At 35.8% G+C, this 41,411-nt stretch carries 60 protein-coding genes; 56 read left to right on the top strand and 4 right to left on the bottom strand.

The features are described from left to right. Positions 1-179 precede the first annotated feature (179 nt). Genes ABH902_RS15050 through ABH902_RS15040 form a run of 3 tightly spaced genes read right to left on the bottom strand, consistent with a single transcriptional unit; the run spans position 180 to position 2,383 of the window. Entirely contained in the window at positions 180-1,322 is a 1,143-nt protein-coding gene (locus ABH902_RS15050) for a tyrosine-type recombinase/integrase (RefSeq protein WP_404592112.1), read from the bottom strand. Positions 1,323-1,336: 14 nt separating this feature from the next. After that, on the bottom strand, positions 1,337-2,011 hold the full coding sequence (locus ABH902_RS15045) for an ImmA/IrrE family metallo-endopeptidase (RefSeq protein WP_404592110.1): 675 nt from the start codon (positions 2,009-2,011) through the stop codon (positions 1,337-1,339). Between the two features lie 12 nt (positions 2,012-2,023). Next, a complete protein-coding gene (locus tag ABH902_RS15040; protein ID WP_404592108.1) occupies positions 2,024-2,383 on the bottom strand; it encodes a helix-turn-helix domain-containing protein in 360 nt (119 codons plus the stop codon). Between the two features lie 291 nt (positions 2,384-2,674). Here ABH902_RS15040 and ABH902_RS15035 point away from each other — a divergent pair, with 291 nt between their 5' ends. The 56 genes from ABH902_RS15035 (at position 2,675) to ABH902_RS14760 (ending at position 40,540) form a co-directional block, all read left to right on the top strand. Further along, the gene (locus ABH902_RS15035; RefSeq protein ID WP_404592106.1) at positions 2,675-2,878 is read left to right on the top strand and encodes a hypothetical protein; all 204 of its coding nucleotides are present in this window, start codon (positions 2,675-2,677) and stop codon (positions 2,876-2,878) included. An 18-nt stretch (positions 2,879-2,896) separates the two neighbouring features. Beyond that, a complete protein-coding gene (locus ABH902_RS15030; RefSeq protein ID WP_404592105.1) occupies positions 2,897-3,196 on the top strand; it encodes a hypothetical protein in 300 nt (99 codons plus the stop codon). 3 nt (positions 3,197-3,199) lie between these two features. Continuing rightward, positions 3,200-3,364, top strand: a complete 165-nt coding sequence (locus tag ABH902_RS15025) for a hypothetical protein (protein ID WP_404592103.1) — start codon at positions 3,200-3,202, stop codon at positions 3,362-3,364. After that, entirely contained in the window at positions 3,361-3,720 is a 360-nt protein-coding gene (locus ABH902_RS15020; RefSeq protein WP_404592101.1) for a hypothetical protein, read from the top strand. Before ABH902_RS15025 ends, ABH902_RS15020 begins: the two co-directional genes overlap by 4 nt. Continuing rightward, the gene (locus ABH902_RS15015; RefSeq protein ID WP_404592099.1) at positions 3,717-3,920 is read left to right on the top strand and encodes a hypothetical protein; all 204 of its coding nucleotides are present in this window, start codon (positions 3,717-3,719) and stop codon (positions 3,918-3,920) included. The genes ABH902_RS15020 and ABH902_RS15015 overlap by 4 nt, the downstream gene beginning before the upstream one ends. A 15-nt stretch (positions 3,921-3,935) precedes the next feature. After that, positions 3,936-4,127, top strand: coding sequence for a hypothetical protein (locus ABH902_RS15010; RefSeq protein ID WP_404592097.1), 192 nt, complete (start codon positions 3,936-3,938; stop codon positions 4,125-4,127). Continuing rightward, positions 4,128-4,499 (top strand): hypothetical protein, encoded by a 372-nt coding sequence (locus ABH902_RS15005; protein ID WP_404592095.1) that lies wholly within the window; start codon positions 4,128-4,130, stop codon positions 4,497-4,499. An 18-nt stretch (positions 4,500-4,517) separates the two neighbouring features. Further along, on the top strand, positions 4,518-4,973 hold the full coding sequence (locus ABH902_RS15000; RefSeq protein ID WP_404592093.1) for a hypothetical protein: 456 nt from the start codon (positions 4,518-4,520) through the stop codon (positions 4,971-4,973). Positions 4,974-5,131: 158 nt separating this feature from the next. Further along, positions 5,132-5,302 carry a hypothetical protein gene (locus ABH902_RS14995; protein ID WP_404592091.1) on the top strand — a complete coding sequence of 57 codons (171 nt, stop codon included), beginning with the start codon at positions 5,132-5,134 and terminating at the stop codon, positions 5,300-5,302. Next, a complete protein-coding gene (locus ABH902_RS14990; RefSeq protein WP_404592089.1) occupies positions 5,303-5,662 on the top strand; it encodes a hypothetical protein in 360 nt (119 codons plus the stop codon). It abuts the gene before it with no gap. 49 nt (positions 5,663-5,711) lie between these two features. Beyond that, positions 5,712-6,521: an SPFH domain-containing protein gene (locus tag ABH902_RS14985; protein ID WP_404592087.1), complete on the top strand. Its 810-nt coding sequence runs from the start codon at positions 5,712-5,714 to the stop codon at positions 6,519-6,521. Positions 6,522-6,673: 152 nt separating this feature from the next. Next, positions 6,674-6,970, top strand: coding sequence for a VRR-NUC domain-containing protein (locus ABH902_RS14980; RefSeq protein ID WP_404592085.1), 297 nt, complete (start codon positions 6,674-6,676; stop codon positions 6,968-6,970). Continuing rightward, positions 6,960-8,147 carry an SNF2-related protein gene (locus ABH902_RS14975; RefSeq protein WP_404592113.1) on the top strand — a complete coding sequence of 396 codons (1,188 nt, stop codon included), beginning with the start codon at positions 6,960-6,962 and terminating at the stop codon, positions 8,145-8,147. Before ABH902_RS14980 ends, ABH902_RS14975 begins: the two co-directional genes overlap by 11 nt. Before the next feature lie 11 nt (positions 8,148-8,158). Next, the gene (locus ABH902_RS14970; RefSeq protein WP_404592084.1) at positions 8,159-8,338 is read left to right on the top strand and encodes a hypothetical protein; all 180 of its coding nucleotides are present in this window, start codon (positions 8,159-8,161) and stop codon (positions 8,336-8,338) included. 19 nt (positions 8,339-8,357) lie between these two features. Then, positions 8,358-9,263 (top strand): lambda-exonuclease family protein, encoded by a 906-nt coding sequence (locus ABH902_RS14965; protein WP_404592082.1) that lies wholly within the window; start codon positions 8,358-8,360, stop codon positions 9,261-9,263. A gap of 1 nt (position 9,264) precedes the next feature. Next, positions 9,265-9,720, top strand: coding sequence for a hypothetical protein (locus ABH902_RS14960; protein WP_404592080.1), 456 nt, complete (start codon positions 9,265-9,267; stop codon positions 9,718-9,720). Next, positions 9,713-9,925 carry a hypothetical protein gene (locus tag ABH902_RS14955; RefSeq protein WP_010765184.1) on the top strand — a complete coding sequence of 71 codons (213 nt, stop codon included), beginning with the start codon at positions 9,713-9,715 and terminating at the stop codon, positions 9,923-9,925. The genes ABH902_RS14960 and ABH902_RS14955 overlap by 8 nt, the downstream gene beginning before the upstream one ends. Before the next feature lie 4 nt (positions 9,926-9,929). After that, entirely contained in the window at positions 9,930-10,853 is a 924-nt protein-coding gene (locus tag ABH902_RS14950) for an AAA family ATPase (RefSeq protein ID WP_404592078.1), read from the top strand. 35 nt (positions 10,854-10,888) lie between these two features. Continuing rightward, on the top strand, positions 10,889-11,410 hold the full coding sequence (locus ABH902_RS14945) for a DUF669 domain-containing protein (RefSeq protein ID WP_404592076.1): 522 nt from the start codon (positions 10,889-10,891) through the stop codon (positions 11,408-11,410). 13 nt (positions 11,411-11,423) lie between these two features. Further along, positions 11,424-11,612, top strand: a complete 189-nt coding sequence (locus ABH902_RS14940) for a hypothetical protein (RefSeq protein ID WP_404592074.1) — start codon at positions 11,424-11,426, stop codon at positions 11,610-11,612. A gap of 5 nt (positions 11,613-11,617) precedes the next feature. After that, positions 11,618-13,180: a hypothetical protein gene (locus ABH902_RS14935; protein ID WP_404592072.1), complete on the top strand. Its 1,563-nt coding sequence runs from the start codon at positions 11,618-11,620 to the stop codon at positions 13,178-13,180. 17 nt (positions 13,181-13,197) lie between these two features. Beyond that, on the top strand, positions 13,198-13,833 hold the full coding sequence (locus ABH902_RS14930) for a DUF3850 domain-containing protein (RefSeq protein WP_404592070.1): 636 nt from the start codon (positions 13,198-13,200) through the stop codon (positions 13,831-13,833). Next, positions 13,830-14,003, top strand: a complete 174-nt coding sequence (locus tag ABH902_RS14925) for a hypothetical protein (protein ID WP_404592068.1) — start codon at positions 13,830-13,832, stop codon at positions 14,001-14,003. The genes ABH902_RS14930 and ABH902_RS14925 overlap by 4 nt, the downstream gene beginning before the upstream one ends. After that, positions 14,000-14,590, top strand: a complete 591-nt coding sequence (locus tag ABH902_RS14920) for a hypothetical protein (protein ID WP_404592066.1) — start codon at positions 14,000-14,002, stop codon at positions 14,588-14,590. The genes ABH902_RS14925 and ABH902_RS14920 overlap by 4 nt, the downstream gene beginning before the upstream one ends. Beyond that, positions 14,587-14,823: a hypothetical protein gene (locus ABH902_RS14915; RefSeq protein WP_404592065.1), complete on the top strand. Its 237-nt coding sequence runs from the start codon at positions 14,587-14,589 to the stop codon at positions 14,821-14,823. The genes ABH902_RS14920 and ABH902_RS14915 overlap by 4 nt, the downstream gene beginning before the upstream one ends. A 39-nt stretch (positions 14,824-14,862) precedes the next feature. Continuing rightward, the gene (locus ABH902_RS14910; protein WP_404592063.1) at positions 14,863-16,716 is read left to right on the top strand and encodes a phage/plasmid primase, P4 family; all 1,854 of its coding nucleotides are present in this window, start codon (positions 14,863-14,865) and stop codon (positions 16,714-16,716) included. A 386-nt stretch (positions 16,717-17,102) separates the two neighbouring features. Next, complete coding sequence (locus tag ABH902_RS14905; RefSeq protein ID WP_404592061.1) at positions 17,103-17,438, top strand: sigma factor-like helix-turn-helix DNA-binding protein; 336 nt, start codon at positions 17,103-17,105, stop codon at positions 17,436-17,438. A 242-nt stretch (positions 17,439-17,680) separates the two neighbouring features. Then, the gene (locus ABH902_RS14900) at positions 17,681-17,920 is read left to right on the top strand and encodes a hypothetical protein (protein ID WP_404592059.1); all 240 of its coding nucleotides are present in this window, start codon (positions 17,681-17,683) and stop codon (positions 17,918-17,920) included. Next, on the top strand, positions 17,921-18,121 hold the full coding sequence (locus tag ABH902_RS14895) for a hypothetical protein (RefSeq protein WP_404592057.1): 201 nt from the start codon (positions 17,921-17,923) through the stop codon (positions 18,119-18,121). Between the two features lie 4 nt (positions 18,122-18,125). Beyond that, complete coding sequence (locus tag ABH902_RS14890) at positions 18,126-18,398, top strand: hypothetical protein (protein WP_404592055.1); 273 nt, start codon at positions 18,126-18,128, stop codon at positions 18,396-18,398. 52 nt (positions 18,399-18,450) lie between these two features. Further along, the gene (locus tag ABH902_RS14885) at positions 18,451-18,630 is read left to right on the top strand and encodes a hypothetical protein (RefSeq protein ID WP_404592053.1); all 180 of its coding nucleotides are present in this window, start codon (positions 18,451-18,453) and stop codon (positions 18,628-18,630) included. A 41-nt stretch (positions 18,631-18,671) separates the two neighbouring features. Further along, positions 18,672-19,943, top strand: coding sequence for a site-specific DNA-methyltransferase (locus tag ABH902_RS14880; RefSeq protein WP_404592051.1), 1,272 nt, complete (start codon positions 18,672-18,674; stop codon positions 19,941-19,943). A 200-nt stretch (positions 19,944-20,143) separates the two neighbouring features. Beyond that, positions 20,144-20,353 (top strand): hypothetical protein, encoded by a 210-nt coding sequence (locus tag ABH902_RS14875; RefSeq protein ID WP_404592049.1) that lies wholly within the window; start codon positions 20,144-20,146, stop codon positions 20,351-20,353. 47 nt (positions 20,354-20,400) lie between these two features. Next, on the top strand, positions 20,401-21,276 hold the full coding sequence (gene terS / locus ABH902_RS14870) for a phage terminase small subunit (protein WP_404592044.1): 876 nt from the start codon (positions 20,401-20,403) through the stop codon (positions 21,274-21,276). Next, positions 21,269-22,747: a phage terminase large subunit gene (gene terL / locus ABH902_RS14865; protein ID WP_010765169.1), complete on the top strand. Its 1,479-nt coding sequence runs from the start codon at positions 21,269-21,271 to the stop codon at positions 22,745-22,747. Before terS ends, terL begins: the two co-directional genes overlap by 8 nt. Positions 22,748-22,761: 14 nt before the next feature. After that, the gene (locus tag ABH902_RS14860) at positions 22,762-24,330 is read left to right on the top strand and encodes a phage portal protein (protein WP_404592042.1); all 1,569 of its coding nucleotides are present in this window, start codon (positions 22,762-22,764) and stop codon (positions 24,328-24,330) included. Between the two features lie 5 nt (positions 24,331-24,335). After that, positions 24,336-25,277: a minor capsid protein gene (locus ABH902_RS14855; RefSeq protein ID WP_404592040.1), complete on the top strand. Its 942-nt coding sequence runs from the start codon at positions 24,336-24,338 to the stop codon at positions 25,275-25,277. 1 nt (position 25,278) lies between these two features. Further along, positions 25,279-25,569: a hypothetical protein gene (locus ABH902_RS14850; RefSeq protein WP_404592038.1), complete on the top strand. Its 291-nt coding sequence runs from the start codon at positions 25,279-25,281 to the stop codon at positions 25,567-25,569. Next, positions 25,553-25,831, top strand: a complete 279-nt coding sequence (locus ABH902_RS14845) for a hypothetical protein (protein ID WP_404592036.1) — start codon at positions 25,553-25,555, stop codon at positions 25,829-25,831. Before ABH902_RS14850 ends, ABH902_RS14845 begins: the two co-directional genes overlap by 17 nt. Positions 25,832-25,965: 134 nt before the next feature. Then, positions 25,966-26,580 carry a DUF4355 domain-containing protein gene (locus ABH902_RS14840; RefSeq protein ID WP_404592034.1) on the top strand — a complete coding sequence of 205 codons (615 nt, stop codon included), beginning with the start codon at positions 25,966-25,968 and terminating at the stop codon, positions 26,578-26,580. Positions 26,581-26,592: 12 nt separating this feature from the next. Beyond that, positions 26,593-27,528, top strand: coding sequence for a phage major capsid protein (locus tag ABH902_RS14835; protein ID WP_404592032.1), 936 nt, complete (start codon positions 26,593-26,595; stop codon positions 27,526-27,528). A gap of 9 nt (positions 27,529-27,537) precedes the next feature. Then, entirely contained in the window at positions 27,538-27,792 is a 255-nt protein-coding gene (locus tag ABH902_RS14830; RefSeq protein WP_404592030.1) for a hypothetical protein, read from the top strand. Positions 27,793-27,802: 10 nt separating this feature from the next. Next, on the top strand, positions 27,803-28,150 hold the full coding sequence (locus tag ABH902_RS14825; protein ID WP_404592028.1) for a phage head-tail connector protein: 348 nt from the start codon (positions 27,803-27,805) through the stop codon (positions 28,148-28,150). Then, a complete protein-coding gene (locus tag ABH902_RS14820) occupies positions 28,147-28,464 on the top strand; it encodes a hypothetical protein (protein WP_404592027.1) in 318 nt (105 codons plus the stop codon). The genes ABH902_RS14825 and ABH902_RS14820 overlap by 4 nt, the downstream gene beginning before the upstream one ends. Then, positions 28,457-28,837, top strand: a complete 381-nt coding sequence (locus tag ABH902_RS14815; protein WP_404592025.1) for an HK97-gp10 family putative phage morphogenesis protein — start codon at positions 28,457-28,459, stop codon at positions 28,835-28,837. The genes ABH902_RS14820 and ABH902_RS14815 overlap by 8 nt, the downstream gene beginning before the upstream one ends. Next, positions 28,837-29,226, top strand: coding sequence for a phage capsid protein (locus ABH902_RS14810; protein WP_404592023.1), 390 nt, complete (start codon positions 28,837-28,839; stop codon positions 29,224-29,226). Before ABH902_RS14815 ends, ABH902_RS14810 begins: the two co-directional genes overlap by 1 nt. A gap of 17 nt (positions 29,227-29,243) precedes the next feature. Next, positions 29,244-29,762 carry a phage major tail protein, TP901-1 family gene (locus tag ABH902_RS14805; RefSeq protein ID WP_088271420.1) on the top strand — a complete coding sequence of 173 codons (519 nt, stop codon included), beginning with the start codon at positions 29,244-29,246 and terminating at the stop codon, positions 29,760-29,762. A gap of 61 nt (positions 29,763-29,823) precedes the next feature. Then, entirely contained in the window at positions 29,824-30,201 is a 378-nt protein-coding gene (locus ABH902_RS14800; protein WP_404592021.1) for a tail assembly chaperone, read from the top strand. 80 nt (positions 30,202-30,281) lie between these two features. Continuing rightward, positions 30,282-30,539 (top strand): hypothetical protein, encoded by a 258-nt coding sequence (locus ABH902_RS14795; protein ID WP_404592019.1) that lies wholly within the window; start codon positions 30,282-30,284, stop codon positions 30,537-30,539. A 16-nt stretch (positions 30,540-30,555) separates the two neighbouring features. Continuing rightward, positions 30,556-33,879 carry a tape measure protein gene (locus tag ABH902_RS14790; protein ID WP_404592017.1) on the top strand — a complete coding sequence of 1,108 codons (3,324 nt, stop codon included), beginning with the start codon at positions 30,556-30,558 and terminating at the stop codon, positions 33,877-33,879. Continuing rightward, positions 33,880-34,809 (top strand): distal tail protein Dit, encoded by a 930-nt coding sequence (locus tag ABH902_RS14785; protein ID WP_010765153.1) that lies wholly within the window; start codon positions 33,880-33,882, stop codon positions 34,807-34,809. 11 nt (positions 34,810-34,820) lie between these two features. Continuing rightward, complete coding sequence (locus tag ABH902_RS14780; RefSeq protein ID WP_404592015.1) at positions 34,821-36,779, top strand: phage tail spike protein; 1,959 nt, start codon at positions 34,821-34,823, stop codon at positions 36,777-36,779. After that, positions 36,779-36,946, top strand: coding sequence for a hypothetical protein (locus ABH902_RS14775; RefSeq protein ID WP_010765151.1), 168 nt, complete (start codon positions 36,779-36,781; stop codon positions 36,944-36,946). Before ABH902_RS14780 ends, ABH902_RS14775 begins: the two co-directional genes overlap by 1 nt. 12 nt (positions 36,947-36,958) lie before the next feature. Then, positions 36,959-39,349, top strand: coding sequence for a glycerophosphodiester phosphodiesterase family protein (locus tag ABH902_RS14770; RefSeq protein ID WP_404592013.1), 2,391 nt, complete (start codon positions 36,959-36,961; stop codon positions 39,347-39,349). A 44-nt stretch (positions 39,350-39,393) separates the two neighbouring features. Beyond that, the gene (locus tag ABH902_RS14765) at positions 39,394-39,786 is read left to right on the top strand and encodes a phage holin family protein (protein ID WP_404592011.1); all 393 of its coding nucleotides are present in this window, start codon (positions 39,394-39,396) and stop codon (positions 39,784-39,786) included. Continuing rightward, positions 39,779-40,540, top strand: a complete 762-nt coding sequence (locus ABH902_RS14760) for a peptidoglycan amidohydrolase family protein (RefSeq protein WP_404592009.1) — start codon at positions 39,779-39,781, stop codon at positions 40,538-40,540. Before ABH902_RS14765 ends, ABH902_RS14760 begins: the two co-directional genes overlap by 8 nt. A gap of 41 nt (positions 40,541-40,581) precedes the next feature. On the opposite strand, the gene ABH902_RS14755 is transcribed toward ABH902_RS14760, so the two are convergent. After that, entirely contained in the window at positions 40,582-41,154 is a 573-nt protein-coding gene (locus ABH902_RS14755) for a hypothetical protein (protein ID WP_404592007.1), read from the bottom strand. Positions 41,155-41,411 lie beyond the last annotated feature (257 nt).

The following is a 41,411-nucleotide window of genomic DNA, read 5'->3' as shown; positions in this document are numbered from 1 at the left end:
CTACCAAGAGTAAATAACAACCTTCATTTCCACCACAGACGACGGTCGTGGTGGTTTTTTTTATTTAATCACTTGTTGTATTTAAAGGATTTATGTACATTTGATAGTTATTTATATAGATTGTAATTGGTTTTTAAATATGATTTACCACAAATTTACCACAGACTTGGTTAAAAAAATTAGAGACTATCAAGAATGTTTTCAAACATATCAGCAGTTTCTTCTTCCTTATTTTTTAGTAAATGAGTATAGGTATCTAATGTAGTAGTAATTTTTCTATGCCCAAGACGCTCTGATACATATTTTGCATCTGCACCTTCAGCTAGTAAGAAAGTAGCATGTGTATGACGTAGCCCGTGTATAGTTATGTTTCTTATTACAGTATGTTCGTGTTGTTTATTAATTGTAGAAATTATTTTATCGAAGGCATATCGAGCATTCACGGGACTATAAGGATTGCTGTATTCATTGTAGAAAATGTAATCCATTTGCTTGGTGAATTTAGATGCTAATTTCAACTGCTTTAACAAATTGATTATATTTTGATGTACTGTAATCGTGCGCTTACTAGTATAAGTTTTTGTCTTTCCTAATCCATTAGCGTTACGAGACTTATTAATATCAATTTTTCGAGTATCAAAATCAATGTCACTCCAGGTTAAACCTAATACCTCACCGATTCGCATGCCTGTACTTAATATTAAAGAGAACATTGTATTATTTACCAGACTTTCTTTTTTTAATTGTTGATTGAATAATTTTAATTCGTCTTTTGTAAAAGCTTTTACAATTTTTTCTTCAGTTGGAAGTTTTACTCCACTTAATCTATTTCTATCAAGTTTTTCATGCTCTACGGCAGCATTAGTCATGGTCATAAATCTTCTGTGATACAAACGAACAGTAGCGGGCTTATATATTTCCAATAATGGATCAATAAATAATTTTTTATAAGTAATCTTATCAAGTTTTGAATATTTAAGTTTCCCTAATTTAGGAATAATCGCTTTTTTTATTGCTTGATCTGTATTTTGTAACGTACTTGGAGACCATGAATCTTTATAAAAGTCGAACCACTGTTTAGACCAGCTTTCAACGGTCATATTTTTGTTGTCTAGTAAACTTACATTTCCGTTTTCAACTTCATTCATAACCTCTATGAGTTCAGCATATGCCTCTTTTTCTGTCTTTATACCTGCTTTACTAGCTTCTACACGATTTCCTAGGGCGTTGTAATAAGGATATCTATATCCCCAAAAAACACCCTTTTTATTTGTGTATGAGTAAACGTGTTTAAACCGTTCAGACCAAATCTTTTTTACCATAAAATCACCCCTAGTTATATGCTATTTTCATAATCTAATAAAATTTGATTTTTTATTGTTGAGCCAAATCCTGATAGAGCCATGTTTATGTGTTGCTTTTCTCCTTCATTTTGGAAACGTGTAATCAGTCTGGACGAATATTCAACATCATATCCGAAATGATACATACAAAATTGAATCAATCTAACATATAATGCTGCGTTACTCATTTTTAATTCTTCCGCCATCTTGTAGAAAGATATATTTGTCTCCATATACTTTACAACAGAAATATCAGGTAACATAACTATTCCTGCTCCAAGGTTAGCTAGATCTTCAACCTCTTGTTCCTCTTTAGAATAGTATCCATCTTCTCCATTTCGATTTGCTAATGTCTGTGTTTCATCTGTACGAGATAGGTCAAAATTGCAATGAATCAGTTCGTGACAAAGACTGAAATTCCATCTATTTTTAGATAGTTTAGGATTAATAAATACTTTTACCTTGTTCTTCTTTTTTACTGTTACAGCTAGAAAATAATCACTTTCAATATATGGAATATTTGTCTTAACTTTGATTTTTCGATTTTCAAAGAAATCGGTTGAAAAATTTTCAAAATTATATTTCAAAGGATTAATGTTATGTTTTAGTAAGTATTGATTCAAAAGTAAATTAGTTAGGGAATATCGTATAGTAAATGCATCGTCCATCAGAAAAACTCCTTATTCGTCATCATCTTCGTCCATTGATTGTGCAATAAAATTCATTAAGTTTTTAACTTGTTTTCGGTAATCTTCTTTCTTATATTCAGGAACAGTTTTCTCTCCTTTCCTAAACATCATAATTAAATCAGAATATTCTTCATCGGAAGGAGTTTTAGATGAAATTTCATCTGTGCGGCCTAATAAATAATCTACTGTCACATCAAAATAATCAGCAATTTCTTCTAAACGCTCTACAGATGGATTCGAATCTTTCAATCTATATAAAACGTTTTTTCCATATCCCAACTCTTCCTCTATTCTATTTAATGATTTACCCTGATTCTTTGCCAATAATTTTATTCTCTCAAACGTTGTCATATCAGTATTCCTTTCGTCCAAGAAAGAATATTTTAACTTTATTTGTTAAAATCGTTGACACGCTTAACAAATGGTGTTAATATTCATCTTGTAAACATATTTAACAACTATAAACACAACAAAAAAACTAATTGATTAAAAAACGCTGTCCGCCAAGAAAGCTATTAAATCAAAGTTTAATGTGTCTTATTTGTCATGAATTGATTTTAACACCACGTGTTAAAGTTGTCAATTTATTTTAAGAAATAGTTGTTAAATTTGTTTATTCCGTAGAAGAAAGGAGAAGGTGTTATGGCTGAAATTGCAGAAATCACTCTAAAAGATAGAGAGAAAATCAAAAACTATGTTAAAAATTCAAATTTTTTAACATATACAATGCTGGCCAAAAGATTTGGTATCAGTAAAAGTGAGTTGTCTCTAATAATGAATGGAAAAAAAACATCTGCAGAGGCAAACAAAATTATTGATTCAATTATTACGATGTATGAATTGTGATAAAGGAGAGAAGTATGGATGGATGAAGAAACTGGATTAAAAAACGCTCTGTATGATCTGGTCTATAAAATTTTATCTAAAATGCTTAAAGAATCTATTGAACTATCTATTGAAAGATTGAATTTAGAAAAAGACACATTTGATAGAAAAGAAATAGCCAGAAGGAATTCAATGTCATTATCTACTGCAGAACGCGAAATATTTAATGATCCTCGTATGATTGCTATTGAGCGTAAGAAGCCTAATGGCAAATGTTATTACGAAGCTAAAGAAGCGAAACGAATTTGTAAAGAAATAATTAGTGAATGGGATGGATAGCAGTTGGCTAAGGGAGTAAGAATCGTGATTTTACTAGCAACACTAATCTTATTGACCATATCCATTATCTGTTTAGCAGCTGGAGAAACCTTTCAGGGGATCGTTCTTATAGCGGTGTTATGGATCGTGAGTATTTTACTAAGGATAAAGGAGGAAGATAAGAAATGAGTCTAATTGACCAGATTAATAAAATCACTGATGAATCATTTGAAAAATGGTTTGATCGTTGGTACAAGAAATTGGATTTAGAAACAAGATTAATCAAGGAAGCTCAAAAAGGTTTCGATGGTGTTCAAATTTATATCAAAAAGGAAGACGAAAATGAGTCTAATTTTAGCACTAAACAGAGCTATTACGTTAGACGGTTACGTGATGTTCGAACTGTGAAATGCTTAAAAGAAAAACTAGGTAGTGGGTTTCAGGTTGAACACAAGGAGCAGACTAGAGAAGGTAATTTCTTTGGTTTTATGATTTATCGTACTAGCGAATGGATAAACATCAGTTGGAAGGAGCAGGTTGAATGAAACATAAATTTTTTAAGCTTATGCCGGATTTATTATTGACAATTGTTTTAGTCATCGGCTTCAAATTGTCACCAGTCTATGGAGTATTTTCTTTAATAGTTTGGTTGTACATTGCTTTGGATGGTAAAAGCAAGCGAAGAATTAAACACAGTAAGCCAGAAACGATCATCATTGAAGATCCAGAAGCTTGGGACTGTTAGTAAGGAGGGATTTAGATGCTTAATCAAAAGCAAAGCGAATTCATTGTACGGATTCTAAAGAAAGAGCAAGCAAACTACGTTGCTTTATTAAATCACGAAAACGCAAAACCATTAAAAAATCAAGATACGCAGCTATTAGATCAGTTAACGGATGATTATCACGAATTAGATACTATTTTAGATGAAGTTCAGAGAGTAGGTGTTTAGATGCAGCGTGTATTAGAGACAGGTCAAGCGAATAGTTTAGATGAGCTATATCAGTTGATCAATAAATATGAAAAGCTGAAAGAAAATCCTATTACTGATCAAAACTATAAGATGGATTTTACTGCAAAAACCGTTTCAATTGATTTTCTTGATAAGGAATTTAAAAAGGGTGAGATTGTCGTAGAGCATTTGAACAATAGTATCGGTATTACTAAGATAACTTTTTTAGAACAAGATCCTTGTCGCGAAAGAGGTCAAATGTTAGTTAAAACAGGACGACTCTTAGACAACAGTCCAGAATCTAGCGAAACAAGATTTTATTGGTTGTACAAGATCAAAGATTTATGTGTTGATTACAAAATTTATATATAGGGAAGTAGGTGTTTAGATGTGGCTGCTAAAAATTGGACAACCAAAGAAATCGAGTACATCAGGAAAAACGCTCTGTTTGCTGAAACGAATGCTGTTCTTAATGTTGATCAATTGGCAAAGAAACTTTCACGTCCATCAAAATCAGTTGAAATGAAGATATACAAAATGCGCAAAGATGGTCTATTACCTAAAACAGACTATACAAAATCATTTGAGGCTGCAGGTAGGCGATTTTCTCCTGATGAAGATAAACGAATAATAGCAATGTATAGGCAAAATGAGACCTATAAGGATATTGGGGAAAGTCTTGGAAGATCCGAACAGTCTATTTCAGGTAGAATTTTTACGCTGAAAAAAATGGACAAATTAAGCGGAATAATTCACAGAAAAATTGGTCAGAAAAAGAAATACAACTGGTTATTGAAAATATCCGATTTGATGAAAATGGTTTTGTTTCCAACTATCCTGATTTAACTCGGTTAATCGTCAATAAGCGTCTCACTCAAATTCAACATAAAGTTTACAGTCTGAGAAAAGAGAATTTAATCACAGTTCAGGCTGATAGGAGCAAGACCAGTATTAAGTCTAAAAAAGCGATGGATCGTTTCAATTGTGCCAGATTTGGAAAAAGAATGGAGGAACAACCTGTGGAAGATAATTCTGTTCAAACGAATGTAAATATTACAACGCAATCCAAAATGATTCAAATGATCATAACTATTGTTGAGATTGGAAATGAGCGAACGACAAATTTCTTTACCACTGAAGGCGAGCTACTAGCAGTTAAGAAAGAGGTGATATAGATGAAAGTAACATTTGTGAACTATGAAAGTGAAGTTGTCTTTTCAAGTTATGCTGACAACGGTAATACAGCAATTCAATTGATTGGTTCTAAAGGTACAGATTATGAAGGTGAATTGATCGCTACAGCAAGTGTAAATACAGATGTTTCGTTGGCATCAAATGCAGTCGCAATTAAAGGTTGGTCGGAAAACGAAGGTATGGAAGCAGCACTAATCAAGTCCAATGTGATTGATTCTAAAGCTACTGGATTAATTACATGCGGTTTTGTAGAAGCAAAAATTTACCAATTAACATCTGAAGCTATTCAAGAACAAATAAAACAAGAGCCTGCATCGTCTGCAAACGATACAAGCCATTAAATAAATTATTCGTATAAAAATTATAACACAGAATAGGAGAAAAAGAATTATGCAAGAAAACACAGGAACTAAGCTTTTAGTAACAGGAGTAGTCGCAGTAGTTTTAGGAGTGGCAGGAGGCTTCCTGTTTTGGGAAAAAATTGACAATGGATATGTGGGTGTTCGCTATTCAATGAGTGGTGGGATTAAGGATGACACATTATCTCAAGGTGTAAAATTTGTCGGTTTAGATAAAGTGATTCAATACCCAATCCGTTTGCAAACGATCCAAGCGAAGGATGTATCCGTTTCAACTTCAGATGGGAAAAAGACGACAGTAAACATCAAATACGATTATAAAGTGGATCCAACAAATGCTTCAAAAATGTATAAAGAGTTCGGCAATATTACATCTGAAGACATTGAAAAAGGTTGGCTCAAATCTAAGTTACAAAAAGAAGCAAGAGAAGTCTATTCAAAATATAGCCTACTGAACGTCCTATCAGGCGATTCATCAAAGGTTGAAGCTTCTTTATTGGATAACTTTTCTAAAGCAGTAGAAGCCAAAGGATTTGTGGTTGAAGATGTAACCGTCGGAGTACCGGAAGTTGACAGCGAAACACAAAAATCAATCGATGGCATCATCCGTGCTGGTCAAGACAATGAGAAAGCGAAGTTAGATGCACAGACAGCCAAAACAAAAGCAGATAGCCAAGCCTACCAAAAAGTTAAGTCTGCAGAGGCAGAAGCTGATGCAAATAAAAAACTATCAGAATCAATTACTCCGGAATTAATCAACCTTAAGGAAGCAGAAGCTCGTTTGAAACACGGATGGGTTGAAGTACAAACTGGCGAAGCAATTGTGGATGCCAAGAAATAGGTGATCGTATGGGATTTTTCATTCAAAAGATAGTCATTGGCCTAGTGATAGTTTCTGCTATTTACGGATTGTGGAATTTATTCAGAAAAGATGAACCAGAGAAAAATGATAACGATGATTCTTGGGATGAATTTTGAAGAAGGTGTGATTACATGGCTGGGCCAGAAAAGAAAATAGAAAACAAAATAAAAAAATATCTTGATTCATTAGGTGCGTATTATTTAAAAGTACACGGTTCTATGTATCAACCATCTGGTACTCCGGATATTTTGGCTTGTGTAAATGGTCGATTTATAGGTATCGAAGTAAAACGACCAGACGGCAAAGGACGTGAGTCAGCTTTGCAGAAAAGTAAAATAAAAAAAATTCGATCTGCAGGAGGTGTGGCATTCTTTGCAAAATCAGTGGAAGAAGTATCCGCAATGCTCAAACATGAAAATGTTATATAACTTTCAAAAACAGAGCATTGACACAGCTGACAGTAACTTTCTTTTCGCTTTAGATACTGGTACAGGAAAAACAATCACTTCTATTCATCAATATCTAAAATGGTCAAATGGGGAACCGCTGCTAATAGTAATGCCAGCTCAAAAATTAAAAGAACAAGGTTGGCGAAGAGATATTCAAGCTGTTTGTAATTTTTATAAGATTGAAATCACATTTGCAGAACTTAGCTATGGAAAATTAGCAGATAGTTACATGCTCTATAAAGGTTGGTTTGTGATTTTTGATGAAGCTCATTATATTAAAAATCCAACAAGTAAAAGAGGAAAAGCTGCAGTAAAACTAACCAAGCAATCTACTCATTTTGAATTGTTGACAGCTACCCCAGCATCTAACGGTTGGGAAGATACCTACAATTATTTCATCATGTTTGGCTATTTCAAGAACAAAAAACAGATGAATGATCGCCACGCAATATGGGGAACAATGTATTTAGGTACCAGGCGTATTCCTAAAATTGAGGGCTGGAAAAATGAAGACGATCTTCAAGAAATGTACAACAGTTTCACTATTTCGATAAGTAAGGACGATGCGCTGGATCTGCCGCCATTAGTCATCAAAGATGTTCCGTTTGCTAAGACAAGTGAGTACAAAACGATTTCTAAGGACCGTGTGTATGATGATGTCGATTATGACACACCGTCTAAACTGGCTCATGGATTGAGGTTCTATGCCAATCAAAAAGACAAACTTGAGTATATAAAGATGCTGTTTGAAGGGACATCCAACAATATTGTGATCTTTTACTATTATCAAAAAGAGCTAGAAGAATTGAAGAAACTGGCCAAAGATAAAACTATTTATGAAGTAAATGGCCAAGCTTCCAAACTGCCAAAAAAAGAAACGTGGCCAAGTATAAAAAGTTCAGTGACATTCGTCCAGTACATGGCAGGAAGTGCAGGTATCGAACTTCAGTATGCAAATTTAGTTGTCTTTTATACACCGACTTATTCATACCAGGACTACAGTCAAGCTTTAGGTCGTGCCTATCGAAATGGCCAGACTAAAAAAGTTACTGTGCTTCGATTTATCACGCAAGCAACGATTGAACAGGCAGTGTATGAAGCGTTAGAGCAGAAGCAAGATTTTTCAGAAGAGTTGTACATGAAAACTAAATTGTGAGGTGAAAGAAAGTGTCGGCTGAGAAAAAATTCATTCCAGCTTCGTGGTTAGAAGTAGCCGAATGGTTAAATGATAATAATATCGATGATACTTATGTTTTGATCGATAAGATTATGTATCCAATAAAAGATGTAAGTATTAAGATTTCTGAATTAAAAAATTCTGATTGGTATTACTTACTCGATGAATAGAAGAAAGTGAGGAAGATAAATGTTCGGATTAGAAAAAACAGATACTAATGTAACGAATAATCGTAGTTCTTTTGTCGGTGGTTCAGACGTTCCGGTCATTCTAGGATTATCAAAATACAAAACGCAATTTCAGTTGGCACAGGAAAAAGCTGGAATTGTTAAACCAGAAAATATCAGTAATCCATATATTCAATTTGGAAATAAAATGGAACCATCTATTCGGGAATATATCAACACAAAGAATAGTTTGCATTTTCATCCGGATACTTTTATTGATAAGGACGATATGATCCGATCAAACGTCGATGGTATTGATGATGAAAATAAAATCCTTTTGGAAATTAAAACACACGGAGCTAAACCAACTCTCAAAGTTTATGAAGCTCAAATGCAGCTCTATTTTCATCAAACTGGTTGTGATTATGGATGGTTGGCGATGTACCAACGTCCTTCTGATTTTGATCTAGAGTTTGATGCATCAAACCTCAAAATAAAAGAAATTGAACGAGATCAGCACGCGATTGAAAAAATACTTGATGCAATCGAAACATTCTGGATCCGTCTAGAGTATTTGAAAGAAAAGCCTGATATGACCGAAACAGAATATTATACGATCGGTAATGATGTCGATAAACTGGTTGCTCGTGTAGAACGCTTTGAACTGCAGATGATCGAGTTCAAAGAAAAAGCCAAAATTCTTGAAACTCAACAAAAAGAGTTCAGAGAGCAGCTGTATAAAAAAATGGAAGAAAACGACATCAAGAAAATTGATACGGGTGATTTAGTCATTACTAGAGTTCTTCCTACAGTCCGCAAAGCAATTGATAGCACCAGATTAAAAAAAGAGCAACCTGATATTTACGAAAATTATTCAAAAGAATCTCAGGTTAAAGGCTCGATCAGAATCAAGGCAAAGACTGACTAATATGAAATCTACTACTAAAGATATTCGTCATGCTACCAGTTTCATCGAATCTAAATTGCTGGAAGAAGGTGTGGTCATTCAAAAATACGAGGCTTATTCAACAAATAGTGTCTATCTTAAATTTGATTGTGGGCTATCCAATTCTTTAAGAATTGGTGATCATGCTGGTAAACAACATCTTAGCTATATGTTTATGGTAGATGTGACTCATTCAGGAAGACGGATTGTAAAACAAGAAAGATTTACTCAATACACGTATGCTGCAACAAAAAAACAATTAAGAAAAGTTGTAAAGCATATTCTTGATCATCGAGATCGAAGGATTGATCAGTATGGAGGGTACGCAAATTACAGGGAACAAATGAAACGCCAGTATATAAAAAGCAAAGACCAGAAAGGATTTTGGTCACAAGCTGAATTTATAAATAAAAAGAGAGAAGGAATAAAAAATGATTAGACCATTAAAAACAACTACAAAATATTATGCAACTACTGAAGCAGAGGCAAAAAGTAAAGTTGATGAAATCAAAGAGAAATCAACTGGTTTAGTTACAAGTACTAAAATCGATCAAAAATCTCATAAAGAAGCTGGTGATTATTTTGAATTGACAGTTGTTCAAACTTTTACTTCTAGTAAAGACATTATCGAAAGTGGGGTGTAATTAAATGTCGATTTTACCACCGAACAAACCACAGGTACCAAAAGATACACCAAGAAATTTCTTCATCTGGGGTCCCACTATGGGCGGAAAGTCATTTCTAGCAACACAATTTCCGAACCCTCTTGTTTTTAATACTGATGGAAATGCAGAAGCCAATACGGTTCCTTCAGTTCAGCTTCGGAATATTAAAGACGAAAAAGGAAAAATTAAACGGTCAGTGATTGATCAACTTGATAAACTGATCACTGCGCTGCAGACAGAAAAGCATACCTATCAAACAGTCGTTCTTGATGTAATTGATGACATTATCGTAATGATCGAACAATACATCTGTGATAAGGAAGATGTTGAAACATTAGGAGATATTCCTTATGGGAAAGGCTATGCAGCTTTTACTAATATTTTTCAGCAGCTGGTTATTGAATTGAAATCTCTACCAATGAATGTCATCTACATTTCTAGAAACGCTTCTAAGATGGAAGGACTGACAGAAATTGAAATCCCTTCTTTAAAAGAAAAGCATCAAAATATCGTAAACGGAAACTGTGATCTATCTATCCAATGTAAGAAGGTCGGGAAAAATTATATCCGTGTGGCCAAAGCTAGACGGAAAGATTATATGAGAGAGCAGGTGGATGATCCAGCTATTCTAAAAATCTTAGATTCAATCACAGGCGTTTTCGGGAAATCTCCAAAAACGACAAAAAAACAACAAGAAGCGATCGTCAAAGAAATCGAAAAAAAAGAAGACGTTCTTCTAGCTGCTGAATCTGGAGATGACACTCCCAGTGATGAATCAGCTGAAAAAGCTGAAACAAAAGAAGAAACTAAGCCAGCAAGAAAGCAGACAGCTCCAGTTAATCAACAGGCATCAAAAGTGGCAGCAAATACCGCTGTTACAGGTAAACGAGTTCGACCACAAATCTAAAACACTACTACAGAAAATGAAAGAGGTAATGAAACATGGGACTTAAAGATTTAGCAAATGAAGTATTATCAAAATTTGATCCAAAGAACGACGATCCAAATGCTGGAGGCTTCGACAATTTGCCAGATGGTGAATACGATGTGACCTTAGCAAAAGCAGAACATAAAATTTTTGAAAAAAGCGGCTGGGAATGCTTGTCGTTTGAAAATGAAGTGACTGTTGGTGAAATGTCAGGCAGAAAAGAATTTATCAACATGAGCTTCGATCAATCTAGTACACCAGAGTTTGTCTTAAATAAAAATATTAAGTTAGTGGCCAAACTCGCTGCAGTAATTGGTTTGACACTTACGGACGAGGATTGGGAAGACGAAACGACAATGGCGCAAGCGTTTCAAGATGGCATCGGTAGTCAATATGTACTGAAAGTAACATCCTCACCAAACAAAAAAGATCCTACGAAGCCATACAGAAATTTTGATTTTATCTCCTATGATGATGAAGCAGACAATCCTAATGAACAGTATCCAGATATTAGTGATGAAGATCTTCCATATTAGGGGTGAGTAAATAATGTTCGTATTATCAGGCATTGATACCGGAAAGAAGTACATCGAAGAATCAACAAAAGAAGAGCTGCTTCGAAAAGCTTATGATAAGTATCCGACATCAAAACCAGCTAGAAAAGATGTCTTAAATTTACGAGAAAGTCTTAATGATCCGATTTATCCGGAACCCATGAGAATTATAGAAATTAGGTGAAATCCATGTTTACTTTCTATTGGTTACTACAAAATGAAAGTTCATTCACTGCAGTTCTAAAAACTGAAAATGAAGTACAAGTTATTACTGACAGAGAGAGTCTGAAAAAGGCTCTCGATTCTGTCGGCTATCTAGTGAGCTTTGGTAATTATTCAACTATGGATAAGCAGCTTGCTTTACTTCTTTCAAATAATAAAAGCAAGTATTTACAGAAAAATATATCACTTGATTTATCCCAGGAGCTTGGGAACAAAACAATTGAAGAAATTGGTTTTCGTCTTGGCCATGATTTGAAGGCAAAAACGGCAAAAGATTTTTGCCAAAAGCGAATTGAAATTTGTGAGTACATTTTTTCAAAAAGGGAAGAGTATTTGGAAAGTAAGTTTCAGATTGTGAAGGAATTCGATCTAGATCCGAGATTTGTTATGAAGACTCGTGCTGGTTTAGCTGCGGAAGTTTTGAAAGCAAAAAAACAGCCAAAGGCACCCAATGTTTTGATGTATGACTATGATAAAAGGATATACCTCAATGAGCTCCCTGAAAAATTAATCAATTTCTACAACAACATAAAAAAGCAGTACATCATCGATAAAGATGAAAAAATTAAATCTGAAAAGATTAAAATGACTCTTTGTGGTTTGACTCATACGTTTGGCTTTGGCGGTGTTCATGCAGCAAAGGAAAAATACAAAGGATCAGGAAATTTCTTGCTTATTGATGTACGTCAGTTTTTTCCTTCATTGATACTTAACAATAATTTTTTGAGCCATGCCGTGAAAGAGAAGCAAATTTACAAAAAATTGTATGACAAAAAAGTTGATACTGAACAAGAAACTTACAAGGTTTTGATTGCTGCAGTCAATGGAGCGATGAATAATTCATATTCAAACTTATATGATCCTCAGAAATTTTATGCAGTTACTGTTAATGGCCAGCTGATCATCACTCATCTTATTACGCTTTTAGAAAACTTCATTGAAGAATTAATTCAAACCAATACAGATGGCATACTAGTAAAAATAAATCCTGCATTCGAATCACTGATAAACGATTTGCTTAGTAGATGGTCCAAACACTATGAGCTGGATCTGAAAGTAACAAAAATAAAAAATGTTTGGCAGCGTGATGTAAATAACTATATTTTAGAGAAAACTTCTGGAGAGTTCATCAAGAAGGGAATTTATTCTGATGTTGATTACCTCAGTAGTGCTATTCCGGTTATTCCTGCAGCCCTAAATGCTTATATGTTGAAAGGAATCAAACCTCAAACGTTTTTGATTGATGTGTTCAAAAGTGAAACGATTGAACAGTTTTACTATATCGGAAAAATCGCCAGAGGATATGATGCGATTGAGCAACAAGTAGGTAGAAGTTATAAAAAGTTGAATAATACTGTTTGTGGTATTGCGACAAGTAATAAAAAACTAGGCGGTATCTATCAGACGAAGAACGACCTACATTCTAAGCTTCCAGGTTCTCCAGTTCATTTCCTACCGTATGATCGGGCGACTAAAAAAGATATTGATATGAGCTGGTATATAGAAGAAGTTGAAAAATTTATATTTTAGATAGGAGGACACAGCACATGGAAAAGATAATCGAGCATATCATTAATAAAAATAAAATGAAGATTGAGCGAAACGAGCGTGCTTTAGAAAAAGGAATGTCAACTCATGCTGTTAAAGATTTAGATCTATGCAATGAAATGAGAGAGGAATTTATCAAAGACCTCGAACAACTCAAATCATCACTACCCAAACCAGTTGAGGTGCCAGAGGTTAAACCGTGTCTTGCAGATTTTTATGAATCATACAAAAAAGACCTAACTCAAGGTGTATATGATTTAGTAGTAGGTATCCTTGATAAACCAAAAGAGAGCCGAACAGAGATGGAAGAACTGCTTGTTGACTGTGATGTCGATTTGATCAGTTTACTATACCGCATGAAAGACGGCTACACAGTGGTAAAAGAGCCTAAAGTCCACGACATCAAAATAAAGCCGAATTTTTTAGCTGATATAGTTTCTGGTATTAAAACTTTTGAAATTCGCAAAAACGATCGTGGCTATAAAAAAGGTGACATTTTGAATTTGCAAGAATATGAAAATGGTGAATATACAGGTAACGAGCTAAAAGTAAAAGTCACTTATATTCCTGATTTTCCATTACCTGATGATTATGTTGTTATGGGGATTGAACCAGTGGAGGAGGAAGAAAAATGAGTAAATCATATACACCAGAACAATTCGAGGAAATGCGTAAATTGTTTCAAGATTTTAAAAAAGCAGGACAGGAACACGAATTTACAGTAGGTACGATCCAAAGACGATTAAGAGTTGGGCGAGCAAAAGCGTTGGATATATTTGTTGATTTGATGGAGGAAGCGGAATGACAGAGAAAACACTCAAACATGAGCTATATAAGCATGGTAGCTATCTTATAAGCCTAAAAGAATCAGGATCAAGCTTTATCAATATCGATGACGAGATCAAAAAGTTGGAAGAGCTATTTCAGTTAGCTTCTAAAAAAGACACCCCACCCTTTGCGATCGGGGAGTATTACGCAACAGAAGATGGCAAAAAAATAGTCAAAATATTAGGTAACGTAGACAATCAAATTGAATATTATGTATATGATGCTCAGTATGGCACTTTTAAAAAATGGTACATTCCTGAAAAAGACATGACAGCCATTTTACCAGATTTAGCACCAGCCACCGTCGAACAGATAGCAACGTTTAAGCGTGCCGAGCAGTTTGCTGCTAAAGGGCGTAAGTGGAGCGAATTCAAAAAAGGTGACAAAGTCTTAAATAATAATACAGGCAGAATCGGGATCGTTGAAAGTGTAGATGAAGATGGGGATGCAGTTGTAAATTACAATTCGGAAGGACCACTATCAATTCGTGATTATAAATGCACAGGCGCTCTTTACCTTGACCTCATCCAAACAGCCGAAGAACCGCAGGAGCTGGAATCATGAGTTACGGACCAATTCCCGATAGATATCCATCTATAATGTATGACTTGTCTCCAGTAGGGATGTCTGCTGCTCAAGCAAGTGCAGCTGTTTCAAAATTGATCAGTAGTGGTTCTGTTGATCTAGTAGCATGGAAAGAATTACAAAATAAACCAGATTTCAAAATAAAAGGTCAAAAGCGAAATGGTTCATTAACTAGACAGCAAGCTTTTGGCCAACTTTTCAAAAATCACTAAAAATTTTATGACATACATCAAGGCAGGTGATAAGACAGTGTGCTTAATTTTATAAAACTTGAACCAGGGAAAAAGAAACCTGATCAACACAATTTAGACGATTTTTATACAGACATTACCAAGTTGAGCGATGCTGCAGTACGATTGGATGACAGCACGGTTGTGGTCGATTTCGATGAATATCCTGAAATCGGGAAAGCTTTGGTAAAAAAATATCCAACGTTTTGGGTTGAAACAAAGCGTGGGATACATCTTTACTACAAACGGCCGATTCAAATTAATGGCCACAAAATTCTTTTAAGAAACTGGACCAAGAAAAATACTGTCATCGGTGCGCTTGTTGATTTTAAGACAGGAAACAAATCCACTGTCACAATTAAACAAAATGGAAAACTTAGAAAAATACACGGTTCTTTTGAAATGTGGAATGATCTTCCGCCGCTGCCAATCGAACTATTCCCTGTTAAATTAAAGTCAGCTTTGACTGGCATGGGTGAAGGAAGTCGGAACAGTTCTCTTTATAGTCAACTTTTAACAACGAGAGAAATGTACGAGCTTGATTATGATACTTTGATCAAAATGGGTGAAACAATCAACGAATTAGTTTTCGCTGAACCGATCCCGACTGCAGATATTACTTCAGTAGTAAACTCAGTAAATGAGAAAGAGATTTTACAAAGTTTAGTTTTAAACCCTAGTGACATGATTGCAACTAGCGAAGCGCTGGCCAAAGAATTAGAAATAAAATTTTTTAACGGTTCTCTTTTCCATCGTGAAAAAAACTATTGGATTAATGATAAAAATAAACTATTAAGAAAAATTGATCAGCGAATAAAACTTTTACCTAATAAGTGGAAGCAGCTGGTTGATCTATTCCCTGTTAAAGGGGAATTGATAGAAGTATATGATTTCCCGATTCAATTTAAAAACGATTTTATGTTAGATGGTGCTGATGTCATTCCAATGGCCACAAAAGAATTTACTCCATATTTTTTAGATGTTGAGTATAATCCTGATGCGTACGATGAACATGTTGATAAGTTTCTAGATTTTTTAAGCAGTGAGAAAAAGGATCTTAGAAATGTGATTGAAGATATGTTGGGTCATATTTTAATGACACAGGGCTTTCCTCATAAAGTATTCTTTTTAGTTGGTTCATCTGGCGCAAATGGTAAGTCAACGTTCTTAGAAATGCTGAATGCCTTTATTGGTGATTTGGGTTTGAACCTTGCATTAGAACAGTTTAACGATCAGACATCCGTCATGGAACTCGAAGGAAAGCTGGTTAATGTCGGTGACGATATTGATGCTGGTTATATGGAAAAATCTATGAACTTTAAAACCTTAGCTTCAGGTAATACGATCATGGTCCGGCCAATCTACTCAAAACCTTACAAATTAAAAAATAAAGCAACGCTCGTTTTTACAGCAAATGAAATGCCGACTTTCAAGGATAAGTCTGGAGGGATTGCAAGACGGATCGTCATCATCCCTTGTGAAAATAAAGTAAAAAAAGCAGATCCTAAAATTGATGATAAACTTTCTACTGATAATGCGAAGTCGTATCTTTTAAATATCGCTTTGTCAGCTATGCATCGAATCATAAATAACGGCGGCCGCCTCTCCACTTCCGAAACAGTCGACAAGATCACAGATGAATACTTTGTTGAAAGTGATTCTATTCTTGGATTTCTGCACCAAAATGGCATTGATGAAAACATGACGACTAAAGGTGTCTATGATGATTACTTAAAATATTGTGAAGAAGCTGGCACAAAACCTTATTCTCAAACTAAATTTACTCAGCGGCTTAAAACAGCTGGTTACGAGAAGGCGCAACGTAGAATGATGGGGAAAAAATATTACTACTACAAGCAGATTGAAACAGAATAATAAAAAAGCCCCACTTTTAACAAAAAGCCCTACTTTGTCCCTACTTTTTTTAGAAAAGTGGGGACTGGTCAAACCCTTGTTATTATTGAGTTTATACTATAGTGTCCCCACTATCCCTACTTTTTTTTATTACTTAAAGAAAAAAAGAGGGGAATATATATAGTATTAATAAATATATATAAGAGGCTGAAAAAGTGGGGCTTCTGTGGCTTATTCGCTAAAACCCTTGTGGCTGTAAGCATTAAACAAGCCCTACTTTCATTATAAAAGTGGGGACAAAGTAGGGACAGCCCTACTTTTTATAAAAAATTAAAAGAAGGTGATTCATCATTTACCAGTGGTTAACAAAATTTCAGGAGCTTCAAAGAGAGATTGATTTTCTTGAGTTGGACTTAGAAGATAGTGAATCTGAATTAAAACGCTGGGTAAATGGCGATTTACAAAACGTCAGAATCACAAAAGAAAGTAAATCCGCTAAACTAGAGAATCGTATTGAAGAAATAAAAAACGAGCTGATCGTTTTAAAACAAAGGAAAACAAAGTTGCTTAAATTAATATACAAATTTGAAGATTTTGAAAGTAAATTACTAACTTTAAAATATATTGAAGGTAAAAAATTATTTGAGATTGCTGAGGAACTCCATTGTTCAGAAAGCACAGTATATAAAAGACATGCAGAATTGGTTCGAATCATAAAATTTGTTGATAAAAACTTTCATTAAATCTTCACCAACAAATTCCATGTAACTTATTGAAAAAGTGTATTATTCTAATAGCATAGTAATTCCGAATAAGACATTTCACTTTTTGTGAGGTGTCTTTTTACTTTTAATATAACGTATAAAATTTCTTTGTATCATTTAATGTATCACGTAACAGGTTTATAAAATAACGTGAAATGAGTTGTATTACATCTCCACACAAGTTAATATACATACAACAAATAGATAAGGGGATGTAAACAATGGAAATTCTATTAAACTGGGGCGATTACAATTTAGTGAAAGAAAACGGGAAATTAAAAGTAATTTGTAAATATAGTTTTTTACCTCAAATCTATGTGAACGTTGAAGATGATGAAATTATTTTCAGCCGTGAAGTTAAAATTCAAAAGTCTGATTGTGATACTGTACCGAGAATAAGAGCTGCAGCTGAAGCGATTGAGACGTTTAAAAAATTCTTGTTTGATATGGAGGTGGCTTAATTGGTTGGAGAAACAGTTGAAATTTTAAATGACCAAGAATTGTACGATCATATTATTAAGCGTGAACACCTAGATGTATTTGCTGAATTTGTTTTAGAAAATATTTCAGAGTGGAATTTCTATTCTGAGAGCTTTGATGAATTTACAGACAGAATGGAAAATGAATTTGCTGACTTATGTGAAATAGAGCGGGGGATATAAAGCAATGATAAAAATTGATGATATAAATGGCTATGTGTTATTGAGAAACGAAAGTACCACAAAATTCGCAGTAGATGTTGAAGATATAAATCTTCCAAAAATTCAACTTTTGGAAAATATGGATGAGACTTATTCAATTTCAATAATCACAACCAGTTGGGGAGCTAAACGGATTGAAGAAATTGGTCAAGTTGTGAAATATTACAATGCTGCTGAACAAGCTGCTAGAAAAATAAAAAACTATTTGGAAATCGAACATGCTGTGAAATTTAAATAAACAAGAGAGCTGAGAGGCTCTTTTGTATTATATGATTAGGAGGTCAAACCAAATGAATGCTTTACAAGTAGCTGAAAAAATAAAAAATAACCAAGCTTGGAAAAGAGCCTACAATAAAATTATCAAAGCAAAAAATCATGACGATAGAATGCTTGCCTATCAAGAGTTTGAAAATAAATTTGGTATTAATCTAAACGATAGAATTGGAATTTATGTTAAAGGATTTTTATAAATTATAGCCCTTTAGGGGCTTTTTATTTTGGAGGTAAACGAATGTTAATAAAAAAAATGAATCTATCTGATCTGAAGCCAGCTGATTACAATCCGAGAGTGGACTTAAAACCAGGTATGCCAGAATATGAGAAGCTAAAAAAATCCATCGAGGAATTTGGTTTCATTGATCCGCCGATATTTAACAAACAAACCGGAAATCTTGTAGGTGGTCATCAGCGTGTGTCTGTAGCTAAAGATTTGGGCATCACAGCAATTGAAGTGTCAGTGATCGATGTTCCGCTTGAGAAAGAAAAACAATTGAATATTGCCCTCAATAAAATCTCTGGCCAATGGGACGAAAATAAACTGGCAGTGCTGCTGCAAACATTCTCAGATGATGAAGTTGTTCTTTCCGGCTTTGATTCCGCTGAAGCTTCTGATCTAATTGATCGATTTGAATATAATATGGAAATTGAACAGCCGATTGAAGAAGATAATTTTGACGTTGATCAAGCAGTCAAAGAAATAAAGAAAACCGGACCAGTTGCACAGTATGGTGATATCTGGCAGTTAGGACAGCATCGGTTAATGTGTGGTGATGCGACGCTTGTCGATGATATTGATCGATTAATGGATGGAGCTGCTGCAGACTTGGTGGTCACCGATCCGCCGTACAATGTCGCTGTTGAGTCTGAAAGTGAAGAACTATCAGGATCTGGTCGTGAAACGATTTTAAATGATGATATGAGCGATGAAGAATTTCAGTCTTTCCTTCATTCTGTGTTTGCCAGCTATACTCATTTGATGGCTGATCATTCTGCAATTTATGTTTTTCATGCTTCTAGTACCCAACGGGATTTTGAAGATGCTATGAATGCTAATGATATTCTTGTGCGATCCCAATGTATCTGGGTTAAGAACTCATCCTCTAACGGATGGAGTCAATATCGTTGGCAGCATGAGCCTGTATTTTACGCTCACAAGAAAAAGTGTGCGCCATTTTGGCAAGGTAATCGTAAACAATCCACAGTTTGGCGAGATGATTTGCTGGATGATCTTCCAAGTACCATTTGGGAGTGTAGTCGTGGTAATGTCAATGCGTATGTTCATCCAACTCAAAAGCCATTATCTCTGTTGGCCATTCCGATTCGAAACAGTTCAAAGAAAGATCATTTGATTGTGGATCTATTTGGCGGTTCGGGTTCAACGCTAATGTGCGCTCATGAGTTAGATCGTCGCTGCTATACACTTGAGCTAGATCCTGTTTTCTGTGATGTGATCATCAAACGTTTTGAAGAATCAACTGGAATTAAAGCAGTAAAAATTAAGTAGTTTGTTACATCATCATCTTTCGGGAACTTGTAACGATTTATTTTGAAAGATGGTGATTAATAATAAAAAAAGCCGAGTGCGCAAACACTCGACTAATTCTACGAGGATATCTCCCCGAAGACACTGAGAAAAGACCGACGTCGGTTTTAGAGCACTCAGTGTCTTTCACTATTATAGACATAGCGGGGGGATTTTCGCAAATGGAAATTGAAGAAAACATAAACTTAGAGTATGAACTAGAAAAAGCATTAGAACGTGCTGAATCCGTTGAGGAGTATAAAAAAATCATTCGTGTGGCTTTAGGTCAGTGGTTGCAAAATTTGAAAGGTGGCCAGATCAAACTTAATTCTGTTAGTGATTTGAAAGTATTAATTGAAGCCGATTTGATGCTTAAAGATATAGAGAATTAGTAAAAACGAAACTCAACTTATAAAGTTAGTGAGGTGGTGTGGTATGGATGGCAAGAAAGCGTGATCCAAATCGGGATAAAGCTCTGGAAATATTTATAGAACACAATGGAGAAGTGGCCAATAGAAAGGTCGCTTCTCTTTTAAGTGTTCCTGAAAAAACTATTTCGGCATGGAAATCTCGTGATAAATGGAATGAGGTACTACAAAAAAATAATTGTAGTACTACAGAAGAAAAATGCAGTACTACGAATAAAGGTGGAGCACCTCCAAGGAATCAAAATGCAAAAGGAAACAAAGGGAACAAGCATGCAGCACCTCCGTCTGGCAATAAAAATGCTGTAAAAACTGGAGAGTTTGAAACGATTTTTGTCGATACTTTAACAGAAGAAGAAAGAGACATCTATTCTAATCTGAGTGAGGATCCATCATTCATACTGCTGGAAGAAATTCGACTGCTTAAAATTCGGCAGCATCGAATGATGAAACGAATTAAGGAAGCTGAAGAAGGCCTGAACCAAAAAGAAATTGCTGAACTCTATGAATTACGTGGTAGGAAGCAATTTGTTGATTCTGAAAAGAATGGTAAAAAAATTGCTGTAGAAGTTCCGGTTATTACTATGACCGAGAAAAAAGAAAAAACGTTTCGAAAAATAGAAGATATTCTTTCTATTGAAGATGCCCTCACTAGGGTCAGCAATCAATTGGCAAGAGCTGTGAAGCAGTTTGGCGAATTAGAACTGAATAAAAAGAGAAAGAAACTTATTGAAGCGCAAGCGAAAATTGCATCATTAAAAGCTGAGGAACTAGAGCTGGAAATCGTTCCGCCGTCCAATCCTAATAATGATAATGATGAAGTGCCAGATGATATCGACAGTGAAATAATCAAATTAGAGCAAGAATTAGGGATTGATCGTAATGGATAAAGTTCAATATTATTTGAAGTTGAAAAGGCTGCAGGAGTTAAAAAGACTAGCAGATAATGAACAGAAAATTGAACGGGCTAGAGAAGATTTCTTTTCATACTGCCAGTTGATGATTCCGGAAGTTTATAAAGAAGAACGTGAGTATTTAGTTGAATTGTGTGATGAATTTCAAGAGTTTCTTGTAAGTGATGATGATCTTCTATTATTAAATCTACCGCCAAGGCATTGTAAGTCGCTTACTGCTGGTCGATGCGTCGAATGGTCATTAGGTCGTGATCCTTCTCTGAGGATTGCAACTGGATCGTATAACGAAGATCTGGCCACTGATTTTTCAAAAGAAGTAAGAGACACGATTTCTGAAATAAAAGTAGATGATAATATCGTCTACTCTGACATCTTTCCTAATGCAAAAATCAAACGAGGATCATCAGCTGCTAAGCGTTGGGCGTTGAGAGGTTCTAAGTTATCATATCTCGCAACTTCTCCAGGAGGTTCAGCTACTGGTAAAGGATTTGATTTGTTATTCGTGGATGATGTTATCAAAGGGATTGCAGATGCAACAAATGAATTTGCACTGGAAAAGCATTGGGACTGGTTTACAAAGCAAATGATCTCTCGTGTTGAAAAAGGTGGGAAAATTATTGTAATTATGACTCGTTGGCACTCTAAAGATTTAGCCGGAAGGATTGAATCTGAAATGCCAGCAATGGGTTACAAGCTGCGCATCATTAAAAAGAAAGCACTCATTGATGAAAAAAAGGAAGAGATGTTATGTTCAGACATCTTATCTTTTGAAGATTATAAAAAGAAACGTGCTGCGATTGGTGTGGATATAGCATCTGCCAACTATCAACAAGAACCGATCGATATCAAAGGTAGACTCTATTTGGATGGTTTCAATGAGTATGAACAGTCAGAATTACCAGAAATAATTCATACTTATGCTTATACAGATACCGCAGATGAAGGTGACGATAAACATGCAATGTATATCTTCGGTCAAACTCTGGATAATCGAGCTTATATTTTGGACATTCTTTATACAGTAGAAGATCAAGGAGTTACCAGGGATAAGACAGTTGAAAAACTTTATAAAAATGAAGTGAATACAGCTTGGTTTGAATCTAACAATGGTGGTACTGGATATGCTAGAAGCGTTAGGGATAAGCTCAAAGAAAAATATCGATCAAATCAAACTGTAATTAAATGGTTCCACCAATCCAAAAATAAAAAAGCTAGAATAATTACGAATGCACCTTGGATCATGGAAAATGTATTTTTCCCTAAAGGTTGGAAGCATCGCTGGCCAGAACTCTATGAAGATTTAATGTCTTATCAAAAACAAGGTAAAAACACCCATGATGATGCTCCTGATGGACTAACTGGAATTGCAGAAATTTGTGCTAATAAATTGAGATCGTCTAATCAATCGAAAAAACAAAAATACAAACAAATTAAACGGATGTTTTAAAGGAGTGTGAAAAAATGGAAAATCAAGAAATATCAGATGAAACATATGAGGAATCAACTGATAAGACTTTAAAAGTAAACGAGTTTGAACATGCTTCAGACATTCGATATTCTAGTGATGTGACTGAGAATTACGTCAGTTTCGGTGTAGAATCGAATATTCATTATCGATACAGTACTGCTGAAGAACTTCTGGATAATCCTGATATTTTAGCAAATATGATTTATCATCACTATCAACATCAAGTTCCTCGTCTGCAGGTATTGGATGATTATTACAAGGCTAAAAATACGAATATCATTAAAAATCGTAGACGAAAGGAGCCGGAGAAAGCTGATCATCGTTCAGCTCACAATTTTGGCAAAGTTCTTGCCACATTTGATGTAGGTTATAATACTGGAAACCCAATCAAGGTACAAATTAAACCTAAAAAGAGACAGACAGTCATTGATGATTTTAATCTGGATAATGACATTGATGGTCTGAATGGTGAACTTTGGTTAGACATGGATAAATACGGACGTGCTTATGAAGTGATCTATCGTGATGAAGATGACGTTGACTATGTTGATCTATGCAATGTCTTTGAGACGTTTGTTATTTATGATACATCGGTGAAGCGGAGACCGATCGCAGCTGTTCGATATCCTAAAACTAAGTTTACAGTGGATGCTGATAAACAATATATCCAGCCTATAATTTACACTGAAGATAAGATCATAACTTATGAAGAAACTATTCTCTCTGCAATCCAACTTAAAAATCCAGATGAAACACCTCATGATTATAAAGAAGTTCAGATTACTGAATTTTCGCCGAATCGTTTCAGAATGGGCTTGTATGAAGATGTTCTTTCGTTAATAGATTTATATGATGCTGGTCAATCAGATACTGCGAACTACATGACGGATCTCAATGATGCCTTGTTGGTTATTAGTGGTGACATTGATGCAGCTGGTATGACATCCGAAGATGCTGCCAAACAAAAAGAAGCCAATATGCTTTTACTTGAATCAGGAACAGATATCAACGGTAATAAAACATCAATTAATGCTGGGTATATTTACAAGCAGTATGATGTTAATGGGGTGGAAGCTTATAAAGAAAGAGTTAGAAAAGGAATCCATGAAATTTCTATGGTTCCGGATTTGACCGATACAAACTTTTCTGGTGTCCAGTCCGGCGAAGCTATGAAGTATAAGATGTTTGGATTTAACCAAATGACGGCAGTGAAGCAGAGACTATTCAAAAAAAGTCTTGTGCGGCGCTATCGTCTTTTATTTAACCTAAAATCAAGTGTTTCCGAGATTGATAACTCCGATTTAAAGGGTTTACGGATTGTATTTACTCCAAATCTACCAAAAGCAATTCTTGAAGAGTTAAAAACATTAGTTGATTCTGGTGCTGAACTTAGTCAAGAGACCATTTTAGGTCTAGCATCATTTATTGATGATGTTCAAGCCGAAATGGATCGGGTAAAGAAAGAATCTGAATCCACTCCAAGAACTGATCAAGAAAAAGCACAGTTAAAAAAAGAACAGGCAGAATTTTTAGCCAAACAGGATCAACCGAAGGAGGACTGATCTAAATGTCCTATTTAAAAGATCGGGAAGATGCTTGGATTAAAGAACAAATCAAACTTGATAAAGTCCGTGAAAAGGAAATAATAAAACAACTGCAGCATGCTATTGATTCTATTCAAACGGAAATTGATGCAAACTGGGATAGATTTTCTAATGGTCAACAGATTACGATCAGTGAAGCTCGAAAGCGTGCAGCTAAAATGGACGTGGAACGATTCCAGCGCAAAGCGAAAGAATATGTTGAGAACAAGGATTTTAGCCCACAAGCAAACAAGGAGCTTAAAATCTACAATCTTGTTATGAGAGTTTCACGTTTAGAACTGCTTAAGGCTCAAATCGGGCTAGAATTGGTTACTCTGTTTGATGGCTTGGATAAGTGGGGATATAGCCAACTGTCATCTGGTGCTAAAGAAGAATATCTTCGTCAAGCTGGCATCTTGGGCAGCACTCTGGATGAAAACTATACTAAAAAAGTTTCTTCCATTGTAAATGCTTCTTTTAAGTCCAGAGAGTACGCATCATTCAGTGATAATATCTGGCAAAACTTCACCGAAATGAAAGCCGATTTAGAAAAATTGCTGACAAAAGCAATTACTCAGGGTAAAAACCCTAGAACTGTAGCTAGTGAACTTGCAAAGTTCCTAAAGCCTAATCAAGAAAACATCCGTTACAAACTCAATCGATTAATGATTACTGAAATGACGGCGATCCAAACTGACATTCAAAAGCAAAGCTATTTGGATGCTGAGATAGAAGATTATGATTATATCGCTGAGCCTTCTGCTTGTGAGATATGTAAAAAAGTAGCTATAGGAAGTCCCTATAAAGTAGTGAAAATGGTTAAGGGTGTGAACGCTCCGTTTATGCATCCGTTTTGCAAATGCTCTACTGCACCACACGTTGATCGTGATTCGTTTGAAAAAACATTAAAGAAACGAGGGTTATGAAATGGCTAAAGAAAAGTATGTATGTAATAAGTGCGGCAAGCACACTCCGTTTGTTCAGGAAGTAGAAAATTTGCCAGATGGTGTGGAACGTCATTATGCTGGATGCCAATCGTGTGGTTATCAGTCAACAATCTTCTTTATCGATTCTGAGATTAAATCTCTAATGTACCAACAAAAGAACACTGCTTTCGGTACGAAAAAGAAAGAGCGGTTAACGAAACAGATTCAACGTCTTATGGACGATCTGAAACAAAAAATAGAAAGCAAGGGTGAAAATGATGAAAACAAATAATAAAGAAAAATTAATGGATTTGGCAGTTGATATTCTCACTGACACAAACATTAATGAACTAGAGACCGTCGACGTTTCTGAAACCCACTATGACGATGGTTCAGTTGGAGTATCTATCAATCTAACTTATCCAGCAGTCAAAGTCGAAAAAAATCAGTTAACTACAACAGTTGAAATTGATGGAGAAGCAATTGCAAAGAAAATTTCAGATGCAATTTCTACAGATAAGATAAAACGAAGTGCTATATCGAATAGAATGTAGTTTTAAGTCTAGTTGATCACTAGGCTTTTTATTATGCCTTTTCTTGCTGAAGGCGTTAAAGAACAGCTTGTTTCGGCTGACTGGCGTAACTAGTCAAATTTATCGGGTAGCGGCGTAACCGTGGAGGAATAATCATGAAAAAACGTTTATTAATGCCATTACATTTACAATTCTTTGCTGATCCAGATGGAGGTAGTGGTGAACCAGGAGGAACAGGAACTCCGCCAGCAGGTGATCCCAATCCGAATGATCCAGCGAATCCTGATGATCCAGACGGAGTTGGTAATGGAGACAAAACATTTACTCGTGATGAAGTAGCAAAAATGATTGCTGCTGAAAAAAACAAAGCTTTTAAAGCTTGGGAAAAAGAGCAACAAGAGAAGCAGGCTGAAGCCGAAAAACTAGCCAAGATGAACGCTCAGGAAAAGGCTGAACATGAAAAGAAACAATTAGAAGCGAAAATTGCAGAATTGGAACGTGGCCAGACTTTAGCAGCTATGACAACAGAAGCATCTAAAATGCTGTCAGAAGCTAGTTTGCCACATGATGATGATTTACTCAGCTTGATTGTTTCAGATGATGCAGAAGCTACTAAGGGAGCTGTGGCGATCATTACGAACTTTGTATCTAAGATCAAAAAAGAAAATGCTCGTCAACAAACTCCAGCTGCTGGCGGTCAGTTCGATACAAACGGAAATAAAAAAATGTCGACAGCAGAGTTAGCAAAACAAACACGAATTATAAAATAGGAGGATTCACACATGAAAAAGAACTTAATGAAAATGGATTTACAAACTTTTGCAGTACCAAAATTTACACCTGATCACGCTAAATTGTATGAACAAATGGATGGGACAATTCCTGATAAGTACAATGAATTGATCTTAAAAGAAGTTATGGAAAACTCTAAAATGATGCAGCTGGCAAAATATGAAGAAATGGACGGAAAAGAAAAAGAGTTCCAATATTTTGCTGAAGGACCAGGAGCTTACTGGGTAGGTGAGGCAGAAAAGATCAAAACATCTACTGCCAAATGGTTAACAGTAAAAATGGTAGCGAAAAAAGCGGCTGTCATTGTTTTAGCTTCTCGTGAATATTTACAATATGAACGCTCAACATTCTTTGATGAAATGCGACCAAAAATTGCAGAAGCTATTTATAAGAAGATTGATGCTGCAACTATCCTGAATCAAGAAAATCCATTTCCACAATCGATTGATCAATCTGCGGTGGCGGCAGGACATGTTCTTGAAGCTGATTTGACTTATGACGCTGTTATTGAATTGCAAGATCTTTTAGAAGAAGAAGACTTTGAACCAAATGCGTTCATCTCTACACGAAAAAATCGTAAAACGTTACGTGAAGCTTCTAAGGTGATTGGAAATCAAACAGAATTAATTTATGACCGAAATAACAATACACTCGATGGATTACCGGTTGTTGATCTAAAAGCACAGGAAAAAGGAACATTATACACTGGTGACTTTGATCATATGTTTTATGGTATTCCGTATAACTTGTCTTATAAAATCTCAGAAGAAGCGCAACTTTCAACTATCGTTGATGAAAATGAAGATCCGATCAACCTGTTCGAGCGTGAAATGATGGCTATGCGTGTAACAATGGATATTGGTTTCATGCTTGTTAAGGATGGTGCATTCGCTAAAATCAAATCTAAAGAAATTCCGGAAGGGTAGGTAAACAAAATGAAAGTAACGGTAAATCAAGTATTTCGTGACATTCATACAAAAGAAGTCTATGAAGTTGGCCAAATTATTGAAATGACTGACGATCGTTATGATGAGATCGTTGAAAATTTAGGTGATGGTTTTATTCATATTGTTGAAGAAGGATTTCCAAAAATGATCAAGCGTGGACATTATGAATTATCTAACGGAGAACAAATTGAAGCAAATAAACAGGAAGCTGTTCAAGCAGAAGCAGCGCTTTCGACTGAGTAGGTGACTATTTATGGCAGATGAAACTAATTCAATTGCTACAGATGTCAAGACGTTGTTAGAAGGTAAAGTTGATGATAAACTCGCAGTAATCGAACGCAGGACGAAAGAACGGCTGCGTTCTTTACTTGGGGATCCAGAAGATATTCCATCACAATTTGAATATATTTCTTATGAGGTAACTCTTAAACGATTCAATAGAATCGGTAATGAAGGGATGCAGTCGTATTCTCAAGAAGGTTTATCTATGGCGTTTCCTGACTCTGACTTTTCAGAATACAAAGACACAATCGACGAATATCGCCGGAAAGATGAGGAAGCCTTTTACAAACCGAAAAAAGGAGTGTTCCGATTCAAATGAGATACGATAAATCAATTGTGTTCGTAACGGAGTCATCTGAGTCTCACTATGATGCAGATCCTGGTGAGTGGGTAGAATCTGAACCGAAGCGAACAGATACCACTGCAAATGTCACAGACTTGGGAACTGATAGATCAGTTGCCATCTTTGGAACAATTAAAGAAGGGGCTAAGGTCATCCGGACACAGCCTCTTTTTTCTGTTCCGGAATGGGATTATATCGAATACCTTGATAAAACCTATCAGCTAGTAACTGAACGAGTTCCCCAGGAGCGCCACAGTTTAATTGTTCAGGAAGTGATCAAAGATGGGTAAGGGATCATTTAAAATAAACGGCCTTGCTGGTCTTTCAAAAAAATTAAAAAAGAATGCCAGTATGGATGATGTTAAAACAATCGTAAAAACAAATACTGCAGAACTAACAGCAGAAATGCAAAGAGAATCTCAAATCGTTTTGACTGGACACTGGGAAGGTAAGAAGTTTGTCAAACCAACAGGCGCAACCAAACGAAGTATTACTATGCATATGTCAAACAATGGATTAGCTGGGCATGCTGGACCAAAAACAGAGTATGCACCTTACTTGATCCGTGGTACTAGATACATGGTTAAGCGTGATTTCTTTTTGCCGCCGCTTAGAAAGCAAAAACAGAAGTTTAGATCAGACTTAGAAAGGTTGATGCAGTAGTGATAAAAACAAGAGAGCAATCAATCTTTGATGCAATGTTTAGGTGTTCTGAGAAATTGGGTTTCAAAACCTATGACTTTAAACCGATGGATGATGTTCCTTATCCGTTCGTTGAGTTTGAAGACACTCAGACTATTCATCAACCTAATAAAACTGATATTAAAGGATCGGTGGTACTGGTTTTGTCGGTTTGGGGCATACAGAGGAAAAGAAAGCAGGTGTCCGATATGGCAGCTGCTCTTTTTGATGGAGCTTTACAGATTGACAAGACTATCGGCTATTCTTGGTCGCTAAATATACAATCGAGCGATATTAAAATCGTAGATGATTTATCTACTAACACGCCGCTTAAACGGGCGATAGTAACTCTTGAATTTAGAATTTTATAGAAAGAAGGAATTGAATTATGGCAGAAGCATTAAAAGGTGTCGATATTATTTTGCTTTTCAGATTACTAAAAAAATCTACAGAAGAAGCAGCATGGAAATTGGCATATCAAACAGAGCATGAAAATACAAAATCAAAAGATAGTGAAAGTACCGCAACAAAAGATGGCCCGATTCGTACTCCAGGAGCTCTTGAATTCGATTTCTCTGCTACTTCCATCTTATCTAAAAGTGATCCATATGTAGATGAGTTAGAAGATGCACTCGATAATGATGAAATTATTGAGATTTGGGAAATTAACAAAGCCGAAAAAGGAACAGGTGAAAACGCCGATAAATACAAGGCTAAATACTACCAAGGATATGTAACTAGCTTTGGTAAAAATCCGAATGCTGAGGACTCCGTTGAGCTCTCTTTAGAATTTGGGATCAATGGTAAAGGTGCCAAGGGTTATGCAACATTGACAGCTGATCAAGAAGAAGTTGTTCAATATATCTTTAAAGATACAACCAAAGAAGAAACTGTTCCAGAAGGATAAAACACAATTTTTAAGAAGGTTAGTGAAAACTAGCCTTCTTTTAATTTTAGGAGGAAACCACATGCAAATCGAAATTAACAAGAAAAAATACAATTGCAAATTCGGCATAAAATTTGTTCGCGAGTTAGACAAAAAATTTAGTGTGAAAAAAGAGGGCGTAGAGTTCGGATTTTCTCTAAGTACAAAATTACCTGAATTGGCTGGAGGAAACGCAGCTACATTATCTGATTTTCTTTATACCGCAACAATTACAGAATCACCACGTCCAAGTCAGGATGAAATCGATGACTATATTGATAACGTGGAAAACATTGAGGCTGTTTTTGATGAAGTGTTGAAAGAACTAGAGGAAAGTAATGCGGGGAAGTTAGCGGTAAGAACGCTCAAACAGAATCTAGCGGAACAGATAAGTCTGGAAACAGAAGCGGACGGGAACTAAGCTCTGCCGAAACTTATGAACGAATTTTGATTAATGCGTTTCGATTCTTAGGAATGGTAAACATTACAGAGATTGAGCGAATGACTTTATATGAATATGAAGTACGAATGCTCGCTTGCCAACTTAAAAGGTTGGATCAGGAGTTTAATGCTCATATGCAGGCATGGACTTCTCGGAAAATCAAAACGACAAAAGGGAAAAAACAGGAACCCTACTACAAGGATTTCAAAAAGTTCTTTGATTATGAAAAGAAAGAAAAAGAAATTCTTGGTATGTCTTTGATTGATGAAAAAATCGATGATACTGCAGTTGATCTTCTTAGAAAAGCCAATAATTGAGGGAAGGAGGAAAATAATGGAAACTTATTCAGTTGAAGCAATCTTGGCTGCTACCGATAAAAGCTTTTCAAAAACCATGAATGATGCAGAAAAATCAATGGGTGGTTTAGGTAAGCAGTCCAATGAACTTGGAGATCAACTTTCTGCAAGTACAAAAAAAGGCGGAGAGCTTACTAAATCCATACTCGGAACAGCAATGGGTGTTGGTGCTATTAAATTAGTTTCTAGTGCAATGGGAATGGTCAAGGATTCAGTTGCCGGAGCTATAAGCCGTTTTGATACGTTAAACAAATATCCAGTTGTTATGAAGTCTTTGGGATATTCTGCAGAAGATGTTGATAAATCAATGACTAAGTTGGGTGACGGTATTGACGGTTTGCCTACTTCACTCGATGAAATTGTGGCCAGCACTCAACAGTTATCTATAGCAACAGGTAGTTTGAGGACTGGTACAGACACAGCAATCGCTCTTAATAATGCGTTTCTTGCATCAGGAGCTTCTACAGCTGATGCCAGTCGAGGAATGCAACAATATATTCAAATGTTAGGAAAAGGCGAAGTTGATATGCAGTCATGGCGTTCACTTCAAGAAACTATGCCAGTTGCGATGGATAAAGTAGCCAAGTCATTTAAAGAACAGGGTGTTACTTCAGTAAATGATCTATATGATGCATTGAAAGAAGGCGATATTACTTTCAAAGAATTCAATGGTCGTTTAATTGAATTGAATGAAGGCGTTGGTGGCTTTGCTGACTTAGCTCGAAAAAATTCCGAAGGTGTAGCAACCTCATGGCAGAATATCAAAACAGCTACTGTCAAAGGTGTAACTACTGTTATTCAAGCATTTAATAATATGATCCAAGAGGTCACCGGAAAGTCCATTGCTAAAAACTTAGATGGATTAAAAGTTCTAGTAAATAGTACATTCAATTCAATCAAGTTAATTATCCAGGGGACTACACCAGTAGTAAAATTGTTTGCCCAAGGGATCTCAGGTCTAATAACTGTAGCTAAGCCTTTAGAACCCGTTCTTTTTGGTATTGCAGCAGCTTTCGCCGCCTTGAAGATAATTCAAGGTATTAATAGTCTTGTTCAGAAATCATATGAGCTTTTCTATTTGGCTGGAATGTCTGGTAAGGCTCTCACAATCGTAACGAAAGCTCATGCAGCTGCTCAGTTAGCGGGAACGGCTGCCACAAAAGCCGATATTATGGCAAGAGCTGCACAGAACGGACAGGTCACTATCGGAACGGCTCTGATTGGACTAATGACAGGTGCAGTTAGTTTAAGTACAGTAGCTACCACTTTAATGACAGCTGCAACTACCGCTTTTAATGTAGCTTTAAAAGTTTTATTGGGTCCTGTAGGTTGGGTTATGGCTGCAGTTGGTGGATTAACAGCAGCTGGTATAGCTTTGTGGAAATGGCTAAATAAAGAAACTGAGGCATCCAAAAAACTTAATGCGGAGCAAGATAAGCTCTCTCAATCAACCAAGACGTTAACTGACTCGGTAGAACAGAATTCAAATACTAGAAAAGATAATTTACGAGATATTGCAAGTAATGCCACTGCTTATCAAAAATTAGGCGATTCCGTAACTGACTTGGCCAGCAAAGAAAAATTATCTGCAGTTGAAAAAAAATTATTGAAGTCAAATGTGGATGAGCTAAATAAATCAGTTTCTGGCTTGAATCTTATCTATGATCAAGAATCGAATAAATTATCAATGTCCACTGAACAAATCAAGGCTCGTATCGCTGCATTGCAACAACAAGAATCAGCGAATGTTTCACAACAAGCCTTGACGGATATTTTGAAAGAGCAGGCCAGTGTTGAATCGAAATTGAAAGAAAATTCAACGATGAGACAAGAATGGAATGATAAGCTCAAAGATGGCTCCGTCAAAATGAAAGAGTATAGGGAAGCTGTCAAAGGGTTGGACGATCAAGAAAAAACGCTCAAATCAACTCAGGCTGATCTTAAAACAGAATATACTTCTACTCAAGAAGTGCTTGAAAGCTCTTTGAATTCAGTAGCACAAGCGACCGAAGCAGGAGTGTTTAAACAAGTAATTTCATATCAAACTCTAAATGATGCTCAAAAAACCACCGTTGATAATATGAAAGCAAAATGGCAAGAGTATTCTGATGCTGCTACAAACATGTTTGATACATTGACCGATAAACAAACGATGTCTGTTCAACAGATGCAGGCTAATTTAGAGGAAAATCAACGAGTAATTGGTACTTGGGCTGATAACATTTCCAACTTAGCTGATCGTGGTCTTGATGAAGGATTACTAAACAAACTTCGTGAAGCAGGACCAGAATCCGCTGGCTATGTTGCTGCATTAGTTTCGGCATCTGATGAAGAATTAAACAAGATGAGCGAAACATTCCGTAATGGTGGTGAAGTAGCGACAACAGCATTTAAGACTGCATTCAAAACTGGCGATATTCCAGGAGAAGTCACTGCGATGGTTACTAGTGCAAAAGAGTCTTTATCTAGTCAAATTCAAACTGCAAACTTCGGAGAATTGGGTAAAAATGTTGCGCAAGGGACTGCACAAGGAATCAATGAAGGAGCTCCAGAAGCTGGAAAAGCCAGTCAAGATATGGCAAGTGATGTCGCTGAAAAATTTGCTGGAGAACTTGATATTAATTCCCCATCTAGAGTATTTAAAAGCTACGGTGGATTTATTGCAGATGGTGTTGTACTTGGTATTCAAGAAAGTGCAAGTAAAGTAAAAGCAGCAATTGATTCGTTAGCAACTATTTTCACTGCTAGTGGACTCAAGATCAATCAAGAAGCTGCTAACATTTCTCGATCCATTCCTCGTTCTTTTGACAATTTAGACAATGAAATGAATTCAATAGGTATTAATATCATGGCCGGACTGGCTAACGGAATTAATGCTGGCGCATCTGCAGCTTTATTGGCTGCACAGAATATCGCTAATCAGATTATAAACACAACTAAAAATGCTCTTGATATCCATTCACCTTCTAGAGTTATGAGGGATGAAGTCGGAAAGATGATCCCAGCTGGTATCGCTGTTGGTATTCAGAAAAATTTGAGTATTGTTAAAAAGCCAATGGAAAAACTAAGTGAAAAATTGTATTCTTCATCTGGAATCTTCGATAAGAATCAACCACAACTTGGCTTCAATGATCCGTCATCTTCATGGGCTTTTTCTGGCAATCTTGCTACAGGAATTACAATTGAAGTTCCTGTGAATTTAGATGGTAAACAAATTGCTAAAGTCACAGCGAAACCTATGAGTAAAGAACTAAAGCAACTAACTAATAAACAAAATACAGCATTAGGAAGGAGAGGTTAGATGTACGATTTTACTGATACAAATAACAATGGTTCATCTAAAACTATTCTTCCTTCCGAAGCTATGAGCTTTAACGGCGTTTTCCTAGAAAATATCATTCCAGGATATAGAACCTTAAATGTAGTCGGTCGAGAATTGGCTGCTACTGAAATTCAAAGTTATCAATTGGGGATTCGTGATGGTATGAGGCAAGTTTATTCTCGTATTCCTGAACGAGAGTTAATCGTCAAATATAAAATAGACGCTCCGACAAATGAAGATTTTCGTGATCGATTTAATCGTTTGAACGTTGCACTTTTCAGTGAAAAAGATGTAGAAATCTGGTTTAATGATGAACCTGAAATGTTATGGAGTGGTAGTAAATCGGATGTTGATAATGTTCCAGAAGGTGTCAATCATGCTGTGGGAACTTTCACAGTATCTCTAAGTGATCCCTATAAATATACTCGATCTGATGCAACCAGTGTTACTTGGGGCTCGAAAGTAATCACCTTTCAATCCAATTATTTGATGGGAAATACAGGTTCGGGTGCTGCCAACATGCCAATATTAATTGAGGGCGGTGCTTATTGGGGATCAACAATGATTACTTTCCAGAACCGATCATACTTAATGGGGGATGATGGGAAAGAATCAAAACCTATTGAGATTTATCCGACCGTTGAAGGTTTGAAAGTTAAACCAGAGATATTTCTGAAAGGAACTGGTCGAGGTGTATGGATTAAAACAAGGAATGACACTATTGACTTGGGTGATTTTGATAATGCTGAAATCCTTATCGATACTCAAAAATTCTACATTACTAAAAACGGTCAACCAATGATCAGACCAATGAACGATTTTTATATTTATCCAAATGAACCACTTTACATTCAAGCTAAGGATAGTGATTTTGCATTAACAATTCGTTATCCAAATAGATTCTTATAGGGGGTGATAGCTTGTTAATGGCAATGAACCTCAAACGTGATTATACTGCGATTTTGGAAAATGCTCATAATGTCAGTTATGAAAAAATTGAGAACCAGATCGGAAACATAGAATTTACGATGCCCTTAGATGATCCGAAAAATTCATTTTTACAGGAAATGCTTTGGGTTGAGCTTACAGATAATGAAAATGAATATATCGGTTTGTATCGGGTGATGCTATCTACAATACGAAAAGATGCTGGAAACAACACAATTACTTATACTGCAGCTCATGCTTTAAGCACACTTTTAGATAGTGTGCTTTTTGGTTATCATGAGTTAGTCAATCGTAAAACAGTTGATGTGATCAATTATATCCTTAATAAGCAAACTACTAAAAATTGGGTGTTAAAAAAATGCGATTTCACTCGATATTTCAGTTATGCTTGGGAGAATGAAAACGGGCTTGCGGATGCACTATTTTCTATTCCAGCAGCCTTTGATGAAGACTATGTTTGGGAATGGAATACTCAAGTTTATCCTTTTGAATTATCTTTAGTGAGACCTCAAACAGAAGTTGTTGCTCGGATACAAGAAGGGTATAACATGCAGGGGTTTGAGATCGAACGAGATCCTAATAATCTAGTCAATCGTATTTATCCGTTAGGCGCTGGTGAAGGAATTAATCAAGTAAACATCAAGTCTGTAAATAATAATTTGACATATGTTGAAGATAAAAAAGCTATAGAAAAATATGGACTAGTTGAGTATGTATGGGTAGATCAACGTTTTACTATTCCTCAGTCATTGAAAGACAATGCGGTCAGTATGCTTAAAAAATGGTCAATTCCTAAAGTAAGTTGGTCAATTACTGCAGCAGATTTAACTAAGCTTACTGACGATCCTCTGATCATTGATAAACTCCGTAAAGGCGGAGTTGCTATGATTAATACGAATGATTATGGCAGCATAAATTTAAGAATAAAACGAGAAGCGAAACGAGATGTATTTGGAGCACCACAGGATCTTGATCTTGATTTGGGTAACTTGAAAGATGATATTTCAACGACCATGTCTGATCTTGGCAGGAAACAAGAAATCAACGAAACATATTCTCAAGGCGCGACAAATATTCTAAATTATAGCTACCAAGATAATTGTGAAGCTGCCTATCCTGCGAATATTGAATTTTATCTTGATGATGATGTATTTCATGTGAATACAGTTGAATTGACGTTCAAAACTAAACGTTATCGAGGATACACTAAAGCTGTCAAAGGTGGAGGTGCAAGAGTACAGTCAACATCTTCTGGAGGTGCTTCTACGCAAACAAGTTCTTCTGGTGGTGGTTATTCATCAGGATCCACAACAGCTGGTGGTGGTGGAAGTAGCCAAACTAGTAGTGTAAATGGTCAAAGTACACAGACTAGCAGTGCTGGTGGTAGTCATAGACATCTTATGTTTACACCGTCTAATGCGTCTGGACCAATTCAACAAGATACTAAATATGAGGCAGGTAGCGGACAATTATTACGATTGGATGGGTCGAACAGGCCTATTTATACAAGGGAAGAAAGCGGAAATCATTCCCATTCTGTCTCGACTCCAGCGCATTCTCATAGTGTAAATATTCCAAACCACTCTCATAGTTTTAGTGTAAATATTCCAAATCACACCCACAATGTCAATATTCCAAGTCACACTCATCAAGTTAATTTACCTGATCATACACATCCTCTTGAGTGGGGTATTTACGAGGCTTCAGATAGTGCAAGTAAGGTAGATATTATAGTAGATGGTACAACTATTCCTTTACACGAGATAAGTCAGAACAGACTTGATCTTGTTAAATATTTACGAAAAACTAGCACTGGAAAAATTGCTAGAGGTAACCATACAATCCAAATAAAACCTAACAAACTTGCACGTATTGAAGCGCAAGTTATTTGTCGTGTTTTCATTCAATCTCAATTAGGAGGACAATTCTAATGAATATTAAAGTAAAAAAAATAAATGGTGAAGAATTTTCAGCAAAAGTAACTAAAAATCTACAAGAAATTTTCGAAGAGCTAGCTGATATATCAGGTAGTAACTTCATTTTACTTGGTGATCATATCGAACAAAAAATAACGATTGAATCAATCGTAGAAGAATAGAGGTGATAATAAATGGCAGTTGAAAAAATTTTAGAAACTGACACGCTCAATCAGGGTCGTGTAAAAATTAATGCCATTATGGATCAGTCAAATTCATCTGTTGAGACTGTAAATGGTTATAAATCGGAACTCACAGAAGGAATTAAGCAAGCAAAGGAAATCGCTAGAACTGCAGGTGATGAAGCTAAAGAAATTGCTGAAGAAGCAGGGGAATTAGCCAATCAGAAAGCAGATCAGGCTATTGCTGATTCTAAGACTGCTGTTGATACAGCGAATCGAGCTGTTAGTACAGCTAACCAAAATAAACAAGAATTTGATGCATTAAGAAATGAGTTTGGTGATTTAGTTGCAGAATCAGGTGATAGTAACCCAGAAATCGTTCAAGCAAGAACTGATACGGAAGGGATTAAGCAATCCACGTTACAAGCACGTTTAACAAGTGACTTTAACAGTCGATTAACTACTACTGATGCAATGAAAATGTTCTCTGGCTCTGTTAATACTCCCAAAATGATGGATTTTAAAGGCAAAACAGCTGGAAATAAAAACGGCAATCCACACCAAGCTTTTTCTGATTATACGGCAACTACGCTCAAGAAACCATCAGCAAACTGGAATGAATTTACACAAGATAATTATAATAAAGTGGTGTCACGTGACGATACAGGAGTTTCAACGGGTTCGTCACAGAGTGGTGTAATTCCACAACAATTCTTTCTATTTGATGTGAAAGCAGCCATTGAATCTATTGCTGAGGATATTTTCGAAGGAATGACAATGGTTCAGGTTGTTAAATATATCAAAGATAATTTTGTATCGATCAAGATCCCAATTCGTGGAAAAGCTTCTTCTCCAGGGAATAAAAATTTGAAAGTAGCGACTTTCTTAGAGTCAGCTGATAGCTATTCGGTTCAGATGCAGAATTCAGCACCAGACTATACTGATTTTGCTACTGAGATCAATGATAGTAACTTTATTGACTCGGAAGGCAAAATCAACGTATTGGTATTTTCTGATAGTTCCAATGGTGTCACACCAGCATCCATTGATGTTGACTATATTGGAGTACAAATCACAATTTCACTAAGTGCATTAGATGTTCTGAATAAAAGTGGTTTTTTGAAGGATGAACAATTGAAAGCTCACGTGGATGACACAAACAACCCACATCAAGTAACTAAAGCGCAAGTCGGTTTAGGAAGTGTCCCGAATTATTCTATTGCATCAAAAGCGGAAGCGGAAAATGCAACTAGTGATAGTAAATTTATGAGCCCATTACAGACAAAAAACTTCCATCAAAAAGCTACTGAAACGGTTAGGCAAAAGTGGAGAGAGGGATTAAATTGGATCGCTCACAGAGGTAACAATACGGAATACCCAGAAAATTCTATACCAGCTTATAAAAATGCTAATCGTCACTGGGGAATTGAAACAGATATTCAAGTTACTTCTGACGGACATTGGGTAGTCATGCACGATGATACTGTTGATCGAACGACAAATGGAACAGGTTCAATTAAATCTATGACTTTAGCCCAGTTTAGAGCGCTAAGAATAGATACTGGTGCTAATATCGACAGTTTGTCTGATGTAGAAAAGACTCCGCCGATCTTGGAGGAATACTTAGCAATTTGTAGAGAAAAATGTAGAGTACCTGTTATAGAAATTAAAACAGGCGACTATACGATTTCAAATTACGAGCAGTTAAAAACAATCCTGACTAACTATGGATATAATGAGACGAACTGTGTGATTATCTCGTTTGACTATACTGTACTGACTAATATTAGACAAATGTATCCTAATATGGAACTTCATGTGGTTTCTAGCACCGTCACTCAAAGTGTAATTGATCAGGCAGTGGCTTTAGGATATCCAGCAACTCTTGGTGTGAATTATAGTAATGCAGGTGTTACAGCTGATTTAGTCAATCAGTTACATGCGTTAGGATTAAAAATAAATGTCTGGACAGTTCCTGATACAAAATTTGAAGATATGAAGGCATTGAATGTTGATTACATTACCACAAACAGTTTGTCAGGAAACTTAAGGTATGCCGCACTTACTTTGCTAAACGGTTTTACTAATAACGTTGATGCTGGCAGGATCAAAGAGTCTTATGTCGAGGAAATTGAACAAGGTGTTATTCACCTCTCATTTAACGTGAGCGGTGGCGTGACTACACAAAATAGTCCAATTGCAAAACTACCTGATTGGGCGATTCCTATGTATCGTCAGTACCCTCAATGTGCCGTTCGTATATCTACAGGAGTCGCTTTTGGTACGTTCGATGTTAACGGGCGTTTAGTTCCTGGCTCTGCCACAGTTGGTACTATTGCAGTAGGTTTAAATTGGGCAAACAAAACATCATGGGCATCCGGTTCAACAACATACAAAATCTGATGAAGCCCTTTCGGGGCTTCATTTAAAAAGAAAAGGTGGTAATTATGAAAATGTTTGATTATTTGGAGCAATTTTTGATAGATGCGGATCATAAAGCCCTTTATGTTTTAGCATTAATTTGTGTGGCAATGGTGATTGATTTTTTAAGTGGCACTTTAGCCGCCAAAATCAATCCTGACATTGAGTTTAAAAGTAAGGTAGGTATAAACGGGATTTTGCGAAAAATAGCAAGTATGGTTCTGTTAATGTTTTTTATTCCTCTTGCACCTCTGATTCCAGGTGGATTCGGAGTGGGATTAATCTATGTATTGTATCTAGGTTATTTAATGATGGAACTTAAATCGATCTTAGAAAACTATGAAAAAATGGGCATAGTGACAGAACTTTTTGAGGACTTTTTAAAAAATATTAAGAATAAGGATGATGATGATGGCTAACGTTAATGAAATGATCAATTGGATGAGACAGCGTTTAGGTGTAGTTCGATATAGCATGACTAATCGTTTAGGACCCAGTAGCTATGATTGTTCTAGTGCTGTTTACAATGCTTTGATTGCTGGTGGATTTTTGAAAGCCGGAAGCATGGGGAATACAGAAACCTTGTTTAACGATTTAGAGAATAGTGGATGGGAACAAGTAAAACCAATTAATGGTAATTATCCGGCTAAGAAAGGTGATATCTTTATTTGGGGTAAACGAGGTTTTACATTAGGAGCAGCTGGTCATACAGGTATTTTTATTGATGACAACGACAAAATCATCCATTGTAATTTTGGCTTTGATGGGATATCTATCAATGATCATGACTATATTTGGATGTATAATGGACAACCTGAAATCACTATCTACCGCTATACTGGAAAAAGTAATGGTGGTACTAATCCTAAACCGAGTACTCCAAAACCTATTGTTCCAGTACCGCAAGACCCTAACAAGCGTATACAGATGTCCGGAACATTTTATCCTGATAGAAAACTTGCTGTCAGTGCAGATACGAATCCGGATGATGTAAAAAGCCCGGCATTGGATTATTACACTAAGGGAACTGCAATCAGATATGACAGCTATGTTATGTCTAATGAGTATGCTTGGATTAGTTATATTGGAGCTTCAGGAAAACGTCGTTATGTTGCAGTTGGTCCAGATGATGGTCGTATCGATACAACATGGGGAACAGGATTTTTTAATTAGTTAGAAAAAGCCTATCTCTGTACGAGGTAGGCTTTTTTTGATTATTCGATTTTTTCAAATACTTCTTTGTATTTATTGAACTCTTGGTCCATCTGTTCTTTCTCTTTAGAATCGTTTGGCTTATACGTATACATTAGAGATAATATTTTAGTGTTTGTTGACATGTAAAGATCCGCAGAAGATTCATCTTGTAAATTTTTTTCTGCATTCATTAAATCTTCACTTGATTCGTAGGTCTCTATACCAATACTATCAACTCCAATTAAATTACCTGTATTAAAAGACATTTTGCTAATGAATTTTGTAGGGCTATTTTCAATATCATACTCATTTGGAAAATACTCCAGTGAGTCCATGTTCTCTGGATAGTCGATTTTCAAATCATTATCAAGAAAAGCTTCTACAATTTTCTTATTTATATCTGATGTTAGGGAAGATAGTATTTTCTCTTTATCTTGTTTAGGCTCTTCTACACTTGAAGAACTTTCCAATTCCTTTACTCTCGATTCTAATTGTTCAACTTTACTACTAGAAGTCGTTTCTTTTTTATCATTCCCACACGCAGTAAGTCCAAATACAGAAATTAAAATAAACCCGTAAACTACTTTTTTCATATCGATCCTCCTAAGATAATGTTCTAAATAAGTATATCAAACAATATATTAACATTAAACTGATAACTTGTAGCAAAAAAAATTTCCCACAAAATTTTCCACAGAACGTGGGGAATATGACGGTATTTTAAGTATTAAAAAAATAAGATTACTTATTTTACATTATCTTAAGTTATTAAAATAGGTAATGAAATAACTACCAAGAGTAAATAACAACCTTCATTTCCACCACAGACGACGGTCGTGGTGGTTTTTTT

Origin of the sequence: Enterococcus sp. UD-01 (genome assembly GCF_044909655.1) — a bacterium.
Lineage (GTDB): Bacteria > Bacillota > Bacilli > Lactobacillales > Enterococcaceae > Enterococcus_L.
This window is presented reverse-complemented; position numbering and strand designations above follow the sequence as displayed.

What these genes read in the sequence shown, in the direction of transcription:
- ABH902_RS15050 (WP_404592112.1), bottom strand. Translation starts at nt 1,322, where the DNA reads ATGGTAAAAAAGATTTGGTCTGAACGGTTTAAACACGTTTACTCATAC.
- ABH902_RS15045 (WP_404592110.1), bottom strand. Translation starts at nt 2,011, where the DNA reads ATGGACGATGCATTTACTATACGATATTCCCTAACTAATTTACTTTTG.
- ABH902_RS15040 (WP_404592108.1), bottom strand. Translation starts at nt 2,383, where the DNA reads ATGACAACGTTTGAGAGAATAAAATTATTGGCAAAGAATCAGGGTAAA.
- ABH902_RS15035 (WP_404592106.1), top strand. Translation starts at nt 2,675, where the DNA reads ATGGCTGAAATTGCAGAAATCACTCTAAAAGATAGAGAGAAAATCAAA.
- ABH902_RS15030 (WP_404592105.1), top strand. Translation starts at nt 2,897, where the DNA reads ATGGATGAAGAAACTGGATTAAAAAACGCTCTGTATGATCTGGTCTAT.
- ABH902_RS15020 (WP_404592101.1), top strand. Translation starts at nt 3,361, where the DNA reads ATGAGTCTAATTGACCAGATTAATAAAATCACTGATGAATCATTTGAA.
- ABH902_RS15015 (WP_404592099.1), top strand. Translation starts at nt 3,717, where the DNA reads ATGAAACATAAATTTTTTAAGCTTATGCCGGATTTATTATTGACAATT.
- ABH902_RS15010 (WP_404592097.1), top strand. Translation starts at nt 3,936, where the DNA reads ATGCTTAATCAAAAGCAAAGCGAATTCATTGTACGGATTCTAAAGAAA.
- ABH902_RS15005 (WP_404592095.1), top strand. Translation starts at nt 4,128, where the DNA reads ATGCAGCGTGTATTAGAGACAGGTCAAGCGAATAGTTTAGATGAGCTA.
- ABH902_RS14995 (WP_404592091.1), top strand. Translation starts at nt 5,132, where the DNA reads ATGGAGGAACAACCTGTGGAAGATAATTCTGTTCAAACGAATGTAAAT.
- ABH902_RS14990 (WP_404592089.1), top strand. Translation starts at nt 5,303, where the DNA reads ATGAAAGTAACATTTGTGAACTATGAAAGTGAAGTTGTCTTTTCAAGT.
- ABH902_RS14985 (WP_404592087.1), top strand. Translation starts at nt 5,712, where the DNA reads ATGCAAGAAAACACAGGAACTAAGCTTTTAGTAACAGGAGTAGTCGCA.
- ABH902_RS14980 (WP_404592085.1), top strand. Translation starts at nt 6,674, where the DNA reads ATGGCTGGGCCAGAAAAGAAAATAGAAAACAAAATAAAAAAATATCTT.
- ABH902_RS14975 (WP_404592113.1), top strand. Translation starts at nt 6,960, where the DNA reads ATGTTATATAACTTTCAAAAACAGAGCATTGACACAGCTGACAGTAAC.
- ABH902_RS14965 (WP_404592082.1), top strand. Translation starts at nt 8,358, where the DNA reads ATGTTCGGATTAGAAAAAACAGATACTAATGTAACGAATAATCGTAGT.
- ABH902_RS14960 (WP_404592080.1), top strand. Translation starts at nt 9,265, where the DNA reads ATGAAATCTACTACTAAAGATATTCGTCATGCTACCAGTTTCATCGAA.
- ABH902_RS14955 (WP_010765184.1), top strand. Translation starts at nt 9,713, where the DNA reads ATGATTAGACCATTAAAAACAACTACAAAATATTATGCAACTACTGAA.
- ABH902_RS14950 (WP_404592078.1), top strand. Translation starts at nt 9,930, where the DNA reads ATGTCGATTTTACCACCGAACAAACCACAGGTACCAAAAGATACACCA.
- ABH902_RS14945 (WP_404592076.1), top strand. Translation starts at nt 10,889, where the DNA reads ATGGGACTTAAAGATTTAGCAAATGAAGTATTATCAAAATTTGATCCA.
- ABH902_RS14940 (WP_404592074.1), top strand. Translation starts at nt 11,424, where the DNA reads ATGTTCGTATTATCAGGCATTGATACCGGAAAGAAGTACATCGAAGAA.
- ABH902_RS14935 (WP_404592072.1), top strand. Translation starts at nt 11,618, where the DNA reads ATGTTTACTTTCTATTGGTTACTACAAAATGAAAGTTCATTCACTGCA.
- ABH902_RS14930 (WP_404592070.1), top strand. Translation starts at nt 13,198, where the DNA reads ATGGAAAAGATAATCGAGCATATCATTAATAAAAATAAAATGAAGATT.
- ABH902_RS14925 (WP_404592068.1), top strand. Translation starts at nt 13,830, where the DNA reads ATGAGTAAATCATATACACCAGAACAATTCGAGGAAATGCGTAAATTG.
- ABH902_RS14920 (WP_404592066.1), top strand. Translation starts at nt 14,000, where the DNA reads ATGACAGAGAAAACACTCAAACATGAGCTATATAAGCATGGTAGCTAT.
- ABH902_RS14915 (WP_404592065.1), top strand. Translation starts at nt 14,587, where the DNA reads ATGAGTTACGGACCAATTCCCGATAGATATCCATCTATAATGTATGAC.
- ABH902_RS14900 (WP_404592059.1), top strand. Translation starts at nt 17,681, where the DNA reads ATGGAAATTCTATTAAACTGGGGCGATTACAATTTAGTGAAAGAAAAC.
- ABH902_RS14890 (WP_404592055.1), top strand. Translation starts at nt 18,126, where the DNA reads ATGATAAAAATTGATGATATAAATGGCTATGTGTTATTGAGAAACGAA.
- ABH902_RS14885 (WP_404592053.1), top strand. Translation starts at nt 18,451, where the DNA reads ATGAATGCTTTACAAGTAGCTGAAAAAATAAAAAATAACCAAGCTTGG.
- ABH902_RS14880 (WP_404592051.1), top strand. Translation starts at nt 18,672, where the DNA reads ATGTTAATAAAAAAAATGAATCTATCTGATCTGAAGCCAGCTGATTAC.
- ABH902_RS14875 (WP_404592049.1), top strand. Translation starts at nt 20,144, where the DNA reads ATGGAAATTGAAGAAAACATAAACTTAGAGTATGAACTAGAAAAAGCA.
- terS (WP_404592044.1), top strand. Translation starts at nt 20,401, where the DNA reads ATGGCAAGAAAGCGTGATCCAAATCGGGATAAAGCTCTGGAAATATTT.
- terL (WP_010765169.1), top strand. Translation starts at nt 21,269, where the DNA reads ATGGATAAAGTTCAATATTATTTGAAGTTGAAAAGGCTGCAGGAGTTA.
- ABH902_RS14860 (WP_404592042.1), top strand. Translation starts at nt 22,762, where the DNA reads ATGGAAAATCAAGAAATATCAGATGAAACATATGAGGAATCAACTGAT.
- ABH902_RS14855 (WP_404592040.1), top strand. Translation starts at nt 24,336, where the DNA reads ATGTCCTATTTAAAAGATCGGGAAGATGCTTGGATTAAAGAACAAATC.
- ABH902_RS14850 (WP_404592038.1), top strand. Translation starts at nt 25,279, where the DNA reads ATGGCTAAAGAAAAGTATGTATGTAATAAGTGCGGCAAGCACACTCCG.
- ABH902_RS14845 (WP_404592036.1), top strand. Translation starts at nt 25,553, where the DNA reads ATGATGAAAACAAATAATAAAGAAAAATTAATGGATTTGGCAGTTGAT.
- ABH902_RS14840 (WP_404592034.1), top strand. Translation starts at nt 25,966, where the DNA reads ATGAAAAAACGTTTATTAATGCCATTACATTTACAATTCTTTGCTGAT.
- ABH902_RS14835 (WP_404592032.1), top strand. Translation starts at nt 26,593, where the DNA reads ATGAAAAAGAACTTAATGAAAATGGATTTACAAACTTTTGCAGTACCA.
- ABH902_RS14830 (WP_404592030.1), top strand. Translation starts at nt 27,538, where the DNA reads ATGAAAGTAACGGTAAATCAAGTATTTCGTGACATTCATACAAAAGAA.
- ABH902_RS14825 (WP_404592028.1), top strand. Translation starts at nt 27,803, where the DNA reads ATGGCAGATGAAACTAATTCAATTGCTACAGATGTCAAGACGTTGTTA.
- ABH902_RS14820 (WP_404592027.1), top strand. Translation starts at nt 28,147, where the DNA reads ATGAGATACGATAAATCAATTGTGTTCGTAACGGAGTCATCTGAGTCT.
- ABH902_RS14815 (WP_404592025.1), top strand. Translation starts at nt 28,457, where the DNA reads ATGGGTAAGGGATCATTTAAAATAAACGGCCTTGCTGGTCTTTCAAAA.
- ABH902_RS14805 (WP_088271420.1), top strand. Translation starts at nt 29,244, where the DNA reads ATGGCAGAAGCATTAAAAGGTGTCGATATTATTTTGCTTTTCAGATTA.
- ABH902_RS14800 (WP_404592021.1), top strand. Translation starts at nt 29,824, where the DNA reads ATGCAAATCGAAATTAACAAGAAAAAATACAATTGCAAATTCGGCATA.
- ABH902_RS14795 (WP_404592019.1), top strand. Translation starts at nt 30,282, where the DNA reads ATGACTTTATATGAATATGAAGTACGAATGCTCGCTTGCCAACTTAAA.
- ABH902_RS14790 (WP_404592017.1), top strand. Translation starts at nt 30,556, where the DNA reads ATGGAAACTTATTCAGTTGAAGCAATCTTGGCTGCTACCGATAAAAGC.
- ABH902_RS14785 (WP_010765153.1), top strand. Translation starts at nt 33,880, where the DNA reads ATGTACGATTTTACTGATACAAATAACAATGGTTCATCTAAAACTATT.
- ABH902_RS14775 (WP_010765151.1), top strand. Translation starts at nt 36,779, where the DNA reads ATGAATATTAAAGTAAAAAAAATAAATGGTGAAGAATTTTCAGCAAAA.
- ABH902_RS14770 (WP_404592013.1), top strand. Translation starts at nt 36,959, where the DNA reads ATGGCAGTTGAAAAAATTTTAGAAACTGACACGCTCAATCAGGGTCGT.
- ABH902_RS14765 (WP_404592011.1), top strand. Translation starts at nt 39,394, where the DNA reads ATGAAAATGTTTGATTATTTGGAGCAATTTTTGATAGATGCGGATCAT.
- ABH902_RS14760 (WP_404592009.1), top strand. Translation starts at nt 39,779, where the DNA reads ATGGCTAACGTTAATGAAATGATCAATTGGATGAGACAGCGTTTAGGT.
- ABH902_RS14755 (WP_404592007.1), bottom strand. Translation starts at nt 41,154, where the DNA reads ATGAAAAAAGTAGTTTACGGGTTTATTTTAATTTCTGTATTTGGACTT.